At 68.5% G+C, this 57,075-nt stretch carries 42 protein-coding genes and 26 tRNA genes (2 of these 68 cut by a window edge); 17 read left to right on the top strand and 51 right to left on the bottom strand.

The annotated features are described in order from the left end of the window. Positions 1-908: the 5' portion of an acyl-CoA dehydrogenase family protein gene (locus tag QHF89_RS14065; RefSeq protein ID WP_284720459.1), read on the bottom strand. 286 nt of this gene lie to the left of the window's left edge; 908 of the gene's 1,194 nt are visible here — the first part of the coding sequence; its start codon is at positions 906-908; its stop codon lies beyond the left edge, outside the window. Positions 909-981: 73 nt separating this feature from the next. Here QHF89_RS14065 and QHF89_RS14060 point away from each other — a divergent pair, with 73 nt between their 5' ends. Then, positions 982-1,746, top strand: a complete 765-nt coding sequence (locus tag QHF89_RS14060) for a crotonase/enoyl-CoA hydratase family protein (RefSeq protein WP_136933240.1) — start codon at positions 982-984, stop codon at positions 1,744-1,746. 129 nt (positions 1,747-1,875) lie between these two features. On the opposite strand, the gene QHF89_RS14055 is transcribed toward QHF89_RS14060, so the two are convergent. The 6 genes from QHF89_RS14055 to QHF89_RS14030 all read right to left on the bottom strand — a co-directional run bounded on the left by QHF89_RS14055 (position 1,876) and on the right by QHF89_RS14030 (position 6,745). Then, positions 1,876-2,361, bottom strand: coding sequence for an Hcp family type VI secretion system effector (locus tag QHF89_RS14055; RefSeq protein WP_136969700.1), 486 nt, complete (start codon positions 2,359-2,361; stop codon positions 1,876-1,878). A 123-nt stretch (positions 2,362-2,484) separates the two neighbouring features. Beyond that, positions 2,485-2,988 (bottom strand): type VI secretion system tube protein TssD, encoded by a 504-nt coding sequence (gene tssD / locus QHF89_RS14050; RefSeq protein WP_136933238.1) that lies wholly within the window; start codon positions 2,986-2,988, stop codon positions 2,485-2,487. A 439-nt stretch (positions 2,989-3,427) separates the two neighbouring features. Further along, positions 3,428-4,342 carry an isoaspartyl peptidase/L-asparaginase gene (locus QHF89_RS14045; RefSeq protein ID WP_136933237.1) on the bottom strand — a complete coding sequence of 305 codons (915 nt, stop codon included), beginning with the start codon at positions 4,340-4,342 and terminating at the stop codon, positions 3,428-3,430. Further along, positions 4,339-5,061: a hypothetical protein gene (locus QHF89_RS14040; RefSeq protein WP_136969699.1), complete on the bottom strand. Its 723-nt coding sequence runs from the start codon at positions 5,059-5,061 to the stop codon at positions 4,339-4,341. Before QHF89_RS14040 ends, QHF89_RS14045 begins: the two co-directional genes overlap by 4 nt. Beyond that, positions 5,061-5,609, bottom strand: coding sequence for a hypothetical protein (locus QHF89_RS14035; RefSeq protein ID WP_136969698.1), 549 nt, complete (start codon positions 5,607-5,609; stop codon positions 5,061-5,063). Before QHF89_RS14035 ends, QHF89_RS14040 begins: the two co-directional genes overlap by 1 nt. A 560-nt stretch (positions 5,610-6,169) precedes the next feature. Continuing rightward, positions 6,170-6,745: a hypothetical protein gene (locus tag QHF89_RS14030; RefSeq protein ID WP_136969697.1), complete on the bottom strand. Its 576-nt coding sequence runs from the start codon at positions 6,743-6,745 to the stop codon at positions 6,170-6,172. A 357-nt stretch (positions 6,746-7,102) separates the two neighbouring features. Between QHF89_RS14030 and QHF89_RS14025 the strand changes: the two genes are divergently transcribed. After that, positions 7,103-9,043, top strand: coding sequence for a hypothetical protein (locus QHF89_RS14025; RefSeq protein WP_284720458.1), 1,941 nt, complete (start codon positions 7,103-7,105; stop codon positions 9,041-9,043). 79 nt (positions 9,044-9,122) lie between these two features. Beyond that, entirely contained in the window at positions 9,123-10,421 is a 1,299-nt protein-coding gene (locus tag QHF89_RS14020; RefSeq protein WP_136969713.1) for an aminotransferase class I/II-fold pyridoxal phosphate-dependent enzyme, read from the top strand. 78 nt (positions 10,422-10,499) lie between these two features. Here the strand turns inward: QHF89_RS14020 and QHF89_RS14015 are convergent, their stop codons facing one another. Continuing rightward, on the bottom strand, positions 10,500-11,567 hold the full coding sequence (locus QHF89_RS14015) for an alpha/beta hydrolase family protein (protein ID WP_136969696.1): 1,068 nt from the start codon (positions 11,565-11,567) through the stop codon (positions 10,500-10,502). Positions 11,568-11,662: 95 nt separating this feature from the next. Here QHF89_RS14015 and QHF89_RS14010 point away from each other — a divergent pair, with 95 nt between their 5' ends. Further along, the gene (locus tag QHF89_RS14010) at positions 11,663-12,658 is read left to right on the top strand and encodes a hypothetical protein (RefSeq protein ID WP_136969695.1); all 996 of its coding nucleotides are present in this window, start codon (positions 11,663-11,665) and stop codon (positions 12,656-12,658) included. A 101-nt stretch (positions 12,659-12,759) separates the two neighbouring features. Here QHF89_RS14010 and QHF89_RS14005 read toward each other — a convergent pair. From QHF89_RS14005 to QHF89_RS13855, 31 genes are all read right to left on the bottom strand, one after another. Then, positions 12,760-12,842 (bottom strand) — tRNA-Ser (locus tag QHF89_RS14005). A 94-nt stretch (positions 12,843-12,936) separates the two neighbouring features. Beyond that, a tRNA-Ser gene (locus tag QHF89_RS14000) sits at positions 12,937-13,021 on the bottom strand. Between the two features lie 414 nt (positions 13,022-13,435). Next, positions 13,436-13,951, bottom strand: a complete 516-nt coding sequence (locus tag QHF89_RS13995; protein ID WP_136933231.1) for an HNH endonuclease — start codon at positions 13,949-13,951, stop codon at positions 13,436-13,438. Between the two features lie 62 nt (positions 13,952-14,013). Continuing rightward, positions 14,014-14,086 (bottom strand) — tRNA-Leu (locus QHF89_RS13990). Positions 14,087-14,096: 10 nt separating this feature from the next. Next, positions 14,097-14,183, bottom strand: a tRNA-Leu gene (locus QHF89_RS13985). 1 nt (position 14,184) lies between these two features. After that, positions 14,185-14,262: transfer RNA gene (locus tag QHF89_RS13980), tRNA-Pro, on the bottom strand. Positions 14,263-14,277: 15 nt separating this feature from the next. Next, positions 14,278-14,351, bottom strand: a tRNA-Pro gene (locus QHF89_RS13975). A 19-nt stretch (positions 14,352-14,370) separates the two neighbouring features. Beyond that, positions 14,371-14,452 (bottom strand) — tRNA-Leu (locus QHF89_RS13970). 5 nt (positions 14,453-14,457) lie between these two features. Continuing rightward, positions 14,458-14,532, bottom strand: a tRNA-Leu gene (locus QHF89_RS13965). A gap of 1 nt (position 14,533) precedes the next feature. Then, positions 14,534-14,610, bottom strand: a tRNA-Pro gene (locus QHF89_RS13960). 204 nt (positions 14,611-14,814) lie between these two features. Then, a tRNA-Glu gene (locus QHF89_RS13955) sits at positions 14,815-14,888 on the bottom strand. Between the two features lie 5 nt (positions 14,889-14,893). Further along, a tRNA-Gly gene (locus tag QHF89_RS13950) sits at positions 14,894-14,964 on the bottom strand. Between the two features lie 6 nt (positions 14,965-14,970). Next, positions 14,971-15,044: transfer RNA gene (locus QHF89_RS13945), tRNA-Ala, on the bottom strand. A 9-nt stretch (positions 15,045-15,053) separates the two neighbouring features. Beyond that, positions 15,054-15,125: transfer RNA gene (locus QHF89_RS13940), tRNA-Asp, on the bottom strand. A gap of 9 nt (positions 15,126-15,134) precedes the next feature. Continuing rightward, positions 15,135-15,207 (bottom strand) — tRNA-Ala (locus QHF89_RS13935). Between the two features lie 77 nt (positions 15,208-15,284). Next, positions 15,285-15,355: transfer RNA gene (locus QHF89_RS13930), tRNA-Ala, on the bottom strand. Between the two features lie 15 nt (positions 15,356-15,370). After that, positions 15,371-15,493 (bottom strand) — tRNA-OTHER (locus tag QHF89_RS13925). A gap of 90 nt (positions 15,494-15,583) precedes the next feature. Then, positions 15,584-15,657, bottom strand: a tRNA-Asp gene (locus QHF89_RS13920). A 57-nt stretch (positions 15,658-15,714) separates the two neighbouring features. Further along, positions 15,715-17,376 carry a TROVE domain-containing protein gene (locus QHF89_RS13915; protein WP_136969694.1) on the bottom strand — a complete coding sequence of 554 codons (1,662 nt, stop codon included), beginning with the start codon at positions 17,374-17,376 and terminating at the stop codon, positions 15,715-15,717. Positions 17,377-17,510: 134 nt separating this feature from the next. Beyond that, a tRNA-His gene (locus QHF89_RS13910) sits at positions 17,511-17,583 on the bottom strand. Between the two features lie 5 nt (positions 17,584-17,588). Further along, positions 17,589-17,664: transfer RNA gene (locus tag QHF89_RS13905), tRNA-Glu, on the bottom strand. Between the two features lie 78 nt (positions 17,665-17,742). After that, a tRNA-Thr gene (locus QHF89_RS13900) sits at positions 17,743-17,814 on the bottom strand. A 9-nt stretch (positions 17,815-17,823) separates the two neighbouring features. After that, positions 17,824-17,897: transfer RNA gene (locus QHF89_RS13895), tRNA-Asn, on the bottom strand. Between the two features lie 95 nt (positions 17,898-17,992). Continuing rightward, positions 17,993-18,063, bottom strand: a tRNA-Lys gene (locus tag QHF89_RS13890). A 58-nt stretch (positions 18,064-18,121) separates the two neighbouring features. After that, a tRNA-Tyr gene (locus QHF89_RS13885) sits at positions 18,122-18,200 on the bottom strand. Positions 18,201-18,429: 229 nt separating this feature from the next. After that, positions 18,430-18,588 carry a hypothetical protein gene (locus QHF89_RS13880; RefSeq protein ID WP_284720456.1) on the bottom strand — a complete coding sequence of 53 codons (159 nt, stop codon included), beginning with the start codon at positions 18,586-18,588 and terminating at the stop codon, positions 18,430-18,432. A 112-nt stretch (positions 18,589-18,700) separates the two neighbouring features. Further along, positions 18,701-18,776 (bottom strand) — tRNA-Gln (locus QHF89_RS13875). Between the two features lie 106 nt (positions 18,777-18,882). Continuing rightward, entirely contained in the window at positions 18,883-19,053 is a 171-nt protein-coding gene (locus tag QHF89_RS13870) for a hypothetical protein (protein ID WP_170229569.1), read from the bottom strand. A gap of 113 nt (positions 19,054-19,166) precedes the next feature. Beyond that, positions 19,167-19,242, bottom strand: a tRNA-Gln gene (locus QHF89_RS13865). 196 nt (positions 19,243-19,438) lie between these two features. Then, positions 19,439-19,512 (bottom strand) — tRNA-Lys (locus tag QHF89_RS13860). Positions 19,513-20,041: 529 nt separating this feature from the next. Then, positions 20,042-20,353 (bottom strand): hypothetical protein, encoded by a 312-nt coding sequence (locus tag QHF89_RS13855; protein ID WP_284720455.1) that lies wholly within the window; start codon positions 20,351-20,353, stop codon positions 20,042-20,044. Between the two features lie 200 nt (positions 20,354-20,553). Here QHF89_RS13855 and QHF89_RS13850 point away from each other — a divergent pair, with 200 nt between their 5' ends. From QHF89_RS13850 to QHF89_RS13835, 4 genes are all read left to right on the top strand, one after another. Beyond that, the gene (locus QHF89_RS13850) at positions 20,554-21,054 is read left to right on the top strand and encodes a DUF2505 domain-containing protein (RefSeq protein ID WP_136969692.1); all 501 of its coding nucleotides are present in this window, start codon (positions 20,554-20,556) and stop codon (positions 21,052-21,054) included. A gap of 221 nt (positions 21,055-21,275) precedes the next feature. After that, the gene (locus QHF89_RS13845) at positions 21,276-22,547 is read left to right on the top strand and encodes an NAD(P)/FAD-dependent oxidoreductase (RefSeq protein ID WP_342763961.1); all 1,272 of its coding nucleotides are present in this window, start codon (positions 21,276-21,278) and stop codon (positions 22,545-22,547) included. Positions 22,548-22,710: 163 nt separating this feature from the next. Next, a complete protein-coding gene (locus tag QHF89_RS13840) occupies positions 22,711-23,463 on the top strand; it encodes a hypothetical protein (RefSeq protein WP_136933226.1) in 753 nt (250 codons plus the stop codon). Between the two features lie 265 nt (positions 23,464-23,728). Next, a complete protein-coding gene (locus QHF89_RS13835) occupies positions 23,729-24,205 on the top strand; it encodes a hypothetical protein (protein WP_136933225.1) in 477 nt (158 codons plus the stop codon). Positions 24,206-24,284: 79 nt separating this feature from the next. On the opposite strand, the gene QHF89_RS13830 is transcribed toward QHF89_RS13835, so the two are convergent. The 3 genes from QHF89_RS13830 to QHF89_RS13820 form a co-directional block, all read right to left on the bottom strand. Continuing rightward, positions 24,285-25,808 (bottom strand): tetratricopeptide repeat protein, encoded by a 1,524-nt coding sequence (locus QHF89_RS13830; RefSeq protein WP_136969690.1) that lies wholly within the window; start codon positions 25,806-25,808, stop codon positions 24,285-24,287. Positions 25,809-25,872: 64 nt separating this feature from the next. Further along, complete coding sequence (locus tag QHF89_RS13825; RefSeq protein WP_136969689.1) at positions 25,873-28,176, bottom strand: serine/threonine-protein kinase; 2,304 nt, start codon at positions 28,174-28,176, stop codon at positions 25,873-25,875. A 15-nt stretch (positions 28,177-28,191) separates the two neighbouring features. After that, complete coding sequence (locus QHF89_RS13820) at positions 28,192-28,851, bottom strand: hypothetical protein (RefSeq protein WP_136933222.1); 660 nt, start codon at positions 28,849-28,851, stop codon at positions 28,192-28,194. A gap of 131 nt (positions 28,852-28,982) precedes the next feature. Here QHF89_RS13820 and QHF89_RS13815 point away from each other — a divergent pair, with 131 nt between their 5' ends. Next, positions 28,983-30,113: an LNS2 domain-containing protein gene (locus QHF89_RS13815; RefSeq protein ID WP_136933221.1), complete on the top strand. Its 1,131-nt coding sequence runs from the start codon at positions 28,983-28,985 to the stop codon at positions 30,111-30,113. 183 nt (positions 30,114-30,296) lie between these two features. Continuing rightward, the gene (locus QHF89_RS13810; protein WP_284720453.1) at positions 30,297-35,120 is read left to right on the top strand and encodes a translocation/assembly module TamB domain-containing protein; all 4,824 of its coding nucleotides are present in this window, start codon (positions 30,297-30,299) and stop codon (positions 35,118-35,120) included. On the opposite strand, the gene QHF89_RS13805 is transcribed toward QHF89_RS13810, so the two are convergent. Then, the gene (locus QHF89_RS13805; protein WP_136969687.1) at positions 35,117-35,614 is read right to left on the bottom strand and encodes a hypothetical protein; all 498 of its coding nucleotides are present in this window, start codon (positions 35,612-35,614) and stop codon (positions 35,117-35,119) included. The genes QHF89_RS13810 and QHF89_RS13805 overlap by 4 nt on opposite strands. A 126-nt stretch (positions 35,615-35,740) precedes the next feature. Here QHF89_RS13805 and QHF89_RS13800 point away from each other — a divergent pair, with 126 nt between their 5' ends. Beyond that, positions 35,741-36,502, top strand: coding sequence for a class I SAM-dependent methyltransferase (locus QHF89_RS13800; RefSeq protein WP_136933218.1), 762 nt, complete (start codon positions 35,741-35,743; stop codon positions 36,500-36,502). Between the two features lie 194 nt (positions 36,503-36,696). Then, positions 36,697-37,329 (top strand): hypothetical protein, encoded by a 633-nt coding sequence (locus QHF89_RS13795; RefSeq protein ID WP_136933217.1) that lies wholly within the window; start codon positions 36,697-36,699, stop codon positions 37,327-37,329. 146 nt (positions 37,330-37,475) lie between these two features. On the opposite strand, the gene QHF89_RS13790 is transcribed toward QHF89_RS13795, so the two are convergent. From QHF89_RS13790 to pyk, 3 genes are all read right to left on the bottom strand, one after another. Then, positions 37,476-38,420, bottom strand: coding sequence for a hypothetical protein (locus QHF89_RS13790; RefSeq protein ID WP_136969686.1), 945 nt, complete (start codon positions 38,418-38,420; stop codon positions 37,476-37,478). A 187-nt stretch (positions 38,421-38,607) separates the two neighbouring features. Then, positions 38,608-40,560 (bottom strand): serine/threonine-protein kinase, encoded by a 1,953-nt coding sequence (locus tag QHF89_RS13785; RefSeq protein WP_136969685.1) that lies wholly within the window; start codon positions 40,558-40,560, stop codon positions 38,608-38,610. Beyond that, entirely contained in the window at positions 40,557-41,978 is a 1,422-nt protein-coding gene (pyk, locus tag QHF89_RS13780) for a pyruvate kinase (RefSeq protein ID WP_284720452.1), read from the bottom strand. The genes QHF89_RS13785 and pyk overlap by 4 nt, the downstream gene beginning before the upstream one ends. Positions 41,979-42,149: 171 nt before the next feature. Here pyk and lysA point away from each other — a divergent pair, with 171 nt between their 5' ends. After that, entirely contained in the window at positions 42,150-43,451 is a 1,302-nt protein-coding gene (lysA, locus tag QHF89_RS13775) for a diaminopimelate decarboxylase (protein WP_136969683.1), read from the top strand. A 98-nt stretch (positions 43,452-43,549) separates the two neighbouring features. Here the strand turns inward: lysA and pnp are convergent, their stop codons facing one another. Beyond that, positions 43,550-45,823: a polyribonucleotide nucleotidyltransferase gene (pnp, locus tag QHF89_RS13770; RefSeq protein WP_136969682.1), complete on the bottom strand. Its 2,274-nt coding sequence runs from the start codon at positions 45,821-45,823 to the stop codon at positions 43,550-43,552. Positions 45,824-46,193: 370 nt separating this feature from the next. Next, a complete protein-coding gene (rpsO, locus tag QHF89_RS13765; protein ID WP_136933211.1) occupies positions 46,194-46,460 on the bottom strand; it encodes a 30S ribosomal protein S15 in 267 nt (88 codons plus the stop codon). A 289-nt stretch (positions 46,461-46,749) separates the two neighbouring features. Between rpsO and QHF89_RS13760 the strand changes: the two genes are divergently transcribed. After that, positions 46,750-48,366 (top strand): serine/threonine-protein kinase, encoded by a 1,617-nt coding sequence (locus QHF89_RS13760; RefSeq protein ID WP_170229568.1) that lies wholly within the window; start codon positions 46,750-46,752, stop codon positions 48,364-48,366. Here the strand turns inward: QHF89_RS13760 and ruvX are convergent. Beyond that, positions 48,363-48,875: a Holliday junction resolvase RuvX gene (ruvX, locus tag QHF89_RS13755; protein ID WP_136933209.1), complete on the bottom strand. Its 513-nt coding sequence runs from the start codon at positions 48,873-48,875 to the stop codon at positions 48,363-48,365. The two genes, QHF89_RS13760 and ruvX, sit on opposite strands and share 4 nt — an antisense overlap. 92 nt (positions 48,876-48,967) lie before the next feature. Here ruvX and hisS point away from each other — a divergent pair, with 92 nt between their 5' ends. From hisS to QHF89_RS13740, 3 genes are read left to right on the top strand one after another with little or no spacing between them, the layout of a single operon-like run. Then, entirely contained in the window at positions 48,968-50,257 is a 1,290-nt protein-coding gene (hisS, locus tag QHF89_RS13750) for a histidine--tRNA ligase (protein ID WP_136969681.1), read from the top strand. Continuing rightward, on the top strand, positions 50,254-51,960 hold the full coding sequence (locus QHF89_RS13745; RefSeq protein WP_284720451.1) for a hypothetical protein: 1,707 nt from the start codon (positions 50,254-50,256) through the stop codon (positions 51,958-51,960). The genes hisS and QHF89_RS13745 overlap by 4 nt, the downstream gene beginning before the upstream one ends. Before the next feature lie 52 nt (positions 51,961-52,012). Then, positions 52,013-52,831, top strand: a complete 819-nt coding sequence (locus tag QHF89_RS13740; RefSeq protein WP_136969680.1) for an SGNH/GDSL hydrolase family protein — start codon at positions 52,013-52,015, stop codon at positions 52,829-52,831. A 6-nt stretch (positions 52,832-52,837) separates the two neighbouring features. On the opposite strand, the gene QHF89_RS13735 is transcribed toward QHF89_RS13740, so the two are convergent. Both QHF89_RS13735 and QHF89_RS13730 read right to left on the bottom strand, forming a co-directional pair. Beyond that, the gene (locus QHF89_RS13735; RefSeq protein WP_284720450.1) at positions 52,838-53,716 is read right to left on the bottom strand and encodes a PAS domain-containing protein; all 879 of its coding nucleotides are present in this window, start codon (positions 53,714-53,716) and stop codon (positions 52,838-52,840) included. 17 nt (positions 53,717-53,733) lie between these two features. Next, a protein-coding gene (locus QHF89_RS13730; protein ID WP_136969679.1) for a serine/threonine-protein kinase crosses the window boundary here: on the bottom strand, positions 53,734-57,075 show its 3' portion. The gene runs 645 nt beyond the window's last position; the window shows 3,342 of its 3,987 coding nt (coding positions 646-3,987); its start codon lies off the right edge, out of view; its stop codon occupies positions 53,734-53,736.

Below are 57,075 nucleotides of genomic sequence, written 5' to 3'. Positions count from 1 at the left end.
GCGTGGATCCCGAGCGCGTGGTGCGCGATCTTCTGCTGGATGAGCTGGTGTTGCGCGAGCTTCTTGCCGAAGCTCTCGCGCGTCACGAGGTACTCCTTGCACATCGAGAGCGTGCGATCGGCGAGGCCGAGCCAGCGCATGCAATGGGTCAGGCGCGCCGGCACGAGCCTTTGCTGCGCGAGCCGGAACCCCTCGCCCACGCCCTTGAGCACCGCGTCGTCGCTCACGCGCACGCCGTGGAACGCGAGCTCGCCCTCGCGGTGATCGAGCAGCGGCTCGGACATCGTCGGGATGTCACGCACGTACTCCACGCCCGGGGCATTCCGATCCACGAGGAACATCGTCGCCCCGCCCTTCGGATCGTCGCTCGTCCGCGCCATCAGGATGAGGAACGCGGCGTCCCTTCCGCCCGTCGAATACCACTTGCGCCCCGTGATCACCCAGCCGCTCCCGTCGCGCTCGGCGCGGGTGCGCAGATTCGAGGGATCCGCGCCGGCGCCGGGCGCAGGTTCGGTCATGCAAAACGCGCTCGTGATCAAGCCGTCCGCGAGCGGGCGCAGATAACGCTCCTTCATCGCGTCGGTGCCCACGCCGAGCAGCAGATCCATGTTGCCCTGGTTCGGCGCGTCGCAGTTGAACACCTTCGCGCCCACGGGCGAGCGGCCCATCTCGCGGAACAGCGCGCACATGCCCATGATGCCGAGCCCGCGCCCGCCGTACGCCGGCGGCAAATGCGGCACCCATAGGGCCTCGGCCTTCGCCTCCGCTTGCAGCCGCGACAAGGTCTCGCGTTTGCCCTCGTGATCCTCGGCCACGATCTTCGCTTCGCTCGGGACGACGCGCTCCTCGACGAACGCCCGCACCTTCTGCCGAAGCTCGGCGATTCCCGGGTCCAATTCGAAATTCATGCTCGCCTCTCCGTTCGCCTCGCGTATCGCCCGCGGCCTTGCGGCGCGCGTCGCACGCTTCATACCATGCCCCATGAGCGTGCGCGTCGAACGATCGGGCCCCGTCACCACCGTCCTCCTCGACCGGCCGGAGCGGCGCAACGCCGTCGACCGCGCCACCGCCGAGGCGCTCGCCGATGCCTTCCGCGCCTTCGAGAGCGACCCGCACGCGTCCGTCGGCGTGCTGCACGGCGATCACGGCACGTTCTGCGCGGGCGCGGATCTCAAATCGATCGCCGCGGGCGCGCCGAACCGCGTCGACGCCGAGGGCGACGGGCCGATGGGCCCCACGCGTATGCTTTTGCAAAAGCCCGTCATCGCGTCCGTCGCGGGCCACGCCGTCGCCGGCGGGCTCGAGCTCGCGCTCTGGTGTGATCTCCGGATCGTCGAGCAAGACGCGGTGCTAGGCGTGTTCTGCCGTCGCTTCGGGGTCCCGCTCATCGATGGCGGAACCGTCCGCTTGCCGCGCCTCATCGGGCTCGGCCGCGCGCTCGATCTCATCCTCACGGGCCGGCCGGTCGACGCCGACGAGGCTTTGCGGATCGGCCTCGCGAACCGCGTCGTCCCCAAGGGCCACGCACGGGAGGCTGCCGAGAAACTCGCGCACGAACTCGCGGCATTCCCGCAGCTATGCATGCGCGGCGACCGCCTGAGCGCTTACGAGCAGTTCGACCTGCCCCTCGGCGAGGCATTACGCAACGAGCTTCGCCACGGCCTCAACGCATTGAGCGGCGAATCCCTCGAAGGCGCTTCCCGCTTCACCCAAGGCGCGGGCCGTCACGGCGGAACTATCGCCTAACCGTTCAATCCACGCCTACCCGTTCAACCCACGCCTACCCGTTCAACCCACGCCCGGGGGGGTTTGGGGGCACAGCTCCGCTTGCGGAGCGGAGCCCCCATCGTAAAAAACCCCCATCGTAAAGTCGCGTTACCTCGGCGTCTCCCAGTCATCATCCGCTGAGATTCCGCCCTCGTTCCACGTCCAGATGATCTTCTGGTACGTGAACGCGATCTCTTCGCGCTCGGGGAGCTGCGACGCGATTTTGCCGCGCGTGTTCGGCATCCGGAAGATGATCGAGCTGATGTTCGCGTTCTCGAGGCGCACCGTGTAGTGCTGCTTCTCGATGCCGGTTTTGTCCGGCGTGTAGAACTGGAGCTCGAAGCTCTTGATGTTCTCGTTGTTGGAGAGAACGCTGTAGAGCAGCGGCGAGGACCGATCGAGGACCTTGGTCACGACGAACGGCTTGTGCACGCGTTTGCCCGTGGGACGACCGCTCGCTGGGTCGCGTGGGCTCACGATCTCGTGCATGGCCGCGATGACCTGAATCGATCCTTCGCGTCCTTTTTGCGTGACCGAGCCCAGGATTGCGCCCTGTTTTTCCGCGACGATTCTCAAGTGCGCGTTCAGGGCCATCGGGGATCCATCGAGCCTCGGCACCAATCTTGGAAGAGCTTACTCTGCCCCCGTCCTACGGACAAACGAAAACCGGGCGGCACGTTGGCCGCCCGGCTGATTTCGCTGGGTGTTAACCCAACATCAGACGATCGGCGTCTCCCAGTCGTCCTCGGCCGTGATGCCGCCCTCGGTCCACGTCCAGATGATCTTCTGGTACGTGAACGCGATCTCCTCGTACTCGGCGTACTTCATGAGATCGGGGTTCCGGTTGTTCGGCATGCGGAAGTTGATCGACGCGATGTTCGCGTTGATCAGCTTCACCGTGTAGTGGTTCACCTCGGTGCCGACGCCCTGCTGCGCCTTCACCTGCGGCGTGAAGTGCTTGAGCTCCCACTCCGAGATGTTCTCGTTGTTCACGAGCGAGCTGTAGAGCAGCGGCGACGCCTTATCGAGCTCCTTCGTCACGATGAAGGGCTTGTGCATGCGCTTGCCAGTCGGCAGGCCGCTCGCCGGATCGCGGGGGCTCATGATCTCGTGCGAGACCGCGATGATCATGATGCTGTTCTCGCGACCCTTCTGGGTCACGGAGCCCTTGATCTCGCCCTGCTTCTGCCCCTTCAGACGGAGATATGCATTGAGAGCCATGTTGACCTAACCTGTTCCTTCGTCGGCAATCTACCTGGACTCAGTCTACGCCCCATTGCGCGCTGGCAGATATCTCACCCCTCGGGAACGAGATGGTTCACCGGATTCGACCGTTGCCGAACCCGCGACCTCACGGCACCGAGAAGGTCACCGTGTGGTGGGTTCGTATGTTCGGAGTTTCTGCCCGGCCGTCAAGCATTTCTTCGATCGCCCCCTCTCCTCTTTTTGCGCGCCCCCGCCTCCGTCCGGCGCGTGTGCACGGTAGGCGTAATATTTCCAGGACGACAAAACGAAAGCCGACCCCATGCCTGCGCCGATCTATCCGGATTCACATGGGATCCAGAGAAAGCGCAGCGACGGGGCGGCTTTCGTTGCAAAAGAATTGACGAGCGCGGGACGGGTGTGCATCGGGGCCGATCGCCCCGCCGAACCGCGAGATCTAGAAGCCCGACGCTTCGCCTTCGGCCCACGTCGCGGCCCACGACATCGACGCCGTCGAGCGCGAGAGGCCGTAGTTCCCGCGCGGATCGATCGCGACAGCGCCGCCCGTCGATCCAATCCGGGCGCGCAAATGCTCGATCGAGCGGCGGAGCGCCTCCTCCGCGGCCACGCCCCCGCGCATGTGCTCCACGGCCGTCCGCGCGATGCAGAGCCGGATCATGCCCTCGCCGTGGCCCGTCGTGGACACCGCGCCCGCCTCGTCGTCGGCATACGTGCCCGCGCCGATGATCGGCGAGTCGCCCACGCGCCCCACGCGCTTGTTCACCATGCCGCCCGTGCTCGTCGCCGCCGCGAGAAGCCCATGACCGTCGAGCGCCACCGCGCCGATCGTGTTGCCCGCCCAGCCCATCGGCACCGCACCCGCCCGCGCCGTCGCGAGCGCCTCGCGCGCCGCCTCCGTGACGAGCGCCTCGTCCCCGACCGGGACGAAGCCACGCGCGCGGGCAAACCGCGATGCGCCTTCGGACGCGTAAAGCACGTGGCGCCCATCGTCGAGCGCGGCGCGCGCGATCGAGATCGGATTCGCAAAGCCGCGCAGATCGCACACCGCGCCGGCCGCGAGGCCACGCCCCTCCATGATCGAAGCGTCGTGCGCGACGCGCCCTTCCTCGTCGAGGCACGCGCCCGTGCCCGCGTTGAAGAGCGTGTCGTCCTCGAGCACGCGCGCGGCGCGCTCCACGGCGTCGAGCGCGCTGCCGCCCTGCCGCAGCACTTCGAGGCCCGCGCGCGCGGCGCGGAGACAACCTTCCGCGTGTTTCGCGCGACGCTCGGGTTTGACGTTGCCGGCGCCGCCGTGCACGACGACGCCGAACCGGCCCAGGAATCCGCCCTGCGATACGATCGGTTCGCTCATCGGGGAGGGGCGGGACGGTAGCGCGAGACGAGCACATGCGCGAGCAGGACGAGCGGCGGGACGCACACGACGAACGCGCTCGCGCGGCCGGCCGCGACGAACTGGAACGCGGCGATCATGGCGACGACGAGGAGCACGGCGAACGCGGCGCGGCCGGACGAACCCCCGTCCCGCGTGGCCCCGAGCGGCGCGGCGAACGCGAGGAGCACGAGCGCGATCCCGACGGCCGCGCGACGCTCCCCGACGGCCGCCCCTGCCGAGGCCTCCGAGGCGCGCGCAGCGACCTCGAGCGCGCCGCCAGGCCCGAGCCTCGTGCCGCGGATCGCGTCACGCATGCCACCGTCCGGTTCGGCGATCCAGGCGCTCGGTGCCGCGGGCCTCGGGAACAGCGGTTCGAGATCGGCGAGATCGGCGAACACGAGGGCGGGTCCGATCGCCGCGACGATCACCCCGCCGAGCACGGCGCCGCGCATCACACGGAAAGGATCCGCGCCGAGTGCTTCGAGCGCGCGCGCCTCTCCGCGTGCACGAGCGATCCTCGCCGCCGCGAGCGCGCCGATCCCGCCCGCCGCCGGCGCGAGCGCCGCGCAGAGCGCCGCACGTCGCGCGAAACCTCCACCCTCGTCCGTCGCCGTGACGACGAGCAGCACGACACACCCGACGAGCGCGGCGATGCCGAGCGCCCGGCGCGCGAGGTTCCTGTCGTAGGCCGAGAGCATCAGGGCGGCGCGACGGTCCGCTCGGCCGAGAGCACGTACGTCATCGTGCACGGCAGCGCCGCGAAGGTCGGCTGCGCGCCCGTCACGAGGTCCCCGCAGTCCGAACCTTGCGACGGCGTGAACGAATACGCGAGCTCGCCCGTAAAGCCGCCCTCGTCCTCGTCGAGCAGCCCTTCGGCGCGATCGCCGCGCACGATCGTGCAAGGAGGCAGGTTGCTCGGTGTCTCGCCCGCGCGCATGTCGACGACGAGGCTCGTCGTGAAGGAGAAACGTCGACCGTCGGAGCCGAGCGTCCCGGGGGTGACCTCGGCGCCGCTGTCCCAGTAGAGATCGCCATCGCCGCGCGAGAGGCGGACCTCAAACTCCCACGTCGCGGGCGAGCCGAGCGCGTTCTGCCCGCACGTCGTCGTCTCGCGCGTGGCGGAGACCTCGTACGTGCCGAGAAACGTACCGGGGTGATGGGGATCGACCTTGCCGTCGCCGCAACCCACGAAGAAGAGCGCCCCGACGAGGCCGACGAGGAAGGTATTTCCAGCGGAGAGCAACATCGCCGTGAGCGTGGCGCGCTCCGCTGCACGAGCACAAAAAAAGAGCGGGCCGGAGGTCTCACCTCTGGCCCGCTCAGGCCCCACATCCCTGTCCTGGATTCCGCGTCGACTCCCGTCGATGTCGAGATCCAAGCGGAGGCCAACTCTGACCCGGCCCGCCGGTGAAGAGGCGCGCCCTATGGCGCCTCCATGCCGGAGGACCTGATGCCCAGCAGCGCGAACGCCGCTACGAGCACCTCGTGATGGTCAGTAGCCCGAAGCCTCCGGGTTAGAGCCACGGGTGTTCTGCATGGTGACCATCCCTCCTCCGGCTTGCCGGCACCCCGTTGCCGAGCCTGCGCTTGCGCGCTCGGCAGGCGTGGGTGTTCGTTCGATGCATCGTCGTGCCAAGGGCGCGGCGATGTGGTTTCGTACCGACGCCAGGGTACTCCCCAGCAGGACCAATCCCGGACGCGAATCCCTCCGGTACTGCTTCGACCCTACCATCTCAGCGTCCACGGTGCAAACCGCGAATCGCGAGAAAACCAGGCGATCGAGCGCTGCTTTGTTGCTCTGTTGCTCTACGCGGACGGCGACGGATCGGTCGGCTCGAAGCTCGCGGCGCCCGCGCTGCCCTGACCTTGCCGCACGCGCGACAGCACCGCATCGAGGAACGACTTCGGATGCACGCCGCTGCGCACGATGCGGCGGCGCTGCGGGAGCGTGACCGACTCGACCGCGAGCGACGTCGCCGTCCCACGCCCGTACGAGGCGAGCGTGACGACCGCCGTCACCTTCGTAGCGTCGTGCGTGCGACAGATCGTCACGGTGCGACGCACCTGCTCATCATCCTCGGACCAGCGCGCGAGCCAGTCGTCGGTCCTCCCGTCTGGCTCGACGATCACGAGCCGCGCGGGCATGGCCACGGCCGGATCCTCGGCGGCCGAGAGCGCCTCGCGAAAGCCGAGCACGAGCCTGCAGGGCAGCGGCTCTGCGGCGTCGCCGGACTCGAGCACGAAGCCCATCTCCCCTTCCTCGCGTTCGCCGCGATCCGATCGCTCGACCCGCGAAGGCGGGCTCTGATCACCGCGCGACGACGGCTTGCCGCTGCCCCCAGGCTCCACCGCGAAGAATGGCGAAATCACTTTCGTGACCACGGCCCGACGATACACGAGCGGCACCCCGAAGCGCGCGAGATTTCGCGTGGGATCCGCGGGTCTCGTGCCTCCGCCCGAGGCGGGAAGACGAGCCCTTCCAGTATCGCCTCGGGGCTTTCCCCGAAGCGCTCCGGTCCCGTCCGGTCCTCCCCTGGGGCCCTGCCCGCACGGGCCCTGCGAAAGGCCGTTTGCGGCGGTCGACCGTGGGGGACTGACGCGCCGCGTGAAGCGACGTGGCTCATCGCACTAGGCAATCGGTCAAGGTCCGCCTAAGGTGTCGCCGAACGTCCGGCCCGCTCTCGTCGCCTTGACCGTCCGTGGCGGCGGGCGCGGCCCTCCTTTCGCACGAAGCGTCGAATGAAGCAGCTCAGCATCCCGCAGATATTTCTGCTCGTCCTCGTCAGTGCCCTCTACTTCTTCCTTCTGTGGTTCGTGGACCGGTCCGTCGACGAGCGCGTGCGCGTCTGGTTCCGGTACCTGGCGGTGATCGGCACGACCGCGCTCGCCACGTTCGGGATCACGAAGCTCACCGACGACCACGCCCGCACCGTCGACATCATGAAGGCGGCGCTCGCCATCACGGCGGCGGGCTGCGTCTTCTACGAGCATCACCGCGCGGCGATGAAGCGCCCGGTCTCCGAGCGCTGGAAGAAGTACATCGGCGTGACGCTCGCGGTCGCGGCCATCGTGGCTTACTTCAACGGGTTCCGCTTCGGATACCCGCAGTATTACCACCGATGGGACCAGTTCCACTATTACATGGGGGCCAAGTACTTCAAGGAAATGGGGTACGACGGCCTTTACAAGTGCTCGCTCATCGCGCAGGACGAGCTCGGGGTCGTCAATTACAAGCACGTGGACGGCCGCGTCGAGCGCATCGACATGACGAAGGAGGTGCGCCACCCGGACAAGAAGATCCGGAACCTCGGCGGCGACAACCTCCTCGTGCCGGCCGCGCAGTTCCTCGAGAACCCCGGCGAGACGTGCAAGAACCATTTCCCGCCGGAGCGCTGGGAGAAGTTCAAGGAAGACGTGAAGTTCTTCCGGGCCGTCTCGGGCAAGGGCTACTGGGAGGACATGCAGAAGGACCACGGGTACAACCCGCCGCCCGTGTGGACCATCATGGGCCGGTTCTTCGCCGAATTGCAGCCGGCCAGCGTGTGGTATTGCCAGCTCCTTTCGGCCCTCGACATCGTGTACACGCTCGGCATGTTCGTCGCCCTATGGTGGGCGTTCGGATGGCGCGTCTTCGCGGTTGGGGCGATCTTCTGGGGCTGCCAGTCGTCGGCGCCGTTCTACTGGACCGGCGGCGCGTTCCTGCGGCAGGACTGGCTCTTTTTCCTCGTCCTCTCGGTCTGCCTCCTCCGCAAGAAATACCCGAAGCTCGCGGGCGCGGCGCTCGTCTATGCCGGGCTCTTGCGTATCTTCCCCGGCCTCTGCGTGGTCGGCCTGCTCGTGACGGTCGGCTGGACGATCGTGCGGAAGCACAAGATGACGCGCGAGCAGGTGCAAATGCTCCTCGGCGGCACGGCCGCGGCGGCGGTGCTCATTCCGCTCAGCCTTGCCGTGTCCGGCCCGCGCTCGTACCACGATTTCTACAAGCACACGCTCGAGGTCCACGACCAGACCCCGCTCACGAACCACATGGGCCTGCGCGTGCTCGTCGCGCACGACATGAAGGCGCAGGCGATCTCGCAGATCGGCGAGGCGCTCACGCCGATCTCGGAGCGGCTCAAGGCCCGCGGCCTCATGAACCCGGACACGGTCCAGAAGATCAGCGACGTGTTCCATTACAAGGATGCCGCGAGCAAGGCCTCCGGGCGCATGAAGTTCACGAAGGACATCAAGCTCATCGATCCCTTCGAGACCTGGAAGAACATGCGCAACGAGCGGTACAAGAAGTACAAGATCGTCGCGTACCTGATCGTCGGCCTCACCCTCGCGCTGAGCATCTGGGTGCAGCGTCGGATCAAGAACCTGTGGGTCGCGCAATGCCTGGGACAGGTCTGGCTGATCCTCTTGTCCCAGCTCACCTGCTATTACTACTCGTTCATGATCCTCTCGGCGCCGCTCACGAAGGTGCGGAGGGATTTCGAGGCCCCGCTCTTCGGCCTCGCGGCGCTGAGCCAGTTCGTGTGGATCAGCTCCTACTGGAACGACGACAAATACACGGCGCTCACCCTGATCTCGCTCGTCTTCTGCCTCGGCCTCTTCCTCGCGCTCATGCCGAAGACGGTGGAGCCGAAGATCGTCCCCCTCCAAGACGAGCCCGACGCGACGCCCCCTGCCAAGGCCTGACGGATTCATCGCCATGAGCACGAACGACACGATCGAGACGCCCCCGCCCGCCGACATCGAGGCCCCTCCGGCGCCGAAAATGCGCAGCGAGCCCGTCCTGCGCGGGCCGAATGAAGAAAAATCCCTCGGCGCGTTCCGCAAGGTGCCGCGGACGGGCGTGATTTACGTGATGGGCGAGGCCACGAAGCACGGCTATCGCCCGGGCGTGGACACGGGCGAGGACGCCTGGTGCAACCTCGGCCAGGGCCAGCCCGAGACCGGGGCCTTGCCGGGCGCGCCGCCGCGCTGCGAGGCCGTGACGATCGCCGGCGACGATCAGGAATATGCGCCCGTCGCCGGCCTGTGGGAGCTACGCGAGGCCATCGCCGATTTCTACAACCGCGCCTACCGGCGGGGCATGCCCTCGCGCTACAGCGCGGAGAACGTGAGCGTCTCCGGCGGCGGGCGCGCCTCGCTTACGCGCGCGGCCGCCGCGCTCGGCCAGATCAACCTCGGCCATTTCCTCCCCGATTACACGGCGTACGAGGAGCTGCTCGACGTCTTCCGCCTCTTCTCGCCCATCCCGATTCTGCTGGAGAGCGAGCGCGGGTATGCCTTCTCGGTGGGCGACCTCCGGCGGGAGATCCAGGGCCGCGGCCTCGGCGCGATCCTCACGTCGAACCCGTGCAATCCGACGGGCAAGCACGTCCGGGGCGAGGAACTCGCCGCATGGGTCGGCACCGCGCGCGACCTCGATTGCACGATGCTCTTCGACGAGTTCTACTCGCATTACGTCTACGGCCTCGGCGGGCCCGCGCCGATGGAGAGCGCGGCGCGGTACGTGGAGGACGTCGATCAGGATCCCGTGGTCATCTTCGACGGATTGACGAAGAACTGGCGCTACCCGGGCTGGCGCGTGACCTGGACCGTGGGCCCGCGCGAGGTGATCGACGCGGTCGCGAGCGCGGGCAGCTTCCTCGACGGCGGCGGCTCGAAGCCGATGCAGCGCGCGGCCGTGCCCCTGCTCGACATGGAGCACGTGCGGGCCGAGACGGCGGCCATTCAGCGGACGTTCTCGAAGAAACGCGACCTCATGCTGGAGGGCCTCCGGAAGCTCGGCATCCAGGTCGACGTGGCGCCCGAGGGGACGTTTTACGTCTTCGGCTCCGTCGCGGACCTCCCGTCGGGCATCAACGACGGGCATTCGTTTTTCCGGGCCGCCCTCGAGCACCGCGTGATCGTCGTGCCGGGCGAGTTCTTCGACGTGAACCCGGGCAAACGAAGGGCGCACCGGGCCTCGCGGTTCCGGCACCACGTGCGCTTCTCGTTCGGCCCCGGCGAGGAGTCGTTGACGCGCGCGCTCGGCCGGCTCGAAAAGATGATCAAGAGTTACACCTGACGCCGAGCGCCCGCTCGAACGTGGCGTCGTCGAGCTCCTGCTCGGCGGCGCGTTCGAGCGCGGCGCGCAGCTCGTCGTTCACCGCCGAGAGAGCAGACCCAAACGCCCGAGCATCCGCCCGACGGCGCGGAAGGCGTCTGCCCGGCCAAACTGAAGCAAGTGGCCGCCGTGGAACGTCTCGAGCGGCGCGTTGAAATGCGCGGCGAGGCGGCGCGCGTGATCCACGGGGGTGATCTTGTCCTCGCTCGCCGCGAGGACGAGCACCTGATCCGAAGGGATCCGCGAGGGCCGCGCGAACGGGCTCACAACGCGGTGCACGGCGTCGAGCTCCTCGTACTGGCGGCGCTGCTCCTCGAGGCTGCCCACGAATCGGCCCGCGGCCCGCGCGACGTCGGCGATCGAGGCGAGCGGGATGATCGGGATCGCAAACGCGACGTGATCATCGACGGTCGAGAGCAAGCTCGTCGAATATCCGCCGAGGCTCATGCCCATGACGCCGACGGCCTCGGATCCGCGATCCCGCAGAAACGAAACGAGCGCGCGCAAATCGAGCACGGTCTGCCGAAAGCCCTCGTTCGTGACGCGCGGATCACTGCCGGGAAACCGCGGCGAAGATTCGTGCGAGCGCACGGCGTGGAAAGGCAACACGAAGAGCGCGACGTCGAGGCCACGGTCGTAGAGCCATTGTACGGGCCAGAGCCGCTCTTCGAGGCGATATTGGCCGCAACGGTACCCGTGAATCAGGATCGCAGCCGGCCGCGCTGGCCCCGCATGCAAAAAGAGCCGCGCTGCCGCGGTGGCGTTCGCCTCGTGCGAAAGGTATCTCTCGCGGACGTCGGCGGCGATCGGCTCGAACCGGCTCGGCCACGTCAGATCCAGCACCGTGCCCGGCTCGTGCCCGCCCATCGGCCGCACCCGCGTGATGGAGGGCGTGATCGGCGCGGGTGTCTGGAAAAACCCAAGCTCGTAATGCTCGGGCAAGTCGTAGATGCTCCGCAAGAGCGCGAGCGCTTCCATGCGCGCCGCGTGACCGAGCGCCTCGGGATCCGGCTGCGACCCCTTGGGCCGGCTGCGCCGGAGGAGCAAGGCACCGCCCACGGCGGTATCGAAGCGCGAGGCCGCAGTGCTGAGAAGGCTGCGTATCACGAAGCATTCCTACCACGGAGAGCGCCCCCGACGGAAGCCTCGGCCCCACGCCGGCCATTGACGCGCGCCGTCGAAGCACGCAACCATGCCGCTTCATGCGCGACGAACCCGCCACGGTGACCGTGTCGATGGACCTGCCCTCCTCGCTGATCTTCCAGCGCCTCCGCGCGCTCGGCCGCGTGATCGGGCTGCGCATCACGCTCGGCGGTCGTACGCTCGATCTCTCCCTCGAAACCGGGGCTTCCGAGCGCTCGCCGTCCTGGTCCGCCGGCGACGTCGAACGTCCGGAGACGCTGAACTTCCGCACACGGGAGCTCGTGGTCGGTGGGCTCCTGTGCCCCAAGCTCTTCGGAGACCCACCTGATCCTCGGCGATGCGCCCACATCGCGATGGTCGACCCCGTGATCCCTTGGCCCGCGCGGCAGCTCCTCGCGCCGCTCCTCGCAATGACCGAGGACGACCTTCTGGAGCTCTCCTACAAGGACCCGGCCGCGCTCCTTTCGTGCATCGGCGAGGCCGAGGCCGCGGGGCGGCGCGTGAATGGTTGGTCCCCGAACGAGCTCGTCTGGTGGTCGATCCCTTTGATCACCCCTCCCCTGCGCGCGGCGAGCGTGGAGGAATCCATGGCGCTCGGGGGCACAGCGAGCTTCGGCCGCGCAATTCACGATGCGTATCGGCGCATCCTGAACCGGAGAAACCGGCTCCGCCGATTGAAGGAGCTCGCGGCGCCGGACGTCATCGTCGAGAACGAGCGCCGGATGGAGATCGAAGCGGTCGACCAGCTCCTCGCGAACCACGAGCTCGAAAAGCCCTGCGTGTACGAGGACGACGAAGAAGGCACGCGAACACCGATGATGGACGCGACCACGCTGTTCCTGGAGGCGCTCACGCCCGCGCTCGTGGAGGTCGCCCAGACAAACCCAGGCGACGGGTGGATTACGAAGGCCGCGAGCCTCCGCGACGCGCGGGGCAGAACGGGCTCACGCATCTCCGCATTGTGGAGCCTCGCGGCCGAACGCCCCCAGGAACCGTTCGGGGAGGAAGGCATGAAAGTGCTCTTGTTCTCGGGACTCGAACATCTCATGAAATGACGTCGGCGGAAGCGGGGTGAGTCGAACACCATGCCGGAGGCACGCACCGAGTAGCAAACGGGCTCGGCCCCACGGCCGATTCTCGCTTCCAAAACGAACGGCGGAAGACGGAGGACTCGAACCCCACACCCGGAGGTGCCCACTGTGTTCGAAACAGGTCTGATCCCTGATCAGTTCGTCTTCCAGCATGGCAGAGAGCAGAGGAGTCGAACCCCGCAGCGAGGCTGCCCTCCGTGTTCAAAACGGCGCCGGGTCCACACCCGAAATGCTCTCCACGGCGGAAGAAGGAGGACTCGAACCTCACACCCCGGAGGGTGCGCACTGTTTTCCAAACAGGCCTGATCCCTGATCAGATCTTCTTCCAGATCCCACGCTCGGCGCCGCAGCGCCGCGTGGGGGGTGAAGGTAGGGGGTCACGTTGGATGGTCATGCTCAGAACCGGCGCCCAGGGCGTCCTCGATCCGCGAGCAACCGCGCCGAGTCGGGCACGTTGGAAGGCGACGCAGCGCTCGTCGAGCGCGCGCCTGCCGGCGATGAAGCCCCGTTCGCCTCGACGATCCGCGAGGCGATCGCGAGCAACAGAACACCAACGAGCACGACTGCAGCGACGGCTGCAGACTCCATGGGCAAACGAATCCGAGCGCCCTCGAATTGATTCGTCTCGAGCGTCACAAATATCTCCTCGGTGAGGGATTGTTCAAAAAAGGTCCCGCGGGCAGCGCCCGGGGAAGCGGCTCCGAATGAGCCCCACGCTCCGCCGCGAAGCGTGGGGAAACCTCAGCTCGCGGCGCAGTAATGCACCCAGATCTCGGGGATCCTGCGCGCGCCGAGCCGGACGACGGGGGCCGCGGGCAACCACCGGGGCTTCTCGGGCTTCTTCAAGAGCTTCATGCCCGCCTGCTCCGGGGTGCGACCACGCTTCTTCGCATTGCAGCTCTGGCAAGACGCGACGATGTTCTCCCATACCGTCCGACCCCCCTGCACGCGCGGCAGGACGTGGTCGTACGTGAGCTCGCCCGCGTCCTTCTGGACGCCGCAGTACTGGCAGCGGAAGTCGTCACGCACGAACACGTTCGTGCGGGAAAACTTAATGCCGCGCTTGTGCGAATTCCCATGACGCTTCAGCCGGACGACGGCCGGCGCGCGAATGGTCATCGTGGGCGAACGAATCTCGTCGTCGTACGTCTCGAGCACCTCCACCTTACCCAAAAAGCTCAGGGTCACGGCGGTCTGCCAGGAGATGACCTGATGTGGCACCATCCAAGGCGTGAGCAGCAGCGTTTGCGCGGTCATGATCCACCTCTCCGTCTACCGTCTCTTCTTCTTCATTGTTCTCTCCAACGGCGATGATCCGGTGCTCGGAGGGGGACTCGAACCCCCAATCGACCGGGTTTGAGCCGGCCACGTTTGCCATTTCGTCACCCGAGCAGCGGGATGATGGTGTCCACGGAGGGAATCGAACCCTCAACGCCCTCACGGGCACGGTATCTGAGACCGCTGCGTTTGCCAGTTTCGCCACGTGGACATGGTCTGGGTGGAGGGATTCGAACCCCCAATCCCCGGCTCCCGACGCCGGTGCTCTAGCCAGATTGAGCCACACCCAGATGATTTGCCGCGAGTCTGGGTGGAGGGATTCGAACCCCCAGTCTCCGGCTCCCAAAGCCGGCGCTCTCCCAAATTGAGCCACACCCAGAGAAATACTGCCATATCGGTGTCATCGGTGGGAGTCGAACCCACACGCCCTCTCGGGCACAGGATCTCAGCCTGTTACGTATGCCATTCCGCCACGATGACATGAGTGTCCACGGAGGGATTCGAACCCCCATCCAAACGGTTTCTAAGACCGCCGCGTTTGCCAGTTTCGCCACGTAGACATGGTCTGGGTGGGGGGATTCGAACCCCCAGTCTCCGGCACCCCGAGCCGGCGCTCTACCAGGTTGAGCCACACCCAGATGCATTCACACATACCCTCGCCAGGAGTCGAACCTGGAACGTCGAGCTTCGGAGGCTCGCGCCTGCAAAGCCGGCAGGACGAGGGCACAGTCTCCCTGCGAGGAGTCGAACCTCGCCAGTCGGATTCGTAAACCGACGCCTGGCCGCCAGGACAGGGAGAGAAAGAGAGGGCGAGTCAGCAGCTCGCCCCCTCGGCGGATTTGCGCACCCGGCGGGAATCGAACCCGCGTCACCAGATTGAGAATCTGGCTGCCTGACCCACTAGCAATACGGGTGCGTGAGCGCGGTGAGGGAGAGTCGAACTCCCATCCCGAGTATGGCACACTCGGATTCTGCCGTTGAACCACCACCGCAATTCGTGGAATGACGGGGATTCGAACCCCGATCTCTGCCGTGCGAGGGCAGTGTTCTACCCAGGTTGAACCATCACCCCATTCGAAGGCGCCCCCGAGGAGGATCGAACTCCCCTCGCCCGATCGACAATCGGGCTGCCTCACCAGATGCATACGAGGGCAAACGAGAGTGGAGAAGGCCGGATTCGAACCGGCGACCCCCTGACTGCCAGCCAGGTGCTCTACCCACTGAGCTACGACCCCAGAGGGGAGCCGCCCAGAGACACCGCCTGGCCTCCCGCTCATGGCCATGGTGTCTCCGAGCGACTCCTGCGAACGAGTGGAATGACGGGGACTCGAACCCCGATCCCTGCCGTGCAAGGGCAGTGTTCTTCCGTTGAACCATCACCCCGAACCGTGACATCTGCGCCGTCGACGGGACTCGAACCCGTGTCCGCCTCATAGAATGATAACCTTCCCCTGCCGGCCCGACTCGGACGAGTTGTCGGAAAAGGTATTTTAGGTGCTCTACCCACTGAGCTACGACAGCAAAAACATGGGACAATTGCGATAACCATCATCGTTCGGCCCGGCCCCCGGGCGAGGGTTTGATGACGGGTGTACACGACGATTGTCCCAGCGCCCCCGGGGGGATTCGAACCCGCCCTCACCTGATCGACAATCAGGCTGCCTCACCAGAGAGCATACGGGAGCAAACCGGGCGAGGAGGCGCGTGTGGAGGCACGCGCCCCTTCGTCCTTCGACTGCAATTCAGGCCCTCGAGAAATCGGCCATTACCTGCGGTGCGGCCGCGTCGAAGCCCACGACGTCCAGCATGCCGGGGTCCTGCGGATCGGCAATCGTGAAGCCCGTGGAGGTCATGCCGACCACGACGAGCTTTGCGGGACGGCCCATCGCCTGACGGTAGTTGCGAAGCGCCTGGAACGGATGAATCTCACCCGCCCAGGTCTCGCTGTCCGTGTAGACGACAAACGTGTCGACCTCGACCTTGTTCTTCTGAGCCCAGATCATCGGCAGCGCGCAGTCCGTGCCGCCGAAGGGCAAACCATTCACCATGCCGAGCACGTCGTCGAGGCGTTGCTTCGGCGACAGAGGCAAAGACATGACGCCCGAGACGCCGCGAGGGCCAAATGCACCGCCCGCGGAGGCGAAGGCCAGGGTGCCGAACGACGGCTCGATGCGCGCCGTCGCCATTGCCATGGCCGCGCTCGCGACCCGAGGCGTGAGGCCCGGGATCCCCGCGATCGCGCCCGAATCCATCGAGCCCGATACGTCGAGGGCGAGCAGGTGCTTTTTCCCCGTCGGCTCGATGGACCGGAATGCGAGGTAAAACGCCTCGTCCAAGGCGTCCACGATCTCGCGCACCGGCTCCCAGGTGAGCGCGTTTTCGCGCTTCTGGGCACGCTCGCCCCGGCCTTGCGCATAGACGCGCAATGCGGAGAGAACGCTCACCGGGTGCATCCGGGCCCGCCGGAGCCGCTCGACGTCCGTGAGGCGCGTGGCCACGAGCCTCGCGGCCGCGCTCATGGGCGCGAGCAACCCGACGGCGGTCATCTTGCCGAGGTTCCGGAGCAGCGCCGTCTGCGGCATGTGGGGGAGCAGCGCTTCCCACACGGCAGGGTCGTTCTTCCACTCCGTGGGCACCATCTCGTGCGTGAGCCGATGCTCGCGCACGAGCGTGACGAGCCGCTCGCGCGGCGCATCCTTGGCCTCCTCGAAGGCCCGCACGAGGGCCGGCAGCTTCTCGGGGTCGAGCGCGCCGCCCTTGGCAGCCTCGTTCTTCACGGCGCCCATCCCGCCGACGATCCAGCGGTACATCGCGCCGTGCTCGTCCGTGACGGGCGTCGGGTGCGAGAGCCGCAAGAGGTCCTTGTGGCTCCAGCCGTCCCGCTGCCGGTATTTCACGGCCTGGTAGGCCACTTCATCCGCGCTCTTGCCCTGGTACCACGCGCCGATCGCGCTCCGAAGGCCGCGGCCCCAGCGCCGGAAGCCCTCCACCGCTCGCGCGAAGTGAAAGAGATCCGTTCCAGTGCGACAAACCTCCGGCAAGGCCACGAGCGCGGACTTGCGGACCTCGGGACGGGCGTGCCCCGCGGCCATCGCCAAGGCGAAGATCGCGGGCTCGTTCTTGGGCGCGCGGCCCGAGCGGCTGATTTCGACGATCCGCCGGACCGTCCGCTCGCCGTCCGCGTCGAGGCAACGGCCGAGAACACGCGCGTTGTCCTGCGTCAAAGCGCGCTCGGTGGCGTAGTAGGTGCCGCCCTCGCAGCCGAGGACGAGCCACCGGTCGAGGCGGGCCCAGTCGTCGAGCTCGAAGACGAAGCCGCCGGCGTCGTTTTCGACCTGATCGGGCCGCGCCTTGTCCTTTTGCCGGGTGAACAGCGCGGCGAAGTGCTGGATGTAGTTGGCCATGGGAACCTCCGGCCCGCGCTGCGGGCGAGCGAAAAAAAGCAAGCAAACGAAAGAGCGACAGATGAGCGTTTTGATCTCGGGCTTTTGCACCAATTTTCAGTTGGGTAACCGAGACCCTCCGACCCGTCCCTCGGTTGGACGTACGGGAATCGAACCCGCCTTCGCAGGGTCACAACCTGCCCTCATCAGCCAGATGAGTAACGTCCACGCAATGGCGCCCCGTGGGGGAGTCGAACCCCCGGCAACCGGATTGAAAGGCCGGTATCCTGACCGCTAGACGAACGGGGCTTGATGAAAGGGGGGTTGGTGGTGAGGTCGCCGGGCCCGTTTCAAGGAGCACGGCGACCCCACCACCACCAGAAGCGGAGCCCTCGCCCGGAATCGAACCGGGAGACCCTGGATACGAAGCAGGGCGCTCGACCATCGAGCGACGAGGGCAAAAGGCGGCTCCAACGGAGGGATTCGAACCCCCATCACCTCGCTTAACAGGCGAGTGCTCTACCGGCTTGAGCTACGTTGAAACGCGCAGGGGCGACATGCCCCTGCGGCATCGCGTTGTGTATCGATATCGATTGTCATAGAACGAGTCCCGCCTCCGAAGAGGAGGGATGCGTCGTGGATCCGGAGGGGATCGAACCCTCGCCTGCCGCTTAAGAGGCGGCTGCTCTACCCTTGAGCTACGAATCCGAAGCAGACGGCGCATCGCGGGCGCACGTCTCCTCGAGCGCGTGGGTTCACGCGCCGGTGTGGACGGGAGGACTCGAACCTCCAAGCAAACGCGGATGGTTTACAGCCACCTGGGCTCACCCATGCCCAGCGTCCACGTGTCGGGCTATCGATAAACTTGCTGCGCGCCTCGAATCGTCGGTCGGGCTCCTCGGAATACAAGAGTATTCCTGCGTCGCCCTCCCTAGCTTCGAGGCGCTCGCGGCGTTTCTCGACAGCCCGTCAATCTTTCCCAGGGCCCCCACTGCCGCGCTGCCTGCGCAAAACGACGAAGGCCGCCTGGGGTTTCCCGGGCGGCCTCCTCGGACACGTCACGTCGTGACGATCCTAGGATCCACCCGTATCGAGCGGCTCGAGACCACGCACCGGGCTCGATTCGTTCGCCGCATGATCTTGCGAAGGGCTCCGCAGGAGGCCCGAGAGGCCCTCGCCCAGCAGCTCGCCGGCGCTCCCCTTCGCGTCCTCGTTATACAGATACTTGCCCATCGCTCTTCCCTCGCCCCTTTATCTTTACTTCGTTTCGACGTTCGGGTCAACCATTTTATTCTCCGTCCCGTCGATTTTATTTTCATCGTCTGCCGTCATTGCATTCGGCAGATGGAGGATCCGGGAGGCCTCGAACCTCCACGCTTCCGCTTCAGAGGCGGACGCTCTGCCCATTGAGCTACGGATCCAAATCCACGTCCCCCGCGTCCCCGCCGCCGCGCTCGCAGCGCAAAAACGAAGAAGGCCGCCAGGTTTCCCGGGCGGCCTCCTCGGACACGTCACATCGTGACGATCCTAGGATCCACCCGCATCGAGAGGCGCGAGACCACGCTTCGCCATCGCGCGCGATTCGCTCGCCGCCTGATCACGCGAAGGGATCTGCAACCCCGAGACCCCGAAGAGGCCGGCGCACGGCAGCTCGCCGGCGTTCCCCTTCGTGTTCTCGTGATACAGACGCTTGCCCATCGCCATTCCCTCGCCCGTCTCTCTACATTCATTTCGACGTTCAGTCAACCATTTCATTCGTCGACCCGTCGATTTTATTTTCGCATCTCGTCTGCCACGCTCATCACGCAGCATGGAGGATCCGGGAGGGCTCGAACCTCCACGCTTCCGCTTCAAAGGCGGACGCTCTGCCCATTGAGCTACGGATCCACATGAGAGAGCCCATCCCGCGTGTTCACGCGCAGGCGCTCTCCCCTGCCCTTCCCCGTCCCCTCGCGTTTCGTTGTACATCCATTTCGACGTTCGAGGCAAGGAAATGTTTTGGTCGGTTCGTCGATTTTATTTTCGTCTCTTTCCAACCCCGTTCGCTTCGAAATGAATCATCAAGCTTCTCTCTATAAGGAGGTGGATCCGGGAGGACTCGAACCTCCACACTTCCGCTTAAAAGGCGGCTGCTCTACCCATTGAGACTACGGATCCGCATTCTTCGAATACACCTCGGGCATCATCGCATCGAAATCGATGCGATCCCTCGTCGAGGACACACCACGGACCCGGCACGCGCGCGCCCTCGATGCGAATGCAATCGATACACGCCTGCCCCGGAGCGCATCACGCGCCCTCACGCTCGTTCTTCCAAACGAAGCCCAAGAAGGCCCCACGCCCCGCTCTGCGAAGCGCGAAGAGCCAAAGAAAGCCCCGCTCGATACACCTCTCCCCGCAAAGGACCTCAAGACGAGGCCCCATTCGAGGACAAAACACACCCCTTCCACCCCGCCCACGATGTTCTCAAACGAAGAACGCCGCGGGGAGGCCAATCAGGCTCGAAACACTTGCTGCGCCCCCTGGATCGTCAGTCGTCGTGCTCGGAATACCGGCGTATTCCTGCACCCTTCTTCCTGGCTCCAGGACATCCGCGGCGTTTCTCGAGGGCTGAAAAACGCCGAAGGCCGCCTGGGATCTCCCGAGGCGGCCTTCGCAGTCGTCAGAATGACGCTTGCTCTACCGCCTAGGTGCCTTCCTCCGGGTTGCCGAGTTGCCGCGAATCACGAAGCGTATACCCGCGAAACGACTCGGTTTTACCGGACTTGGGCGCCAGATGACTCGCCCGCTGCAACCCACCGAACGCCACGCACGCGACGCCCGCTGCCATCAGCTCGGCTCGTTCGTGGTTTCGGTCGGTCGCGGGGCGGATCAACATGTAGAAACTCTCCGGCGAGAGATACTCGTCTCGGATCGACTTTGCAACAAAAAAGTTCCCGCTTATCTCATTTTCTTTTGGCTCCCCGTCGTGAACACGCATCGAGAACGAGATGCGCACCCCCGCCGAGGCCCATGACGCCCTGCATCGCGGATGCCACGGGCGGAGACCGCCCCGGGCGGCTAGCAAAGTGCCGTCATCGGGACGCTATGGAACGACGGCCCTCGCTGGTAGAGTCGCCGCCCTTCCCAGCCCCGGGGACCCACGAAGCCCCCCGATGGCGCGAGAGATCGCGCTCCGGGCAGAGACCAGGAGACGTCATGGGCAAGTTCACCGTCACGAACGAGATCAACTGCAACGAGGAGACGTTCTGGAAGGTCTTCTTCGACAAGGAATTCAACGAGAAGCTCTACAGGGGCCACCTGGGCTTCCCCGACTTCCGCGTCCTCGACCAGCGCGACAGCGACACCGAGACGACCCGCAAGGTCGCCGGGACGCCCAAGATGAACGTGCCCGGCCCCGTGGCCAAGGTGCTCGGCTCGAACTTCAGCTACACGGAAGAAGGCCGGTTCCTCAAGGCGACCAAGGTCTGGTCGTGGAAGATGACCCCCGGCAACATGGCCGACAAGCTGCGCAACGAGGGCACGATGCGTATCGAGCGCGTCGGCGACACCAAGGTCCGCCGCGTCGCCGAGCTCGTCATCGAGGCAAAGGTCTTCGGCATCGGAGGCCTCATCGAGAGCTCCGCCGAAAAGCAGCTCCGCGACGGCTGGAACGATAGCGCCGTCTTCATGAACGACTGGGTCAAGACCCACACCTGACGAGACCCCTGCCCCGGACGCCCGCCCGCGCCCCCGACCACCTCGCCTGGACCGACGATTGCATCGCCCCGGGCATGAAAGGTCCGTCAAGGCGAGCGAGGGGGCCGAAGCCAACGCCGCGCAACGCACGAATCGCACAGCGTCGCGCGGACGAGCGCGGGAGCCCCATCACGTTCGGAGAGCCGGGCCGTACCCCCAAAGCACGCAAGGAGCCGCTGCACCTGCCCCACGTGGTCATCGTGGGCGGCGGCTTCGGCGGGCTCTACGCCGCCAAGGCCCTGCGCCACGCGCCCGTCCGAATCACCCTGCTCGACCGCAAGAACCACCACCTCTTCCAGCCGCTGCTTTATCAGGTCGCGACCGCAGGCCTGAACCCGGCCGAGATCGCCGCGCCGATCCGGCGCGTGCTGCGCGATCAACGAAACGTACGCGTACTCCTCGCCGAGGTGACGGGCGTCGATCCCAAACAACGAACGGTGACGTCGTCGGCAGGGACGTTCGGATACGATTATCTCATCGTCGCGACCGGCGCGAGCCACTCGTATTTCGGGCACGAGGAGTGGGCGGCCATGGCCCCGGGGCTGAAGAGCCTCGAAGACGCGCTGGAGATCCGGCGCCGCGTGCTGCTCGCATTCGAGAAGGCCGAGTGCTGCGCGCCCTCGCAGGAGGAGCGCGCCGCGTGGCTGACGTTCGTGATCGTGGGCGGAGGGCCGACGGGCGTGGAGCTCGCCGGGACGCTGGCCGAGGTCGCGCACCATACCGTGGCAAACGACTTTCGCGTGATCGATCCGACGGCCGCGCGAATCGTGCTGGTCGAGGGGATCGATCGCGTGTTGCCGACGTATTCGGCGCTGCTGTCGGCGCGCGCAGAAAGGCAGCTCCAGCGGCTCGGGGTGGAGGTGCGCACGAACGCCAGGGTGACGGGCATCGACGCGCAAGGGGTGCAGATCGGCGAGGAGCGTATCGCCGCGAAGACGGTGCTCTGGGCCGCGGGCGTAAAAGCCTCGCCGCTCGGACAGGCCCTCGGCGCGCCGCTCGATCGCGCCGGGCGGGTGAAGGTTTCACCGGATCTGTCGGTGCCCGGGCACCCGGAGATCTTCGTGATCGGCGACCTCGCCGTGCTGGAGCAGGACGGCTCGCCCGTGCCAGGCCTCGCGCCCGCGGCGATCCAGGAGGCGCGCCATACCGCGAAGAACATCGTGCGGTCGATCCAAGGAGAGGAGCGGCGGCCGTTTCGATACCTCGACAAGGGCACGCTCGCGACGATCGGGCGCAACGCGGCGGTGGCGGATCTCGGGCGCCTCGAGCTCTCGGGCTTCGTCGCGTGGCTCGCGTGGCTCCTGATTCACGTATTTTTCCTGATCGGGTTCCGGAATCGGCTCCTGGTGCTCTTCGATTGGGCCTTTTCCTACCTGACCTACGAGCGCAGCGCGCGGCTCATCACGGGAGACGGCCCGAAGGCAGCCCCGGCCGAGCCTGCGCCCCGGCGCTGAGCGGCGCGCGATTCTCCGAACGAACGCGGAAGGCCCCGCCGCCCTGGACGCGCGGCGGGGGCCGTGATAGCGTTCACAAAGGTCTTCGCCAGCACGCGTAGGCCGCACCTTTCTTTTCGCGGCGCCGGCGCGCGGCGCCCCCAACCCATTCGCCGGAGCACCAATGACCCACGAGCGCATGGCCAAAGGATTGACCCTGCTTTGTTTTGCGGCCGCGACGTTGTTCGCCGCCTGCAGCGGGGGGGATGAACCCGAGACGCCCGAGCAAAAATACTGCAATCAGCGCTGCGATTGCAACAAGTGTACGGAGCTGGAGCTCGGGTCCTGCCTCGACGACAAGATCAACCAGAAGGACGAGGCAGCGGACGCCGATTGCAAGGATGAATACTCGACATTCCTCACCTGCCTGACGGCCGACGCCGCCTGCAGCGACGGCGATTACGACGAGTCGGTGTGCTTCGCGGAAGAGAGCGATCTCGATTCGTGCCTGAGGCCGCCCCCGACGTGCAACCTCGTGAACAACGGCGTCTGCAATGAACCCGCGCCGAAGGGCGACGGGCTCTGCGCGGCGGGGTCCGATACGAAGGATTGCGCCATTCCGACCTGCCCCTCGGCCGGCGATGGGTTCTGCGACGAACCGGAAGGATCCGGGCTTTGCGCGGAGGGATCCGATCCGCTCGATTGCCCCGCCGAGACCTGCCAGACCTGCTACGACTTCATCCAGAGCCCAAACACGAGCACCCTCTGCGACGCGTCGGGCTCCATCTTCGCGGCCTACTTCGACTGCGCGTGTGTGGGGTCGTGCGCCGACTATTGCCAGGCGTCGCTGTGCTCCGGCGTCTCGCCGGACGCCGACTGCGACAATTGCATGGCAGCGCTCTGCCCGACCGAGTACGACGCCTGCCTCGCCGATTGACCCCGGCGCGCGCGTCACGCCCGAAGCGGGGTGCGCCCGTCCTGCGCACGTGCGTCCCCTACGCACGAGCCATCATCGCCGGATCCCTTCGATTCCCGCCTCCCCTGCCATTTCCTTCGCAATCGTCCGCTCTTCCCGATTGATATCGGGAATCGCCTGCCCACCCGCGGCCGAGTCCGCCTGGCATTCTGTTTGCCCAGGTGTGCTCGGGGACGCCCGTTCGGCCGCCCGAGCCGCGCCCCCGGACGGGAAAGGGAGGGCAAACATGAACGTCGGGAAAGCATTCTTCGCAGGGATCGTCGGCGGCGCCGCCATGACGCTGATCATCGCCGCCGCCCGCGCGGCCGGCGCCTCGGCGGACGTCGCGCAGCTCCTCGGCACGTTGCCCGGCAATGCGCCGACCAGCCTGTCGTGGCTCGTCGGGTTCCTCGTGACCATCCTGATGTCGGGGCTCATCGGAATCGCCTACGGCGCCGTGTTCGAGACCATCACGCGGAGCGCAGGCGCCGCGACGGGCCTCAAGGTCTCGCTCGTGCACCTCGCGCTCGCGGGCATCTTCGTGGGCCTCGTCGGCTTGATGCACCCGCTCGTGCCCGAGGTCGTGGCCGCGCCGGGCTTCTTCATGTCGAGGTACGGCGGGCTCGGGATCCTCTCGTTCGTGGCCGCGCACCTCGCGTTCGGCGCCATCGTGGGCGCGCTCTACGAGACGGTGACGCCCGAGGAGACGGCGCAGCTCAAGTGATTCGCGTCGAGAGACAACAAAAGGAAAAAGGCGCGGGCCCGTCACAGGGCTCGCGCCTTTTTCGTCGTCGCGCCGCCGATCAGGTCGCCGCGGGCGGCGTCTCCGGATTGGACATCACGCCGCCGAGGGTCAGGCCCTCGTCGATCGATTTCACCGCGCGCTTGGCGCGCTTGCGGATGTCGACGTGCAGCGAGTCGTCGAAATTGATGGCCGAGAACGCGCCGCGCGCCTCGATCTTCTTTTCGAGGCCGAGGTAGGCCTCCGCCTCGTTCCAGCGGAGCTTCCAGTCGCGCTTGGCCAGGTTTTCGAGCTTGCCCGCGTCCTCGACGATCTCCTGGTAGCGCTTCTCGTTGCCGAGCTGCGTCCAGAGCTCGGCGCGGAGGTCGTCGTCCTCGGGGCGGAGCGCGACGGCCTTCTTGAGGAGGTCGATGCCCTCGTCCTTCGCGCCCGTGGCGATCTTCGCGCGCGCGAGCGAGCGCCACGCGCCGACCGCGTTCGGATGCGCGTCCGCGAACGCCGCGAGCGCCGGGATCGCGTTCGAGACGCCCTGGATGTTCGTGGCCGCGTCCGCAGGCCAGAAGCGATACTGGAGCGCGAGCAGATCCCCCGGATCCGCCTCGAGCGCCTTGTCGAGCGCCGCGCGCGCCTCGTCGACGTTGCCCGCAGCCGCGAGCGAGCGCCCGAGCTCGACGTATGCGCCCGCCGACTGCGCCTTCTCGACGTACGCCTTCGCCGCCGCGAGGGCATCGTCCCGCCGGCCGAGGTCACGCAGGGCCGCGATCTTCGCGAGCTCGCCGCGCTCGGCGGAGCCGGCATCCCCGAGCTTGATGATGCGCTCGGCGATCGCGAACACGACGATCGGGCGGGCCTCGCGCTCGTGGTACGCGAGCTGCTCCAGGTAATACGCGGCGTCGCGCGCCTCGGCATCCCACACGGAGGTGAGGTACTCGTCGACCTTGTCGCTGCGCACGTACGTGAGCGAGGCAGCGTCGCGCGGGTTCTCGTAGACCGGCACGAGGACGCCGAGCTTGGCGAGCGCGTCGAGCGCAGGCTGGCAGTCGGGCTGCGCCTCGAGCGCGAGGACGAACTCGTCGATCGCCGCGTCCTTGTTGCTCAGGGTCGCGTGGACCTGGCCGAGGCCCACGTGATAATCCGCGTCGCCCTCGAAGGTCTTGCGGAGCGACTGGTACGTCTTCAGCGCAGCCGGGTAATCACGCAGGGCCGTCTGCGCCGCGGCGAGGTTCAGGCGCGCGGCGTGATCGTCCGGATCCATCGAGGCGATGCGCTTGAGCGCGGAGAGCGCTTTTTCGAAGTCGTTCTCGGCGAAGCCCTTCTGCGCGCGATCGAGCAGCGGCGCCTTGTCGAGGAAGACCTCCAGCGCCGAGACGAGCTGGCTGTTCTTCTTGCGCCAGTTGCCATCCTTGCCCGCGGGCGAGTCGTTGAGGAACGACTTGATCCACTTGCGGGCGTTGTCGATGGACAGGCCTTTGTCGGCCAGACCCTCGAACTCGCTCTTGGGAATGGGGAGCTGCGGCGGCATCCCCTGGCGGCGAGACATCTTCGGGTCCAGAGCAATCATGACCCATTCTTCGTCTTTGCTCATCGCGGATCACGGTAGCGAAAGGCCGCTTCCGAGATCAAGCGCGGAAGGCTCGCGCCACGCCGCGTCAGGAGAAGCTGATCACGATCACGACGAGCACGAGGAGGACCACGCCGACGCCGATCGCGACGAGCACCGGCGTCGGCAATCCGAGCACGCGCGGCCGCAAGCGCGTGGTGAACGCGTCCGCATCGAGCTCGGGCGCGGGCAAGGCCCGATCCGGCAGGCGCGTCGCGCCCGGCGGGACGGAGCGACCTGGCACGGGCGGCGCCGGAGGGATGGGCGGCGGCGCAGGAATGGAAGGGGCCGCGATCGGAGGCACCGAGGGGGACGGTTTCGGCGCGAGGGCCGGGAGCGGCGCCGGCGGCGGGATCGGCGGCGGCGCCATGGCCCCGAAGCCCGGGGGCGGCGCGCTCACGCTCTGCGCGGCGGCGCCCTCGGTCGCGCGGGCCGAGCGCTCCATCGCGAGCGCGACTTCGAGCCGGCGCAGGCCATCCGTGACGCTTTGGGCTTTCCCGATCCGGAGCGCCTCCGCGGCGATCGCGGCCGCGTCGCTCGTGGCCTTGGCGAGCGCGGCCTTCCGCTCGGCGCGGGCGTACGCGGCCTTCGCCTCCTCGGCGAGGCGCATGGCCTCGATCGAGAGCCGCTCGGCCTCGCTGCGCAGCCGATCCTCGCCGGTCGGATCCGCGAAGACCGGAGGCGGCGGCGGCGCCGAGCCTGCGCTCCGGGCGGTGACGGGCGGCAAGGGCACGGAAGGATCGGGGGCGACGATCTGACCCGGCGGCGCCGAAGGCATGGAGCGCGCGGCCGTCGCGGCGCGCACCTTGCGCAGCATGTCGCCGATGGGCGCAGTCGGATCGTCGAGATCCTCGCTGTCGGCGGGCTCATCGTGGCGGCCAGGGCCGGGGGGGAGTTTGCCCTCGAGGACGGTCGCGAAGCTCGGCTGCAGGGCGCGTTTCTCGTCGGGGGCCTCGGGCGGGGGCGCGGGGCGCGCGGCGGCGACGTCGGCGGCGACGAGCTTCGGATCGAAGGGTTTGCCCCCTTTGAACTGCTGGCGCAGGAGCGCGAGCTGCTCGGGCGTGCCTTTGACGAGCGTCGGGACCTCTTCGCCCCAATCGACCTCGCCCTCGCCCGTGCCGCGCTCCGACGCGATCCGCGGCGCGTTCCGCAGCGTACCGACCCGCCGCGGCGTGACCTTCGCTTCGGCGGTCGTGTCCTCGGTGATCTCGTGCGCGTCCGTGCTCAGCGGGCCTGTGGCCTCGGCCGATCGTTTGGTGCCCGGACGTTCGGTGGGCGGAGGCGAGTCGCTGCGCTTCGGCGGGTCTTTCGGGAGCGGGGCCACGACCGAGCCGCCGGTGAACGTGGGCGGGCGGGGTTTTGCCTTTTTGACCTCGGGCGTCTGGCTCGCGATCACGCGCTCGAACCAGGCCATCTGGCGCATCGCGTTCCGGCGGACGAAGCGGCCGAGGGCCTCCTCGTTTTCCTCCATGTACCCGTGCGCGCTGAGCCACTCGTCGAGCCGCGCGAGGATCTCGGCGACCGACTGGAAGCGCGCCTTCGGATCCTTTTCGAGGCACTTGCTCACGATGCTGACGAGCTCGCGATCGATCCGCGGCCGGAGCTTGAAGAGATCGGCCGGGGGCGCGGTCATGAGCATGCGCGCGAGCTCCATGTCGTTCGGCGCGACCCAGGGCCTGCGCGCCGCGAAGAGCTCGAAGAGCATGACGCCGAGCGAGAAGATGTCGGCACGCGCGTCGATGTTGTTGCCCGTGGCCTGCTCGGGGGAGATGTACTCGAGCTGGCCCTTCACCATGCCCGTGAGCGTGCGCGTGAGCCGTTGCTTCGCCTTGGCGAGGCCGAAGTCGGTGATCTTCACGTCTCCCTGGAACGAACAGAGCACGTTGCCGGGCGTGAGATCGCGGTGGACGAGGTACAGCGGCTCGCCGCTCGGCGCGCGCAGGGCGTGCGCGGTGCCGAGGCCACGACAGATCTGGCGTGCGAGGAAGACGACCATCCGCTCGGTGAACGCCTCGCCCGTGTCGAAGATCGTCTTCATGAGCCGCGCCAGCGAGACGCCCTGCACGAGCTCGACGGCGAGGTAGAGCCCCTGATCGTCGCTGCCCCAGCCCACGACCTCGACCACGTTCGGGTGCCGGAGCGCTCCGGTCATCCACATCTCGTCGCGGAACTGGGCGACGAACGCGGGATCACTGGCGAGGTGCGGGTGGAGGCGCTTGACGGCGACGAGGCGACCCTCGGCGGGGCCGTAGGTCACGCGGCAAAGATCGACCTTCGCCGACTCCCCGGCCGCGATCTCCGCGAGCACAAGGAAGGAGAGCGCGGACGGGTCTTGCCCAGGAGGCGGCGGCATTCGCGGGTCAGTGTATCAAACCGTTTGCCGCGCCGCAGCGATCGCTTGCGAGAGTCCGCCGAGGTTTGCCTTGAGGTGCACGTCGAGGTGATCGTCCTTGGTACGGATCGCCCGGACCGAGGCGACGGGCAGGACGATCGAGAGATAACGACGAACCTTGGGGTTTTCCGCGATCTTGGGCACCTTCATGAGGTCGAGCGTGAGGCGGTCGTCCTTGGCCTCGACCAGCATGGGCGGACGCTTCGGCATGAAGGCGACGAGGTTGCCGGGCTTCGAGAGATCGAGCGCGCCGGATTTGAGGAGGCCGGCGAGCGGCGAGCTCGAGTCGCCGAGCACGGTGAGGGTGAGGCCCTCGATGCGGACCCCGATGCGCATCTCGGTCAAAGAGATGGCGATCTCCTCGATGTGAAGGATGAGCGAGGCGCGCAGCGGCGTGCCCATGGCATCGACGGTCGCGGCGATCCGCACGCCGGGCGGCGCGGCCTCGATGACGATGTCCTTCGGGGCTTTCTTGTTGTCCGGGACGAACTCGCGCGCGAGGTAACGCAGGGCATCCATGGGGATGGAGGCGCGCAGGCCGAGGGCGCTGCGCAAGGCGCGGACGATCTCCTCGGGGTGCTCTTTCAGGTAGTTGCCAGCGGTGCGGGCGAGGACGCGGGGATCAGGCTTGGGCATACGAGGGGGTAGAACCTTCGCAGAGGTGCGCTCTTCCGCGCAAGGGGCGCGAACGGGAGGTTCGTGACGGCGAAGGATGCAGCGCGTCGAGGCTCTTTTTCTGCGGATCGATTGGGTCCACAATGGAGGGCATGCGTGGAGCGTTCGCTTTCTTCTTGGCGGGGATCGTGGGCATGGCCGCATGTGGCACCGGGGGCGGCGTCGATGTCGTGCCGAGCGGCGCCACGACGGGCGCGGGCGCTTCCGGGGGCGCGGGCGGATCGGGCGGCGACGGGGGCGCGGGCGGCGACGCGACGGGGGGCGGCGGATCGGGCGGCGTACCGGGGGCGTGGTGCGCGCCGATCCCGGCCTGCGACGCGCCTCCCCCGCCGCCGGGAGAGGCCGTCGACTGGAACGCGGTGATCCCGCCCTTCGGCGCGCCGAACCACCGCGGGCGGGATCTCTTCCTGAACCCGGGCGATCCGCAGTGGATCCTGGCGAAGTTCTCGTACGGGACCTTCGACGACGACATCAAGGGCGAGTACGTCGACGTCTACGTGCAGCGCGACTGCGCAGGCGCGTGGGAGCACCTCGGGACCGCGACGACGACCGAGGACGGCGAGCACGCGACGGTCGAGGGCGTGGAGGACACGGGAGGGCGCGTCTACTTCGAGATCCCGAAGGAGAAGGCTCTCGGGCTCGGGAGACACAGGGCTCATCTCGTTGTCAAGGGCGACCTCTCGACGACGGACCTCTTCCTCGAGGTCGTTCCGAAAGGGACGCCGGTCTTCGTGAGCGACATCGACGGGACGCTGACGACCTACGAGACGGAGGAGTTCGTCGCGCTCGCCCAGGGGGCGCTGCCGGAGGTGCGAAAGGACGCGGCGAAGCTCTTCGACGTGCTCGTTTCGAAGGGCTATCACCCGTTTTACATGACCGCCCGGCCCGAATGGCTGGGGGCGCGGACGCGAGCGTTCCTCGATCAAAACGGTTTTCCGCACGGGATCGTGCACACGACGCTGACGAAGTCGGGCGCGCTCGGGAGTGAGGCGTCCACGTACAAGACCGGCGAGCTCACGATGCTCGCGCAAAAAGGAATGATCCCCACCTACGCCTTCGGCAATACGGACACCGACGCCGCGGCCTATTTCAACGCGATGGTGCAGCCCGACGAGCGGCGCGTGTTCATCGAGTTCGACGATACGGTGCACGGCGGTCGCCGGATCGAGAGTTACACAGAGCTGCTCGCCGAGGCCGAGGCGCTGCCGAGCCTCTGCCAATGAGCGCCGTCGCGGGCGGATCGAGATTCTCCGGCAACTTCCACCCCTCCGCGAAAGCATGAAACTGCGGGGCGCCCGGGCCGTGAATCCCAGCCGCGATTCGTTATGCTGACAGCCGTGGCTCCGAGCGCGCCGGCCGATCGCGATTCCCCCCCGAAAGCCGCGCCACCGCGACGACCGGGACGGGTGCGCCGCGCGCTCGCAGCGGGCGCGGCCACGCTCGGGCTCTGCGCGGTGTTCACCGGGTCCGCCGTCCTCGCCGTCGGCCTCCACCTCGACGTCGGCCCGTTCCGCCGCCTCGCGCGGGACGTCGCGAACCAGGCGCTCGGATCGCTCTTCGAAGGGACGATCGTCGTCTCGGAGATCGATCACCTCGCGCTCGACGAGGTGTCGATCCGATCGGCCGTCACGCGCGATGCGCGCGGCACGGAGATCATCCGGGCGAATGGGATCCAGGGGCGCTTCGACCTCGTACGGTTTGCCCGCGCGTCGCTCTTCGGCACGGGCGAACGCTCGCTCGTCTTCCAGCACATCCGGATCGAGGAGGCCGAGGTGCTGCTCGAGCGCGGGCCCGATCAGACCTTCGGGGTCCAGACGGCGTTCACGCTGCGGCCGACGCCACCGAAGCCCAAGAAGCCGAAGAAGCCGGGCGAGGTGGACCGGGCGGCCGAGCGACCGACGACGGTGGTGCTCGAGCGCATCGAGATCGGCCACGCGCACGTGCACGGGCAGGTGGCGCCGCCGCGCGCGCTCGACGCCGACATCACGCGCCTGTTCGCGTCGGTGCACGTGAGCCCGCGTGGGGTCGCCGTGGACGTGGAGCACACGGGCATCCGGGAGCGCTCGATCGCGCCGGTGCCGCTCGCGGGCACGTTCGATTACCACCTGCACATCGACACGCCGCCCGAGGCGACGACGACGAGCGGGGCGCCCGACCCGACGAGCCCGGCCAGCGTCGTGCGGATGTGGAGCAGCTTCGCGGGGCGCGCGGGGCCGCTCGAGGTGCAAGCGCGCGCGGCGCTCGAAGGCGCGCACGTCACCGCGGCGGTCGAGCTTCCGCGCGCCGAGCCCGCGGATCTCAGGCTGCTCGTGCCGGATTTGCCGCTGCGGGAGCGCGTCTCCGCGAAGGTCACGCTCGAAGGGGACGTGCCCTCGTTCGAGGTCGAAGGGCGGCTCGATGTGATGCCCGCGGAGCGTTCGCCGGGCTCGATCGCGCTGCGGGGCAAGCTCGACGTGGCGAATGGGGCGCGGCTCGCGCTCGACGTGACCGCGGACGACGTCGATCCGCGCATGTTCGTGGAGGGTTTGCCCGAGACGAACGTGGACATGAACGCGCGGCTCAAGCTCGACACGAACCCCGCGCTGCGGCTCGTGGCCGATGCGAGGACCGAGCCGACGGTCGTGCAGCAGCAGGCGGTGCCGGCGGCCGACGTGCACCTGGTCTACGATCACGGCGAGCTCGAAGGCCGCGTGACGTTGTACGAGCAGGGCGCGCCCACGTCCGGCTCGTTCATCGTGCGCCCGGGCGGCGCCGTGCGGTTCGAGGCGGAGACGTCCGTCGCGTCGCTCGAAGCGGCGCCGCGGCTCGCGGGCCCGGCCACGGGCAGCGCGCGTGTGCAGGTGCAGGGGACGATCAGCGCGGGAAAGATCGACGCGCGTGCCTTCGGCTCGGTGCGCGCTCTGCACGCGAAGGGCGGCGTGTCGCTCGAACGAGGCCGCGTGGAAGGGCGCATCCGCGGGCCCTTCGAAAAACTCGACGTCGAGGCCGCGCTCGAAGGCGAAGGCCTCATCGCGGGCGGGCGCAGCGCGGACAAGGTGACGGCGCGCGTGAGCGGGCCGGTCGTGGCGCCGAGGGTGGAGGCGCGGCTCGAAGGCGGCGACGTGGGCGAGCTCGAAGCGTCCGCGCGCATCGAGACGAAAGAGAAGAGCGCACGCGAGGTGGCGGTGCGGCTCTCGCGCGAGGGCGAGCGGATCGAGGGCAAAGCAAAGCGCATCGCGATGCGCGGTGGGGCGCTCGCGATCGAGGGGATCTCGGCCGAGGGGCCGGGCGTGGGCTCCCTCCAAGGGTCACTCGCGGTGGACGGGCCCGAGTTCACGGGAAAGCTCAAGGGCGAAGGCGTGGACCTCGGGCGGCTCGGTCGGCTGCTGGATCTCGATCGCAACTTGCGGGGCCTCGCGGACGTGGACATCGCGCTCGCGCGCACGAGGGAAGGGCGCAAGGGGCATGTGCACCTGCAGATCGAGGAGGGGACGTTCTCCGCAGGGGGCTTGCCGATCACGGGCGCGAGCGGCTCGCTCGTGGCGACGTTCGATGGCTCGCATGCGGCGATGGATGGCACGTTCCGCCTCGTCGATCGCGACAAGAGCGGCGCGGAGGACGCGTGCAACGGTTCGATCGCCGAGGTGCGGATCTCCGGCGCCGAGGGGAACTTGCGCGGGTCGCTCCTGGAGCCGTCGACGTGGGCGCATCTCACGGGTGTGGCGCGTGTGGACGCGCCCGACTGGGATCTGCGGTGCATCGCGCGGCGCCTGCCGGTCGCGCTCGTCCTCAGCGAGGTCTCGGGTCGCCTCGGCACGGGCTTCACGATCGAGCGGCCTGCGGGGCAGCGGTTCGTGTCGGTGCGCGACCTCGACGTGCGCACGCGTGACCTCGTGATCGCGGGGCCCGTGGGGTTCGGCGAAGACAAACCCGCGTGGGAATCGCGCGCGATGGACGTCGCGCTCTCCGGATCGGTGAACGGCGCGACGGGCGCGACGGACGTGACGCTCTCGCTGCTCGACACGTCGACGATGGTGGAGCTCGCGACCCACGTGGATCTCGATCTCCCGACGCTCGTCGACGATCCGAAGAAGCGGCGCGCCTCGCTGCTCGCGTCGCGCGGGACGGCCGAGCTCACGATCCCGCGGCGAACGGTGCGCTCGTTCCAGAGCTTGCCCACGGTCCTGCGCGAGGCGCTCCCGCCGATCCGCGGCGCGATCGCGCTCTCCGCGTCGGCGAGCGGGACCTTGGAGCGGCCGGCAATCCGCGTGAACGCGCACGGGTTCGGCCTCGCGCACGACACACGGACGCTCGGCCCGAGCCCGTGGGCATTCCCCGTTGACGTGGACGCGACCGCGACCTACGACGCGAGCAAGGCGACCCTGCGCGCGGCCGTGCGCAAGGACGCGCGCGAGCTCGTCATGGTCGAAGCGAACGCCGACGTCGACCTCGCCGCGTTGCGCGCGGGCCGCGACATCCCGCCGCGCGGCGACGCACGCGCGACGCTCCGGGATCTACCGCTGGAGCTCATCCCGTTCTTCGCGGATCGAGATGTCGCGGGCCGCGTGAGCGGCGTCCTCCGCTTCGAGCAGCGCGGCGTCGAGCCCCAAGCTGCGGCGCGCATCGAGGTGTCGGGCCTGGAGCTCGGCAGCCAGTCGGCCTTCGATCGCGCCACGCTGGAGCTCTCGATCGGAAACCCCGGCGGCGCAGGGAACCCCGCGCGCGGCGTGGCGCAGCTCGAGCTCGTCGGTCGTGGCGGCGGGCGCATCGACGCCACGGGGTACGCGGGCGTCGACTGGCAAGGCATCGTCCCGCAGATCGACGCGACGCGGCCCGCGGACTTGCTCCTCAAGGCGAACCAATTCCGCCTCGCGAGCCTCACGCCGCTCGTCTCCGGGACGCTCTCGCGGCTCGACGGATCGCTCAACGGGGATCTGCGCGTCGGCCTGCATCGCTTCGGCGAGGACGACGGGCGCATCGAGGCGAACATGGAGGTACACAACGGCGTCTTCCACGTCCCGCAGATCGGCCAGGAGTTCAAGAACACGCACGTCTCGATCCGCACGACGGACAAGGGCGAGCTGCGCTTCGACGACCTCCGCGCCGAGGGCATCAGCGGCGCGGTGGAAGGGTTCGCGGTCGTGCAGATGAAGGGCCTCGCCTTCCATAAGGCGAACGGCGAGCTCACGATCGATCGCGACGAGGAGCTGCCCGTGACGTTCGAGGGTGTGCCGCTCGGGCACGCGCACGGGAGGATCGTGCTCGCGGCGGAGAAGAAGGAGCGCGAGGTGTCGCTCACCGTGAGCGTGCCCGATCTTCATCTCGCCCTGCCTGCGTCGAGCACGCGCGGCGTGCAGTCGCTCGATCCCAATCCCGACGTCGTGGTCTCGCACGCGCTCGGCCCGCCGAAGGAGGAGCGCGCGAAGGACGCGCTCGCGTATCTGATCACGTTCGAACTCGGCGACATCACGATCGTGGGGATGGGCGCGGATGTCGACCTCACGGGCGGCAGCACGCCGCCGCGCATCTCGCTCACGGACGAGACGCAGCTCTCGGGCGACGTCGAGGTCAGCCGCGGCTCGTTCGAGATCGTGGGCAAGAAGTTCGAGCTCGAACGAGGCCTGCTGCGCCTGCGGCCGGAAGAAGCAGGCAACCCCTACGTGAACGTGACGGCGCGCTGGGACGCGCCCGACGGCACGCGCGTGTTCGTCGACTACGTGGGAGATCTCAAGCCGATCACCGAGCAAAAGCTCCGCTTCCGATCGAGCCCGCCGATGTCGCAGCAGGCGATCCTGTCGATGATCCTCATCGGCGACACGCCCGAGTCGAAGGACACGCAGTCGCAGGCGACGGCGCAGGCATCGCCGCGCGCCACCGACGTGGCGGCGGGCGTGGTGGGCGGCGAGATCGCCTCGGCGCAGATCAACGCGATCCTGTCGCAGATCGCGCCGCTCCGAGGTCTGTCCACGCGCGTCGGGACGACCGAGGCCGGCAGGCTCCGCACGACGGTGATCTACGAGCTCGGCGACACCGTGACCGCGCAGGCGAGCTACGAGGGTTCACCCGCGTCGAGCCGCCTCGAAGGCATCCAGAGCCCCACAGGCGCGACGCAGGGCACGGAGAACCGCACGGAGCTGAACCTCGACTGGCGCTTCAAGCGCAACTGGGCGCTGCGCGGATCGTTCGGCTTCGGAGGAATCAACCAGCAGCCGAGCTCCGGCCTCGATCTGTTCTGGCAGTACCGCTACTAGACCGCGCGCTCCGAGAGCTCTGCGGACACGTCGCCCACGCGCACGATCGGAGGCTCCGCCGACACGAGCAGCGGCGCGAGGCCGGCCTGCGCGTGCCGCGAGAACCGCGCGTCCTCCGCGCCCGCCTTGACCCGCGCGAACACCACACCGTCACTCGACACCGAGAGCACGCGCGGATCGAGCCGCTCCTCCGTGCCATCCGAGAGCACGAGGAGCGCCCTCTGGCCCTCGTCCTCGACGCGGACGAAGCGCACGACGAACGGCGTCTCCTCGGCGCGGAAGTAACACCAGTCGTAGCCGTTCGTCAGGATGAGCCGCCCATCCTCGGGGTGCCGCGCGATCCAGCGATGGAGCGCCTCTTCGAGCGCAGGGTGGTCCACGCGCGCGCCGTCGTGCCAAAAGCGACCCTCGCGATCGAGCACGATCGTACTCTCGCGCGACGTGCCCGGCGGGGGCGCGAGCCTGTAAAAGTCGGGGTGATCGCCGGGCTTCATGGTCGTCTCCTGTCCGGCCGCCCGTTCAGCGGCGACCTGTCCATAGGGCCGACGGCGCGCGGCGTCACGCCCGCTGCACGCCGTCGGGGCTGCGATCACGCCCGCGTTGGGCTACAACCGGCCGGGATGAACGAAGCGCCGCGAGAATCGCTCCCGCACGACGACCACCTCCAGGCGACGCGCGCGTACTACGACGAGTTCGCCGCCCGATACGAGGACCGGCGCGACGGCCGCGATACCTCGGGCTACCACGACCTCGTCGACGATCTCGAGATCGACTTCCTCCGCCGCTTCGGCGAAGGCCGCGACGTGCTCGAGGTCGGCTGCGGCACCGGCCTGCTCCTCCGGCGCATCGCAGACTTCGCGCGGACGGCCCGCGGCGTCGATCTCTCGCCCGGGATGCTAGAAAAAGCCCGCGCGCGCGGCCTCGACGTGACCGTCGGCAGCGCGACCGAGCTCCCCTTCCCCGACGCGAGCTTCGACGTCGCCTGCGCCTTCAAGGTGCTGCCGCACGTCCGCGAGCTGGAACGCGCCATCGCCGAGATGGTACGCGTGGTTCGTCCGGGCGGAACCATCCTCGCCGAGCTCTACAACCCCGTGAGCCTGCGTGGTTTGGTGAAGCGCTTCCTGCCGGCCGGCGCCATCAGCGCGCGCACCAAGGAAGACGCCGTCTACACCCGCTTCGTCAGCCCCTGGGGCGCCCATCGCCTTTTCCCGGCCGGCGTGCGCGTCCGCGCCTCACGCGGCGTACGCATCGTCACGCCCGCGGCCGCCGTGATGCGCGTGCCGCTCGTCCGCGGCGCCCTCGTCCAAGCCGAGCGCGCGCTCTGCGACTCCCCGCTCCGGCACCTCGGGGGCTTCTGGATCGTCGCCCTCGAGAAGCTTTGAGCGGGTGCCCCTCGTCCCTGTTGTTCGGGTCGGAAATCACTGATATTTTTGATCATCGTGGCCTTCGAGGATTCGCGCATCGTGCAGGTGGCCCCCCGCCCCCCGGCGTCGATGTTGGCCCCGCCGCGAAGCAGAGCGATACTGCACGTTGCAGGGCCCCCTCCGAGCGCCCGTCGTCGCTGAAAGGACCCGCGATGCCTCCTACGTCCACGAGCTCGATCCCGACCCTCCTCACCGGCGCGGACAACGACCGCGGCGCGCTCATCGGCGCGCTCGCGTTCGTCGAGGGTGTCGGCATCGGGGCCATGGGCGCGCGGGAGCTCAAGACCTGGATCGAGGAGTACCTCGTGCGCGCAGGTCGCATGCAGCGTCCCGTCCAAGTCGCCGAGCCGATGGCAGGCACGCTGCTGCTCGACACGCTGAACACCGTGGGCGCGCCGCCCTCCGCGACGAAAGCGCTGCTCGATCGAATCCTCGGCCGCGCACGGTCGCGCGTCGTCTTCACGCTGCGCGGGCTCATCACGGATCCCCCCGAAGACGGCTTCCTCGAGCTCGCCACGAAGTCGAGCCGCGTGCAGCCCATCGGCATCGGCACGAAGGCCTCGTGGATCGCGCGGCCGCAAAAAGAAGACTCGCTGAGCGACATCGTCCTCAGCCTCTTCGCCGCCGACATCCTTTCGAACCGCAACCTCTACGACCAGAACCTCTGCGTCTGCGACACCTGCGGTCGCGTGTCGTTCCGCGCAAAGATGATGTCGCGCACCGGCTGCCGCGAGCACAACGACGGCCCTCCCGGTGTGAGGCCGACGAGCAGCCGCAGCACCTGAAAGCGTAGCGCCGGGGTTTCACCCCGGACCCGACGAGGGGTTGTCCACCCCTCGACCCGGACCAGGGCCAGCCCTGGACCTTTGGTGCATCGACCGCGATGCGGTCGATGCAAAAGGTGCGTCTATTTTTCCCTGCGTCGAAGCGCTCAGAAAGCGCCGATGACGCCCACGCCAAACCCGTCCGGCGTCACCGCCACCGTCGGCACGACGCGCACCGCAGGGCGCGGCGGCACGGGGCGTTTTTCGATCGTCACCTTCTGCGGCACGTACGCGATCTGCGCCTGCACGATGCCCGCGACCGTGAGCCCAGCCCATAGGCCGAACGCGACCTGGTTGATGATCAGCGTGATCTGCTGGCGACGCACGAGCTCCTCGCGCTCGGCGCCCGTCGCGATCGTCTGATCGAAGCTCGCGTAGTAGTTGAAGACCTGCGACGCGACGATCGACGTCGCGCCCGTGAACGCCTGCGTGATGGCGAAGGTCCAGCCGAGCTTCTTGCTGCCGTTCTGGAACTGGCCAATGCCAAACGGCATCGCAGCGACGATGCGCGAATTCTGCATGACGATCTGCCGCTCGGAGGCCGCCTTCACGAGCGACTCGATCCAGCGTTTTTCCTCCTCCTTCGCCTTCTGCTCCGCGATGCGCCGCTGCCGCTCCTCCTCGGCGCGCTTCTGCTCCGCCACGTCGAGCTCCTGGCGCAAGCGACCCCGCACGAGCGTGAAGCGATCCACGACCTCCTGCGGGAAGACCGCGGGGTCGGGCGAATACGTCGGGTTTTGCCGAAGGATCGTGGCGATCTCGGCCTCTGCCTCGTCGTAACGCTTGAGCGCGACGAGCGAGGCCGCGCGGAGCGTGCGCGCGCGCTGGATGAGGTCCGTGTCCGTGAGACGACACGGCGCGGTGCCGCTCGTCGGGACAGACTCACAAGGCTTCTGCGCCGGATCGAGCATCGCCGTGAAACGCGAGGCCGCCTCGTCGTACTCGGCCGCGTCGAAGCGCGTCTTGCCGAGTTCGAACTGCTGCAAATCGTCCGCGCGCGCGGCTTGGGACACGAAGGCGAACACGAGGCCCGTCGCTGCGGCGAGCGCCACGCGGCCGAACGAAACGCACCCTTTGGCCCTGGGGCCGCGGCGGTCCCGCCCGAACCGAAGCCCGCCGGGCAAAGCCCGCTGCAGACGAGGTCGCGCCGTCATTCCCCGTAACCGAGTAACCGAGGGACCCTTCTACCGGAATTTGGGCATCGTGGGGACCGCTATCCGCGAAGCGAGGCCCCCCGCCTCACCGCGCCGACCAAGGCACGACGTTGTGCTCGCCGGCGCGCAAACTCACGTTGCGCCGGAAGGCCTCCTCCCCCGGCGCCGTGAACTGACACTTGTTATCGTACGTGATCTCTTCGAGCTGCACCTTCTTGGTAGCACCTGGAAAGAGCGTCAGCTTGATGTCCGAGCACACCACCTGCGCGTACGCGGGCGCCGGGCCGAGGGCGACGGTCGACGGCAGCGGCGTGAGCCGCACACGATAACGCTGGACGTCGTCGGGATCATTCTCGGGCGGAGGCTCGACGATGAGGGTGCTGTCGAAGGTCCCGCAGCACTTCGAGTCTTTCACCCGCGCCGACACGGAGTGACCGCCGGGTTTGAGCGAGAAAACACGCGAAAAATGCTTCTCCTCCTTGCCGTCGAGGACGAGGGTCGCGCCCTGCGGGCTGACGAGGAAGACGACCTTGCGCAGGTCCGGAGGTGAAGACGGCGGCGTGGCGGCCGAGGTCGTCGCGGCGCTGAGCGGGAGCTTGATGCGGATGCTGCGCGGCGGATCGACCATGCTGATCGACGACGCTGCGCTGCTCGGAGTGCGAGGATCCGCGGACGCGTCGGGCGCGGTCGGGTCCTTGGGGCGCTCCGTGGTGGCCGTCGTGGCGTCGGCCTTCGGGCCCGCGTCAGGCTCGAGCGCGGCTGCAGGCTTGCGAAACCGCGCGACGGCGAAGGCCGCGAGGCCGAGCGCGACCGTGCCCGCGACGAGGCCGGCCACCCTGCGCGCGAGCTTCTGGCGCTCGGCGCTCGCGGAGAGGCTCGTCACGCGCTTCAGGATCGCGAGATCGTTCGGCGCGAGCGCATGCGCGCGGTTGAAGTCGGCCGCAGCGCCGGTGCGATCGCCGGCCTTGCGCGCGGCCTCGCCGCGGGCGACGAGGCACGGCACGAGCCGCGTCGTGAGGGCGTCGGCGTAGCCGACCGGGTCCTCGAAATAGGCCTCGATCTCGCGCTGCGGATCGGTGATGCCGAGCGCTTCGAGCTCGGCGCGGATGAGCTCGCCGAGCTTGCCAGGGCCCGCGACGCGATCGGCCGCGGCGCGCGCGAGGGCGCCGTCGATGATGCGCGCGAAGCGACCCCCGACAGTGGACCGCTCGTGATCCGCGGGCGGATAGTCGCCTTCGAGTACACGACGAAGGACCTGCGCCGGGTTTTTCCCTTCGAACGGCAGGTGCCCCACGAGGCACTCGTACATGAGCACGCCGAGCGCGAAGACATCCGTGCGCCCGTCGACCTCGCCCGCCTCGATCTGCTCGGGCGCCATGTGCGCCGGCGATCCGAGCACCTGCCCGGTCGACGTCACGCCCTGCGCGTCGAGGATCTTGGCGATGCCGAAGTCCGTCAGCTTGATGAGCACGCCGAGATTTCCGGCGCGGCTTGGGACGGGCCGCGGCGTGGATCGCGGCGCGTCGGGGACGGGCGTCTCGTCGACCTTGTCCACGCGCGCTCGCGACTCGCTCGTGCGATCGGTCGGCAGCTCCACGAGCACGTTCTCCGGCTTCACGTCGCGGTGCACGATGCCGCCCGCATGCGCATGCTCGAGCGCCTCGCAAAGCACGAGGACGATCGCCGCTCCGATCTCGGCGGGCATGTCGCGATGACGCTGGAGGACCTTCCGCAACGTGGTGCCGCGGCAGAGCTCGACGACGAGGTACCGCTCGCCGTCCTCCTCGCTGGAGACGTCGTAGACCTCGACGATCCCCGGGTGGCGGAGCTTCGCGGCCGCGCGCGCCTCGGCGACGAACCGCGCGCCGACCTCGGCGTTCTCGCGCAGGTGCTTGTGGATGAGCTTGATGGCGACCTCGCGCCCGAGACGTTTGTCCCGGGCGCGATAGACCGTCGCCATCCCACCGTGCCCGATCTCCTCGATGAGCTCGTACTTCGCGAGCCTGGGGAGCCCCGGCAGGGCGGAGGCTTCCGTCATTCCACAACCTTCACGCGAATCGAGTTCGTCGAGCCCCGCACGCCGATGGGCGCGCCGAAGATCGCGACGAACTTGTCCCCCGGCGAGACGAAGCCGTTCGCGAGCAGGATCATGCTCGCGCGATCGACCATCTCGTCCGCGCTCGTGACCTTGTCGATCGGCCACGGAACGACGCCCCAGAGAAGCGCGAGCCTGCGGCGCGTCGCCTCGTTCGGCGAGAACGCGATGATCGGAACGACGGGCCTGTGCTTCGAGGCGTAGAGCGCCGAGGATCCGCTCTCCGTGAAGGCCACGATGACCCGCGCGCCGATGTCGCGCGCGATGTCGCAGCCGTTGCGCGCCACGGCCTCGGGCACGTTCGCGCGCACGCCGGGCATCTCGCTCGAAAGAGGACGGAAGAACTTGCTCTGCTCGGCCTCCATGACGATGCGGCTCATCACGCGCGCGACGAGCGACGGATGCGCGCCCGTCGCCGTCTCCTGCGAGAGCATCACCGCGTCCGTCCCCTCGAAGACCGCCGTCGCCACGTCGCTCGCCTCCGCGCGCGTCGGGCGCGAGTTCGTGACCATCGACTGGAGCATCTCGGTCGCGACGATGACCGGCTTCTGATGCACACGCGCGAGGCCGAGGATCTCGCGCTGGATGACGGGCACGCGCTCGGGGTTGAACTCCACGCCGAGATCCCCACGCGCGACCATGACCGCGTCCGTCGCCTGGATGATCGCCTCGAGGTTCTCCACCGCCGCGGGCGTCTCGACCTTCGCGACGATGGGCGTCGGTCGGCCCCACGCCTCGCAGATGTCGCGCACGAGCCGGATGTCGTCCGCCGTGCGCACGAAGGAGAGCGCGACGTAATCGATGCCGAGCGAGAGGCCAAACGAGAGGTCGGCCTTGTCCTTCTCGGTGAGCGCCGCGAGCCGGACGCGCCGCGCCGGCAGGCTCACGCCCACGCGATCGCGGAGCTGCCCGCCCTGCGTGGCCACGGCGTGCACGCGCCGGCCGTCGACCTTGGTCACCGTGAGGACCATGCGGCCGTCGTCGACGAGCACGATGTCGCCCGGTTGCAGATCCTCGGCGAGGCCCTCGTACAGGATCGGCATCTCGCCGGGCCCGCCGGACGGCTGCTCTTTCGTGGCCTCGGTGAGCACGATCTGAGCGTCCGTGGGCACATCCATCGTGCCGCCCTCGAACTTGCCCGCGCGGATCTTGGGACCACAAAGGTCCTGCAAGATCGCCACGGGTTTGTCGCACGCCTCGGCCGCAGCACGGACGGCCTGGAAGCGGCGCGCGTGCTCGTCGTGGGTGCCGTGGGAAAAATTCAGACGCGCCACATCCATGCCGGCGCGGATGAGTTGCTCGAGCTGGGGCTCGGAAGCAGGACCAATCGTGCAGACGATTTTCGCGCGACGTACGACCACGGGCGCAGCATGGCATGACGTCCGCGCGGCTAACAGGGGCCTTCCGCCGGGAAGCTCCGTGAGCCGTCCGACTTGGACCGGGGCGTCCTCCCGGGTCGCGGGACGAGCCCGCTCGACGCCCCGCGCCATGCCGTCTTTACCCCCTGCCCGCGCCGCGCTACCCGAGGGCCCATGCTGAAACGCGACGCGCGCGGGGCCGCCACGATGGGCGGTCTCCGCCTCGAGGACCTCCTCGACCTCGGGACGGAGTCCCCCCAAGGAGAACGACCGCGCACCCCCGCCTACGTGTACGACGTGGATGCGATCGTTCAGGCAGCGCGGGATCTTTCCGCAGGCTTCGAAGGCGCGCCGCACCTGATCGCCTACGCCGTCAAAGCAAATACGGCAGGCCCCATCGTGCGCGCGCTCGGCGCCGCCGGCTGCGGGGCCGAGGTGGTCTCCGGCGGCGAGCTCGCCGTCGCGCTCGGCGCGGGCATCCCCGCGGAGTCGATCCTGTTCAGCGGCGTCGCCAAGACGGCACGCGAGATCGATCAAGCGATCGGCGCTGGCGACCGCGGGATCCTCGCGCTGCAGATGGAGAGCGTCGAGGAGATCCCGCGCGTCGTGGCCCGCGCCCGCGCGCTCGGACGCAAGGCACGCGTGGCCTTCCGCGTGAACCCGAGCGTCGAGGCCGACACGCACGCGCACGTGGCGACGGGACACGACGAGGCGAAGTTCGGCATCGCGCTCGCCGATCTTCCGGCGGCGTACGAAACGGTCGACGCGGCCCGCGACGCGCTCGAGCTCGTGGGCCTCGGCTGTCACGTCGGCTCGCAGCTCACGCGCACGGACGAGTACCTCGAGGGCGCGCGTGTGGTGCTCGATCTCGCGGCCGAGCGCCGCGCCGCGGGCAAGCCCCTCGCCTACGTCGATTGCGGCGGCGGCTACGGCATCGATTACGGCGCGGGTTGCCCCGTGACGCCCGCAGATTTCGCGCGCGCGGCGAGCCGCCTCGTCGCGGAGCGGGGCTTCGGCGGCACGCGCATCGTCGTCGAGCCGGGGCGCGCGCTCGTGGCGCCGTACGGCGTGCTCTGCGCGAGCGTGGTGATGACGAAGTGCTCGCGGGGGGAGCCGACGCGGCGGTGGCTCATGATCGACGCGGGCATGAACGATCTCATCCGCCCCGCGCTCTACGGCGCCAAGCACCGCATCGAGCCGATCGACGCGCCCCCGCCCGCAGCCGGCGCGGCGCCCGGCTACCGCGTCGTGGGCCCCGTCTGCGAAAGCTCCGACGACTTCGGCGAGCATCCCTTCGCAGAGCCGCTGCCGCGCGCCGTGGTCGTCCGCGACGCCGGCGCCTACGGCTTCGTGATGGCGAGTGAATACAACGGGCGTGGGCTGCCCACGGAGATCTTCCTCGCGGGCGGCCGCGTGGCGACGGTCCATGCCTCGCGTGACGCCGCGGCCTGGGCCGCGTCCCGCCTCTTCGGCTGACAAAAACGAAGGGGGCGAGCCCATGAGGCCCGCCCCTTTCACTTGCGGATGTCGACATGATCCACGTCGACGACGTGGATCATGTCGCTCCACGTGGATCAGCGACGATCGCGCGGCGGACGGTCGCCGCGCGGCGGACGATCCCCGCGGTCGCCGCGCGGCGGACGATCCCCGCGGGGGCCGTCACGACCCGGCTCGCTCCGACGCGGCGGCGGACCACCCGCGTCGCGCTCGCGGGCCTGATCGAGCCGCGCCTTCGCCTCCACGCCGGCCTGCCCCTCGGGCAGCGGCAGCACTTCGCGGCGGCTCAGGCGGATCTTGCCCTCGCGGTCGACGCTCACGACCTTCACCTCGACCGTGTCGCCTTCCTTCACCACATCCTCGACACGCTCGACGCGCGTGTGCGCGAGCTCCGAGATGTGCACGAGGCCGTCGGTGCCCGGGAGGATCTCGACGAACGCGCCGAAGTCCGTGATGCGCTTGACCGTGCCCTTGTAGACCGCGCCGACCTCGGGCTCGGCCGTCAGGCCCTTGATGATGTCGAGCGCCCTCTTCACGGCCTCCGAGTCCGCCGACGCCACGTTCACCGTGCCGTCGTCCTCCACGTCGATCGCCACGCCCGTCTGATCGACGATGCCCTTGATGGTCTTGCCGCCGGGGCCGATGATCAGGCGGATCTGGTCGGGCTTGACCTTGATCGTCGTGATGCGCGGCGCGTACTGGCTGAGCTCCGGCCGCGGCGCGGGCAGCGCCTCCAGCATCTTGCCGAGGATGTGCAGCCGGCCCTCGCGCGCCTGATCGAGCGCCTGCGCCAGGATCGCCCGCGACAGGCCCGCGATCTTGATGTCCATCTGGATCGCCGTCACGCCGCGCGCCGTGCCGCAGACCTTGAAGTCCATGTCGCCGAGGTGGTCCTCGTCGCCGAGGATGTCGCTCAGGATCGCGTACTTGTTGCCTTCGGCGATGAGGCCCATCGCGATGCCGGCGACGGGCGACTTGATCGGCACGCCCGCGTCCATCAGCGAGAGGCAACCGCCGCAGACGGCCGCCATCGACGACGAGCCGTTCGACTCGAGCGTCTCGCTCACGATGCGGATCGTGTAGGGGAACTGCTCCTGCGCGGGGATCATGCGGGAGAGTGCGCGCTCGGCGAGGGCGCCGTGCCCGATCTCGCGCCGGCCCGGGCCGCGCATCGGCTTCGTCTCGCCCGTCGAGAAGGGCGGGAAGTTGTAGTGGAGGTAGAAGCGCTTCCAGCTCTCCCCCATCAGGCCGTCGATCTTCTGCTCGTCCGTCGAGGTGCCGAGCGTCGTCGTCACGATCGCCTGCGTCTCGCCGCGCTGGAAGAGCGAGCTGCCGTGCACGCGCGGGAGCAGCCCCGCCTCGCACATGATCGGCCGGATCGTGCGCGTGTCGCGGCCGTCGATGCGCTTGCCCTCGTCGAGCACGTAGGTGCGCACGACGTGCGCCTTGCGCTCCTCGAACTCCGCCTTGATGAGCTTCTCGTTCGCGACGTACTTCTCCGCGCCGAGCTCCCCGAGCAGCGCCTCGCCGAGCTTCTTCTTGAGCGTCGAGTAGCCCTCGTAACGCGCCTTCTTGTCGGTCACGCGGGTCGCCGACTTGAGGTCGTTGTCCACGACCTCGGCGACACGCGCCTTGATGGCGTCGTCGAGCTGCGGCGCCTGGAACGCCTTCTTCGGCTTGCCCACCGCCTGGCGGACGCGCTCGATGAGGTCGATCACGGGCTGCGCCGTCTCGTGCGCGAACATGAGCGCGTCGATGATGTCGCTCTCGGTCGCCTCGGCGGCGCCGCCTTCGACCATCACGATCGCGTCGCGCGAGCAGGCGACGACGAGGTCGATGTCGCACTCCTCGATCTCGGCCGCCGTCGGGTACGCCACGAACTCGCCGGCCTTGCGGCCCACGCGCACGCCGACGATGGGCCCGTTCCACGGGATGTCCGAGATGTGCAGCGCCGCGCTCGCGCCCGTGAGGGCGAGGACGTCGGCCTTGTTCTGCTTGTCGCTCGAAAGGACGGTCGCGATGATCTGCGTGTCCTTCTTGAAGCCCTCGGGGAAGAGCGGGCGGAGCGGGCGATCCATGATGCGGCAGGCGAGGATCTCCTCGTCGCGCTGGCGTGCCTCGCGCTTGAAGAAGCCGCCGGGGATCTTGCCGGCGGCGTACGTCTTCTCGACGAACTCGCAGGTGAGGGGGAAGAAATCGAGCCCGGGCCGCTCGTCTTGCGACACCGCGGTCACGAGGACCATGGTCTCGCCGTAGGTGACGAGGACGGATCCATGGGCTTGCTTGGCCAGACGGCCGGTCTCGAGCGTGAGGGCTCGGCCGCCGACCATGACGGATTCACGAACGTACATGTGTCTTGCGCTCTCTCTCGCGGTCGCGAGCGCGCTCCCGAAGACCCGTGACATCCGAGCGCAAGGCGGATCTTCTTCCTCGATTCCTACCCAGAAGCAGCCTTGCTGCTGGGCACGAAGCGAAGACGAAGACGCTCCGTAGCGCTCACGGCCTCGGGGAACGCCCCCGCGCCCCGTTATTGTCCAAACCGACGTATTTCGGCTCTCTGTGTAGAGCCTCCCGCCCAAACCCGCCACTTTTTTCGGCGGACCGGTGCGCCGTTCTTCCGGAAGCACTTCATGAAGCGCGAAGGACAAACGCTACAAAAGCGAAGAGGGCCCGCTCCCCGTGGGGAACGAGCCCTCTCGTCGCTCGCGCGCCTTTGTGCGCTTACTTGCGGATGTTGAGGCGGCTGATGAGCGACCGGTAGCGCTCGATGTCGATGCGCTTCAAGTAGTCGAGCTGGCGGCGGCGCTGGCTGACGAGCTTGAGGAGACCACGGCGCGAGTGGTGGTCCTTCTTGTGCGTCTTGAAGTGCTCCGTGAGCTGCGTGATCCGCTCGCTGAGGAGCGCGATCTGCACCTCGGGCGAGCCGGTGTCGCCCTCGTGCGTGCGGAACTTGTCGATGATCGTCGTCTTGTGAATCGGATGAAGCATCGGTCTGTCACTCCTCGGCGTATCCTGGCGCTGCCGAGCGCCCGGATCGTCCAAGCGTCGCCCGACGGCGAGCGCACGCCCGGAGCGGCGCGTGCCCACGTGATCGGGCCGAACGAAAAACGGACGCGGAGTATACGCATCTCGTCCGTTCGGTCAACGGACCGTGTTGCCCACGGGCGGACGAGCAAGGTTTGCAACGGGATTGTCCCCCTCGGGAAGCCGACTTCCGCTAGTCTGCCTCGCGATGGCCGGTAATGTTCGGCCCCCCGATTCGGGGGCTTCTCCCCTTATGGCTGCGTCCTCGTCGGCGCAGCCGTCGATCGTCGTGGGACCCGCGACGACGAACCTCACCGGGATCGGCTCCGCGGCCACCGGATACGGATCGGCCGACTCGTTCGTCGCAGGCGTCGCCGCCCCGGAGCGCATCTGCCCGACGTGCAACAGCCGCTACCCGGGCGAGTACAAAATCTGCCCGAAGGACGGTGCCGAGCTCGCGGAGGAGACGCGGGACGAGCTCGTCGGCCAGACCCTGCGCGAGTCGTACACCATCGTCCGCGTGATCGGCGAAGGCGGCATGGGCCGCGTCTACGAGGCGCGCCACACGCGCATCGGCTCGAAGCGCTTCGCCATCAAGATGCTGCACCCGGAGTACGCGCGTCAGGCCGACGTGCTCTCCCGCTTCCAGCGCGAGGCCGAGGCCGCCGCGCAGATCAAGAACCCGCACGTCATCGACGTCTACGACATCGATCGCACAGCCGACGGGCGCCCCTTCATCATCAGTGAGCTGCTCGACGGCAAAGAGTTCGCCGACCTGCTCACGCAGCGGGGCAAGATGACCGTGGCGCCGGCCGTGCGCATCGTCCGCCAGGTCTGCAAGGCCCTCGCCGCCGCGCACGCGAAGGGCGTCGTGCATCGCGACATGAAGCCGGAGAACGTCTTCCTCATCGGCGACCTGAACCGCCCGATGGCGAAGGTGATCGACTTCGGCATCTCGAAGGTCGAGGACAACGCCACGGGCAAGGCCCTCACCCGCACCGGAATGATCATGGGCACGCCCTCGTACATGGCGCCCGAACAAGCACGTGGTCACCGCGTCGACCACCGCGCCGACATCTACGCCGTGGGCGCGATGCTCTACTGCGCCCTCACGGGCAAGCGCCCGTTCGACAACGGCGACCCGGCCGCGACGCTCATGGCCGTGCTCTCCGAGGATCCGCCGCGTCCGCGCTCGCTCGAGCCGAGCATCCCCGAGACGCTGGAGATGGTCATCCAGCGGGCGATGGCCAAGGAGCCCGACGATCGTCACCAGAGCATGGCCGAGCTCGACGCCGATCTCGCGGCCTGGGACACCGAGGAGCCGGCCAGCGCCGCGATGGTCCCGATCGGCGATCCGACCGCGACCGGGACCGCGGCGCGCCCGTCGGCCCTCTTCATCAAGCAGCAGCAAGAGGCCACGATGGCGCGGCCGATGCTCGTGCTCATGATGGCGCTCGGCGTCTTCTTCACGCTCGGCGGCCTCATCACGACGGCGGCGTCCATCTTCCGCATCACGCGCGGCGGCGGCGCGACGGCGAACCTGACCGTCTCGGAGTCCGTCCTGCTCCTGCTCCTCATCCCGGTCGCGCTCGCGACGCCCATCATCCTGCTGATCCGCCACATCCGGAAGACGGTCTGGGACAACACGGTCAAGGCGATCGAGATGCTCGGACGCCTGCGTCGCCCGGTGGTCGTGGGCCTCTGCTCCTACGGGTTCGGCGCGATGCTCGTGCGGCTCATCGAGTCGGTGCTGCTCCGGCGCGCGGTCGGCGTGGCGTGGCCCGTGTGGGACGTGCTCCTGCTCGTCATCGCGTTCATCGCGGCGCTGGTGGCGCACCTGATGCTCGACGACAACAAGAAGGCCGCTTAGCGCCGGCCGCCCCGTCCGCGCGGCGGCGGGGGTGGTGGCATGACGAGCGCGTCGGCGCTGCCGAGGCCCTGGGCGCGATCGAGGTAGGCCTGGAGCATCACGGCGGCGGCCATGCCGTCGATGACGCCCTTTTGCCGCTTGCCCGAGGTCCCGCTCTCCCGGAGCTTCCGGGCCGCCTCCACGGTCGTCCAACGCTCGTCGAAGAACTCCACGGGCACGCCCGTGGCCTGGCTGATCTCCTGGGCGAGGTCCGTGGCGCGCGTGGCCATGGGGCCGTGCGCGCCCGACATGTCGAGCGGCAGGCCGACCAGGAAGAGGCCTACCCCTTCCTCGCGGGCGAGCTCGCCAAGGGCGCGAATCAGCGCCTTTTTGTCGCGCCCGTCGAGCGGGGGTCGGGGGTGCGCGAGCAGGCCGAGCTCGTCGGCGATCGCCACGCCCACCCGGGCCTTGCCCAGGTCGAGCGCACATACACGCGGGGGGTTTGGAGGACGGCCAGGACGCTCAACCATACCCGGGACAAGGGAGGACAGACCCCGTCGTACGTCAAGAGGTCGGCAAAGCTTGACCCTCATCGGCTCTCCGACCATAAGCCGCGGCGGACATGGAACTTCGCGCGGTCAAGGGGATGAACGACATCCTGCCGGACGAGGCGGCGCGCTGGCAGCGCCTCGAGCAGGCGTTCCGCGAGCACGTCGCTCGGTACGGCTACGACGAGGTGCGCACGCCGATCCTCGAACACACCGCGCTTTTCTCGCGGCAGATCGGCGAGACGACCGACGTCGTGGAGAAAGAGATGTACTCGTTCGCGCGGCACGGCGACGAGCTCACCGTGCGCCCTGAAGGCACGGCCGGCGCGGCGCGCGCGTATGTCGAGCACAAAGTCCACACGAAGGAGCCCGTCTCGCGCTGGTCCTACCTCGGCCCGATGTTCCGCGGCGAACGGCCGGCGAAGGGCCGCTACCGGCAGTTTTACCAGGCGGGCTGCGAGCTCTACGGCGACGCAGGTCCCCTCGCCGACGCCGAGATGATCGAGATGATCCTCTCGCTCCTCAACCAAGGACTCGGCATCGGCAACATCGAGGTGCGGCTGAACTCGCTCGGCGCGGCAGGCACGCGTGCGCGCTACCGCGACGCGCTCGTCGCGTACTTCACGCCGATGAAGGACAAACTCTCCGAGGACTCGCAGCGCCGGCTTGAGAAGAACCCGCTGCGCATCCTCGACTCGAAGGATCCGCGCGACCGCGAGGCCTCGAAGGGCGCGCCCTCGATCCTCGAATTGCTCGACGAGGCCGACGCTGCGCACTTCGCGGGCGTGCGCCGCCACCTCGACGCGCTCGACGTGCGGTACATCGTCGATCCCACGCTCGTGCGCGGGCTCGACTACTACACGCGCACGCTCTTCGAGTTCGTCACGACCAGCGGGGATCTCGGCGCGCAGAGCACGGTCGTCGGCGGGGGCCGCTACGACAACATGATCGAGGGCCTCGGCGGCCCGAGCGTGCCCGCGATCGGCTTCGCGATGGGCATCGAGCGGCTGCTCACGTTGATGCCTGGCGAGGTCTCGCGCGAGCGCCCCGCGGTCTACGTCGCGCCGCTCTCGGACGCGTGCACGAGCCGCGCGCTCGTGCTCGGCCGTGACCTCCGCGCGCGCGGCGTGCGGGTCGAGGTCGACGGCCGCGGCGGCCGCCTCAAGGCGATGCTCCGCCGTGCCGATGCGCTCGGCGCGAAGTTCTGCGTGATCCTCGGCGATGGCGAGCTCGAACGGGGCGTCGCGTCGGTCAAGGACCTCGCGGGTCACAAGCAGGACGAGGTGCCGCTCGCGGATGCGGCGGATGTCCTCGCGGCGCGGGCGCGGGCCGAGGCGTCTCCTCCGCCGGGCGAGGCGCGGTGAGCGTCCTTCGAAGGCGCGGCGCCTCGCTGGCCTCTCTCGTGATCGCGGCGCTCGTCGCGGTCCCTCTGGTCTCGCACGCGCAGGGCGGCATGGGTCCGGGCGGGCCTGGAGGGGGCCCTCCTCCCTCGCAGGGGCGCCCGAAGCAGCCGCCTTCGGACCAGCCGCAGACGCACGCCGCCTCCGGTTCGGAGGAGGCCGGGCAGCTCCAGACGCAAGAACCTTCGCTGCCGCAGGATCCGTTGGCGGTCCCGCCGGCCGTGGCGAAGCACCTCGGATCGAGCGCCGATCCCGAGGCGACGCCGCCCCTCGAGCCGTCCGAGCGCCGCTTTTATGGCCTGTGGTATTCGGAGAAGAGCCCGAAATACGAATTTCGCACGCTCTTTCCTCTGTGGGCCGAGTGGAAGAAGCCGCAGGAGCAGGATCGATCGAGCCTCTTCGGGCTCTTTTATTACAACCGCCGCAGCCCCAAGGCCGACGCCGACGTCCTCTTCCCGCTGTTTTGGCGGCTCCGTGACGGCGAGACCCGCACGACGGTCGTCGGCCCCTACGTGCACCAGGAGCGCGAGGCGACGGCGAAGCAGCCGGCGAGCCACATGAACCTCCTTCCCCCGCTCTTTTTCGAGGGGAAGACGGGGTCGAAGAGTTATTTGCACATCCCGCCGCTGCTCACGTTCACGCAGCATACGGATCACGACGGCCTCGACATCGTCGGCCCGATGTTCTGCAAATGGAAGGGCGGCCCTGCGTGCGACACGCGCACCGCCGACGAAATCGACCTCGGCGTCGCGCCGCTTTATTTCTACGGCCGGAACGAGACGACCGAATACGAGGTCATCCCGCCGCTCCTCCATTATTATCGTTACAACGAGATCGGCGAGAGCTGGCTCAACGTCTGGGGCCCATACATCCGCCGCCACGACAAGGAGAGCGACAGCCGCCACGTCGTGCCGTTCTACTGGCACACCTGGGGCAAGAACAAGGAAAACCTCACGGTCTTCCCGCTCTTTCATTATGGCTACGAGGGCAACGCTTCGCGGCTCGCGACGCCGCTCTTTTATTGGGAGCGGGGCGAGAAGGGCGAAAAGACGTTCGCGACCTGGGGCTATGCCCATTACCAGGGCCGCACCGAGCTCGAGATGATCACGCCGCTCTACTGGCATTACCGTGATCCGGACATCGGGCTCGATCGGAAGCTCTTCCTGCCGTTCTTCTACAAGGGCGAATCGCCGCGCGGCAAGGAGCTCGCGATCTTCCCCTTCTATGGCCGGTTCCAGCGGTACGGCCTCAGCGACGAGACCTGGATCACGCCGCTCTTCCGGTATCGCGCCGACACCACGGGCTGGGCGGCGAACCTCTTCCCCATCTTCCACATGGGGCGCACGAATCAATCGTCGCACCTCGTGCTCGCGCCCTTCGTATGGGATTTCGCCTCGCCGACGTCGCGCGCGACGGTCGTGCTCCCGGGCTTCTTCCGCTTCGCCGACCAGGACGGCGTCTCGCAGCTCGCCTTGAACACGTTCTACCGCGAAAAGAAGCTCGCGAACGGATCCGAATGGGAGTTCCACTTCTTCCCGCTCTTCTCGTACGGCCAATCGCCCACGGGGCACTGGTGGAACGTCCTCTACGGTTTGGCGGGGTATACGCGCGACGGGACGATGTCCAAGATGCGCCTCGCCTACATCCCGATCACGCTCAGCAAATGACCCGGCCGCGCGGAGCCTTTCCGCGCGGCGAATGGCGTGGTACCGTAGGCGCGTGCTTGCTTTCCGTCGTGTCGTCTCCCTGGGGATCGCGCTCGCTTCGCTCCTCGTGACCCGAGCGGAAGCGCAGGCGGCGCCGTGCGGGCGGGTCCGATTCGCCACGGTCTACGATTCGCACGGCCTCACGGCCTTCGGCGACCGGCTCGACGCCTGGCTGCTCGCGCAAAAAGACGCCGAGCTCGAGAGCTACACGCTCGGCGGCGCGTCCACGGAATGGCTCCTCACGGCGAAAGTATCGCGGAGGGGCTACCATTACCATAGCTGTGGCAAATCGCCGATCCTGGCGCGGGTCCGGTTGCCGGAGCGCAAGCTGCGCGCGCCGACGATCGACGACTTGCTCGCGCCGCCTGGCACGTACGAAACGCAGGTCGTGATCGTCGGGCTCGGCAGCAACATGCCCGGGGAGCCCTCGTTGCAGGTCGGGAACGTCGAGCAAACCGTCCGGCGCATCCGGTCGCGGCCGAATACGGTCTGCGTCTGGATCGGCCCGCCCTCCATGCAGAAATGGTCGCCCGCCTTCGGCGACAAGGTCTACGCGATGCTGCGCGCCGGTATCAAGGCCGCCGGGGACGACCCGAAAGCCGCGCCGGCCTGCCACCTCGTCGACAGCCGGAAGCTCTCGGCCTACCCCGACGGCGGCGACGGCTGGCATTACGGATTTTTCCCGGCTGGCATCGAGGCCGCCACGAAATGGGCGGACGGCGTCACCGGCGAGGTCGAGAAGATCCTGCGCGCCGCGCGACCCGCGCCCGCACCGATGGCCAAAAACGAGACGAGCACGCGGCCGCCTCGGTTCTTGACGCCGAGCCCCTGACGGGGTTCACGCGCGTCCGGCCTGTGGCCCTTTGCGCCGGACGCGTTGCTTCATCGCGAACGCGATCCCGTCCTCCAGCGTGGACCGCGTCGTGACGCGCCCGAAATCCACCTGAAGCTCCACGAGCGTCCGCGCGACCTCCGGGCCGATGCCCACGAGCACGCACGGGCAGCCGAGCAGCTCGGCCGCTTGCACCGCGCGCACGACGTGCCCCGCCACGGCCGTATCGAAGGTCGGCACGCCCGTCACGTCGAGGATCACGATCTCGGCGCGGCGCTCGTGAATCGCGCCGAGCAACGTCTGCAGCGCGCGTTCGGCCCGCCGATCGCTGATCTCGCCGACGAGCGGCAGGAGGAGCACGCCCGGCCCGACCTGGAGCACCGGCATGCTCATCCGATCGAGCATCGTCGTCTGCGCCTCGATGACCGCGCGTTGCTCGCGGTTCTCCGCTTCGAGCCGCTCGGCCCGCTGCAGACGCTCCTTCATCGTCGTGATGTCGGTGACGATGCCGCAGAGGCCCACCACCTCGCCGCCGACGTTCCGAAGCGGGAACTTGCGCGTCCAGATGGTGCGCGTCGCGCCGTCCGAGCTCGTGGCGAGCTCCTCGTTCTCGTTCGGCTGGCCGGTGCGGAACACGACGTTGTCGAAGTGCCAGAAGACGTCGGCCTGCTCCTTCGGCATGAAGTCGGGATCACTCGCGCCGATCACCACCTCGTAGGGCTGGCCGACCAGGCGGCAAAACCCCTGGTTGCAGGCGATCAGCCGGTGATCGAGGTCCTTGACGAAGATGGGATCGGGGATCGTGTCGAGGACGAGCTGCAGGAGCAGGAACGTCTTCCAGTCGGCTCGTTCGATGCTCGGAAGGAGGAATCCCGCGTCGCTCACGATGCCCCCCCGCGCGCTCAGCCCGTGATCCCCCAGGTCCGCGCGATCTCGCGTGTCTCCACGTGCTCGGGGATCGCGGCAAACGTTTGTCGCGCGTCCGGATCGGCGATCGTCGCCGTGCGCCGATCGATCTCCTGCAACGCTTCCGCGAGGACGGCGCGCGCCTCCTCGACCTCGCCGGCCGCGTGGAGCGCGCGCGCGAGGATCAGCCGCACGAGCCCCTCGCCCTCCTCGAGCGCGCCCACCTCCGTGAGCAGCTTGCGCGACGCGCGCGCGTTCACGAGCGCCTCCTCCACGTTGCCCACCACGAGCAGCACCCGCGCGAGCGTCGCGTGCCCGTGGCAGAGGTACGGCGGCGCGACTGCGAGCCGATCCACCGCGCGCCGTGCCTCGGCCTCTGCCTCCGCGAGGTCGCCGCGCATCAGGTGGATCGTCGCGAGCTCGTCGCGCCCCACGCCTTCGAGCCGACGATCCCCGTGCGCCGAGAACTCCGCGACGGCTTGCTCTTCGAGCGTCTTGGCCTCGTCGAGCCGGCCCATCCGCGCGAACGCGTACCCGAGGTCGCGCTGCGCCGACGAGACGATGTGCTTCGCGCCCATGCGCTCGGCGTCCACGATCGCCGGCACGAGCGCCTTCTCCGCGCCGATCCAGTCGCCGACTTCGAGGCAGGACGCGCCGTAGTTCGCGCGCTGCAGGCACGCGTTGCGCACGTCGCCGGCCTTCTCGAAGCCTTCGGCCGAGAGCGCGAAGTACCGCGCCGACGCGCCCGTCTCGCCCACGAACGGCGCGCGGAACGCCCGCGCGCGCTCGCGCCAGCCGACGGCCAGCGGTTTGTCCGACGCGCCTCCGAGCCGCTCGAGCTCCTTGAACAGCGACTCCGCGAGCTCGTTTTTTCCAAGCAGCAGCGCCGCCGTCGAGGTGCGCGAGAGCGCCGCGATGTGCCCGTCGCTCGCGGGCGCCTCCTGCATACACGCGACCGTGAGCAGCGCGTCGCCGAGGACCTCGACGCGCTCGACGCTGCCGAGCTTGCCGAACACGCTCGCCATCTCGCCGACCGCGAAGAGCCATGGATCGCTGCCCGCGGGCAGGATCTGGATCGCTTCGAGCCCGCGCTCTTCGGCCTCGCTGAACTTGCCTTGCCAGCGGTACGCCTCGGCCTGGCGCAGCCGGAGGCGACCAAGCTCTTCGCCCTGCGCGCCGCAGGTGATCGCTCGCTCGCTCCGCTCGATCACGGCCTCGAAGTCGCTGCCTTCGAGCGCCGTCTCCGCCGCGCGCGCGTACCACGAGGCCGCGCGGATCAGATCCCCGCCACGCTCGTGGTGCTGCGCGAGCACCATCGCCTCGGTCTCGCCCACCGATTCGAGCCACGCGGCCGCGAGGCGATGGCCGAGCATGCGATCGGCGTCCGTGAGCGTCGCGTACGCCGCCTCGCGCACGAGCGCGTTGCGGAACGCGTGATCCTCCTGATCGAGGAACCTGCGCGAGGTGCGGCGCACGACGAGCTCGCGCTCGACGAGCGTGCCGAGCGCCTCGCGTACGGACGCCTCTTTTTTCTCGCCGCCGACGAGCGCGGCCGCACCCGAGGGCCAGAAGACGTCGCCGAACACGCTCGCGGCGCGGAGGATGCGGCGCTCGACGGCCTCGAGCTCTTCGAGGCGCGCTTGCACCATCGCGAGCACCGTGCCCGGAAGCGCGTCGCCGCGGCCCGAGGCGACGGCGCGCACGATCTCTTCGAGGTAAAACGGATTGCCCGCCGCGCGCTCGATGATGCGCGCCGTGAGATCCGGCGTGGCCGTGCTCCCGAGCCACACCTTGCAGAGCTGCTCGCTCGCCCGCCGCCCGAGCTCGCCGAGGCGAACCTCCTGCATGCCGCGCTCCTCCCACAGGCGCGGGAAGACGCGCGATATCTCGGTGCGCGCGAGCGCGAGCACGCAGAGCGGCTTCTCCCGCGCGTGGCGCAGCGCCGCGTCGATGAGCCGCACCGTCGACAGATCGCCGAAGTGCAGATCGTCGAGCAGCAGCAGCACGGGCGTCTTCGTGCACTCCGCGAAGAGCCAGTCCTCGAACGCGCGGCGCATCTGATCACCCATCAGCATCGCGTCCGCGCGGGCCGCGGCGAGCAGGTGGCTGCGCTCCGCCGGCAAACGCAGGCCGAGGATCTCGCCGAGGAAGACGGTCACGCGCACGACGTCGTCGGCAGCGACGCACGACGCGACACGCGCGAGGAGTTTTTCCTCCTGCACGGACGCGAGCGCGCCGACCTCGATGCCCGCTGCGGCGCGGATGATCTGCGCGAGCATGTTGAACGTGGAGCCCGCGGCCATCGGATCGCCGCGCGCGACCCACACTTCGAGGTCGTGCCCTGCCGCGTCGAGCCTGCGGAGCACCTCCGTCGCGACGCGCGACTTGCCGACGCCCGCGGGCCCCGTCACCAGCGAGACCCGCGCGATCGGCTCCGCGATGCTCTCCTCCATGATCGCGACGAGCGTGCCGATCTCGCGCTCGCGCCCGACACACGGGCTCGGCTTGCCGAGCAACGTGCGCGCGGCATCCGCGCGATCCCTCACCGCCTCGAGCACCCGCGTAAAACCCTCTTCCCGCACGTCGAAGCGCGCGTCGAGCAGGCCCGCCGTCACCTCGTCGACGAACACGCGCCCCTCCATGGGCACGCCCTCGCGGCGCGCCGCCGAGAGCGTACGCGCGGCCGACTCCGCGGCCTCGCCGACCGGGAGCTGCTGGGCCACGAGGCCACGCCCCGTCGCCACCGCGATCGGCACGCCCGGCAAGAGCTCGCGGAGCGCGATCGCCGCCCGCGCGGCCCGCGCCGCGAGATCGATCGCGGCCGCGGCGCCCGTGAACACCGCGAGCAGCGAGCCGTCGACGAGCTGTTCGAGCTTGCCGCCGTACGCCGCCGCGGCGCCGTTCAGATCGTCGAGTGTGCCCGCGGTGCCGCTCACGGCGTCGCCGCCGAAGCTCGGCAGGCTGCGGCGGAGGATGGCCTCCGCCATCATCCCCGGCGTGAGCGTCACGTCCGTCTCGGGAGAGTCGCCGTCCGCGATCGTCTTCGAGAACGTGCTCGTCGCGAGCACGACGCAGAGGAGCTGCTGCTCGCGCACGGTGATCGCCGGCCTGCTCACCACGGACGAGTGCACGAACTCGCTGCTCGACGGCCCTCCGGGCAGCGGCCCGAGCGCGTCGACCGCGGCCACGATCATCGATCCGTCGCGCGGCCGGCCCGCGGGATCCTTGCAGAGCATCGACGTGACCAGCAGATCGAGCGCGGCCGGCGTCTCGCTGCGGATCGTGCGCACGCGCGGCGGCTCCTCGAACAGGATGCGCGAGAGCGTGGCCATGAGCTG

It is taken from the genome of Polyangium sorediatum (genome assembly GCF_029946465.1).
In the GTDB taxonomy this organism is placed as follows: domain Bacteria; phylum Myxococcota_A; class Polyangia; order Polyangiales; family Polyangiaceae; genus Polyangium; species Polyangium fumosum.
The sequence above is the reverse complement of the archived record's forward strand: the minus strand, read 5'-3'. Positions and strand labels throughout refer to the sequence as shown.

What these genes read in the sequence shown, in the direction of transcription:
- QHF89_RS13870 (WP_170229569.1), bottom strand. Translation starts at nt 19,053, where the DNA reads ATGGGCAAGCGTCTGTATCACGAGAACACGAAGGGGAACGCCGGCGAG.
- QHF89_RS13800 (WP_136933218.1), top strand. Translation starts at nt 35,741, where the DNA reads ATGAACGAAGCGCCGCGAGAATCGCTCCCGCACGACGACCACCTCCAG.
- QHF89_RS13915 (WP_136969694.1), bottom strand. Translation starts at nt 17,376, where the DNA reads ATGGCCAACTACATCCAGCACTTCGCCGCGCTGTTCACCCGGCAAAAG.
- QHF89_RS13840 (WP_136933226.1), top strand. Translation starts at nt 22,711, where the DNA reads ATGACCCACGAGCGCATGGCCAAAGGATTGACCCTGCTTTGTTTTGCG.
- QHF89_RS13995 (WP_136933231.1), bottom strand. Translation starts at nt 13,951, where the DNA reads ATGACCGCGCAAACGCTGCTGCTCACGCCTTGGATGGTGCCACATCAG.
- QHF89_RS14055 (WP_136969700.1), bottom strand. Translation starts at nt 2,361, where the DNA reads ATGGCCCTGAACGCGCACTTGAGAATCGTCGCGGAAAAACAGGGCGCA.
- ruvX (WP_136933209.1), bottom strand. Translation starts at nt 48,875, where the DNA reads ATGGTTGAGCGTCCTGGCCGTCCTCCAAACCCCCCGCGTGTATGTGCG.
- QHF89_RS13760 (WP_170229568.1), top strand. Translation starts at nt 46,750, where the DNA reads ATGGCTGCGTCCTCGTCGGCGCAGCCGTCGATCGTCGTGGGACCCGCG.
- rpsO (WP_136933211.1), bottom strand. Translation starts at nt 46,460, where the DNA reads ATGCTTCATCCGATTCACAAGACGACGATCATCGACAAGTTCCGCACG.
- QHF89_RS14010 (WP_136969695.1), top strand. Translation starts at nt 11,663, where the DNA reads ATGCGCGACGAACCCGCCACGGTGACCGTGTCGATGGACCTGCCCTCC.
- QHF89_RS14025 (WP_284720458.1), top strand. Translation starts at nt 7,103, where the DNA reads ATGAAGCAGCTCAGCATCCCGCAGATATTTCTGCTCGTCCTCGTCAGT.
- QHF89_RS13830 (WP_136969690.1), bottom strand. Translation starts at nt 25,808, where the DNA reads ATGAGCAAAGACGAAGAATGGGTCATGATTGCTCTGGACCCGAAGATG.
- tssD (WP_136933238.1), bottom strand. Translation starts at nt 2,988, where the DNA reads ATGGCTCTCAATGCATATCTCCGTCTGAAGGGGCAGAAGCAGGGCGAG.
- QHF89_RS13815 (WP_136933221.1), top strand. Translation starts at nt 28,983, where the DNA reads ATGCGTGGAGCGTTCGCTTTCTTCTTGGCGGGGATCGTGGGCATGGCC.
- QHF89_RS13785 (WP_136969685.1), bottom strand. Translation starts at nt 40,560, where the DNA reads ATGACGGAAGCCTCCGCCCTGCCGGGGCTCCCCAGGCTCGCGAAGTAC.
- lysA (WP_136969683.1), top strand. Translation starts at nt 42,150, where the DNA reads ATGCTGAAACGCGACGCGCGCGGGGCCGCCACGATGGGCGGTCTCCGC.
- QHF89_RS14020 (WP_136969713.1), top strand. Translation starts at nt 9,123, where the DNA reads ATGCGCAGCGAGCCCGTCCTGCGCGGGCCGAATGAAGAAAAATCCCTC.
- QHF89_RS13795 (WP_136933217.1), top strand. Translation starts at nt 36,697, where the DNA reads ATGCCTCCTACGTCCACGAGCTCGATCCCGACCCTCCTCACCGGCGCG.
- QHF89_RS13850 (WP_136969692.1), top strand. Translation starts at nt 20,554, where the DNA reads ATGGGCAAGTTCACCGTCACGAACGAGATCAACTGCAACGAGGAGACG.
- QHF89_RS13820 (WP_136933222.1), bottom strand. Translation starts at nt 28,851, where the DNA reads ATGCCCAAGCCTGATCCCCGCGTCCTCGCCCGCACCGCTGGCAACTAC.
- QHF89_RS13880 (WP_284720456.1), bottom strand. Translation starts at nt 18,588, where the DNA reads ATGGGCAAGTATCTGTATAACGAGGACGCGAAGGGGAGCGCCGGCGAG.
- hisS (WP_136969681.1), top strand. Translation starts at nt 48,968, where the DNA reads ATGGAACTTCGCGCGGTCAAGGGGATGAACGACATCCTGCCGGACGAG.
- QHF89_RS13805 (WP_136969687.1), bottom strand. Translation starts at nt 35,614, where the DNA reads ATGAAGCCCGGCGATCACCCCGACTTTTACAGGCTCGCGCCCCCGCCG.
- pnp (WP_136969682.1), bottom strand. Translation starts at nt 45,823, where the DNA reads ATGTACGTTCGTGAATCCGTCATGGTCGGCGGCCGAGCCCTCACGCTC.
- QHF89_RS13825 (WP_136969689.1), bottom strand. Translation starts at nt 28,176, where the DNA reads ATGCCGCCGCCTCCTGGGCAAGACCCGTCCGCGCTCTCCTTCCTTGTG.
- QHF89_RS13835 (WP_136933225.1), top strand. Translation starts at nt 23,729, where the DNA reads ATGAACGTCGGGAAAGCATTCTTCGCAGGGATCGTCGGCGGCGCCGCC.
- QHF89_RS14040 (WP_136969699.1), bottom strand. Translation starts at nt 5,061, where the DNA reads ATGCTCTCGGCCTACGACAGGAACCTCGCGCGCCGGGCGCTCGGCATC.
- QHF89_RS14060 (WP_136933240.1), top strand. Translation starts at nt 982, where the DNA reads ATGAGCGTGCGCGTCGAACGATCGGGCCCCGTCACCACCGTCCTCCTC.
- QHF89_RS14045 (WP_136933237.1), bottom strand. Translation starts at nt 4,342, where the DNA reads ATGAGCGAACCGATCGTATCGCAGGGCGGATTCCTGGGCCGGTTCGGC.
- QHF89_RS14035 (WP_136969698.1), bottom strand. Translation starts at nt 5,609, where the DNA reads ATGTTGCTCTCCGCTGGAAATACCTTCCTCGTCGGCCTCGTCGGGGCG.